The sequence below is a fragment of the Janibacter sp. DB-40 genome (genome assembly GCF_029510815.1).
Classification (GTDB): Bacteria; Actinomycetota; Actinomycetes; order Actinomycetales; family Dermatophilaceae; genus Janibacter.
This window is the reverse complement of the sequence record NZ_CP120360.1, coordinates 1,189,199-1,246,485: the sequence shown is the minus strand read 5'-3', so window position 1 is coordinate 1,246,485 and position 57,287 is coordinate 1,189,199. Positions and strand designations below refer to the sequence as shown.

At 71.2% G+C, this 57,287-nt stretch carries 49 protein-coding genes and 2 riboswitches (2 of these 51 running past the window's edge); of the genes, 11 read left to right on the top strand and 38 right to left on the bottom strand.

What is annotated here, in order from left to right; all coding sequences use genetic code 11:
* From PVE36_RS05910 to mraZ, 18 genes are all read right to left on the bottom strand, one after another.
* Positions 1-666 carry the 5' portion of a DivIVA domain-containing protein gene (locus PVE36_RS05910; protein WP_277455197.1) on the bottom strand. The gene continues 414 nt to the left of window position 1, outside the view, so only the first 666 of its 1,080 coding nucleotides appear in the window; the start codon lies at positions 664-666; its stop codon lies off the left edge, out of view.
* Positions 667-739: 73 nt separating this feature from the next.
* A complete protein-coding gene (locus PVE36_RS05905; protein WP_277455195.1) occupies positions 740-1,015 on the bottom strand; it encodes a YggT family protein in 276 nt (91 codons plus the stop codon).
* A 43-nt stretch (positions 1,016-1,058) separates the two neighbouring features.
* Entirely contained in the window at positions 1,059-1,532 is a 474-nt protein-coding gene (gene sepF, locus PVE36_RS05900; RefSeq protein ID WP_277455194.1) for a cell division protein SepF, read from the bottom strand.
* Positions 1,533-1,579: 47 nt separating this feature from the next.
* Complete coding sequence (locus PVE36_RS05895; RefSeq protein ID WP_277455193.1) at positions 1,580-2,284, bottom strand: YggS family pyridoxal phosphate-dependent enzyme; 705 nt, start codon at positions 2,282-2,284, stop codon at positions 1,580-1,582.
* Positions 2,281-3,012 (bottom strand): peptidoglycan editing factor PgeF, encoded by a 732-nt coding sequence (pgeF, locus tag PVE36_RS05890; RefSeq protein ID WP_277455192.1) that lies wholly within the window; start codon positions 3,010-3,012, stop codon positions 2,281-2,283. The genes PVE36_RS05895 and pgeF overlap by 4 nt, the downstream gene beginning before the upstream one ends.
* A gap of 33 nt (positions 3,013-3,045) precedes the next feature.
* Positions 3,046-4,434, bottom strand: a complete 1,389-nt coding sequence (gene ftsZ / locus PVE36_RS05885) for a cell division protein FtsZ (RefSeq protein ID WP_277455191.1) — start codon at positions 4,432-4,434, stop codon at positions 3,046-3,048.
* Between the two features lie 149 nt (positions 4,435-4,583).
* Positions 4,584-5,348, bottom strand: a complete 765-nt coding sequence (locus tag PVE36_RS05880; protein WP_277455190.1) for an FtsQ-type POTRA domain-containing protein — start codon at positions 5,346-5,348, stop codon at positions 4,584-4,586.
* 10 nt (positions 5,349-5,358) lie between these two features.
* The gene (gene murC / locus PVE36_RS05875; RefSeq protein WP_277455189.1) at positions 5,359-6,777 is read right to left on the bottom strand and encodes a UDP-N-acetylmuramate--L-alanine ligase; all 1,419 of its coding nucleotides are present in this window, start codon (positions 6,775-6,777) and stop codon (positions 5,359-5,361) included.
* 13 nt (positions 6,778-6,790) lie between these two features.
* Positions 6,791-7,903 carry an undecaprenyldiphospho-muramoylpentapeptide beta-N-acetylglucosaminyltransferase gene (gene murG, locus PVE36_RS05870; protein WP_277455188.1) on the bottom strand — a complete coding sequence of 371 codons (1,113 nt, stop codon included), beginning with the start codon at positions 7,901-7,903 and terminating at the stop codon, positions 6,791-6,793.
* Positions 7,900-9,084 (bottom strand): putative lipid II flippase FtsW, encoded by a 1,185-nt coding sequence (gene ftsW / locus PVE36_RS05865; protein ID WP_277455187.1) that lies wholly within the window; start codon positions 9,082-9,084, stop codon positions 7,900-7,902. Before ftsW ends, murG begins: the two co-directional genes overlap by 4 nt.
* 104 nt (positions 9,085-9,188) lie before the next feature.
* Entirely contained in the window at positions 9,189-10,703 is a 1,515-nt protein-coding gene (gene murD / locus PVE36_RS05860) for a UDP-N-acetylmuramoyl-L-alanine--D-glutamate ligase (protein ID WP_277455186.1), read from the bottom strand.
* Positions 10,700-11,785, bottom strand: a complete 1,086-nt coding sequence (gene mraY / locus PVE36_RS05855; protein ID WP_277455185.1) for a phospho-N-acetylmuramoyl-pentapeptide-transferase — start codon at positions 11,783-11,785, stop codon at positions 10,700-10,702. The genes murD and mraY overlap by 4 nt, the downstream gene beginning before the upstream one ends.
* A complete protein-coding gene (murF, locus tag PVE36_RS05850) occupies positions 11,782-13,128 on the bottom strand; it encodes a UDP-N-acetylmuramoyl-tripeptide--D-alanyl-D-alanine ligase (protein ID WP_346780623.1) in 1,347 nt (448 codons plus the stop codon). Before murF ends, mraY begins: the two co-directional genes overlap by 4 nt.
* A 52-nt stretch (positions 13,129-13,180) precedes the next feature.
* Entirely contained in the window at positions 13,181-14,737 is a 1,557-nt protein-coding gene (locus tag PVE36_RS05845) for a UDP-N-acetylmuramoyl-L-alanyl-D-glutamate--2,6-diaminopimelate ligase (protein ID WP_277455184.1), read from the bottom strand.
* An 11-nt stretch (positions 14,738-14,748) separates the two neighbouring features.
* Positions 14,749-16,824 carry a penicillin-binding protein 2 gene (locus PVE36_RS05840; protein WP_277455183.1) on the bottom strand — a complete coding sequence of 692 codons (2,076 nt, stop codon included), beginning with the start codon at positions 16,822-16,824 and terminating at the stop codon, positions 14,749-14,751.
* A 37-nt stretch (positions 16,825-16,861) separates the two neighbouring features.
* The gene (locus PVE36_RS05835; protein ID WP_277455182.1) at positions 16,862-17,401 is read right to left on the bottom strand and encodes a hypothetical protein; all 540 of its coding nucleotides are present in this window, start codon (positions 17,399-17,401) and stop codon (positions 16,862-16,864) included.
* A complete protein-coding gene (gene rsmH, locus PVE36_RS05830) occupies positions 17,398-18,423 on the bottom strand; it encodes a 16S rRNA (cytosine(1402)-N(4))-methyltransferase RsmH (RefSeq protein WP_277455181.1) in 1,026 nt (341 codons plus the stop codon). Before rsmH ends, PVE36_RS05835 begins: the two co-directional genes overlap by 4 nt.
* A 172-nt stretch (positions 18,424-18,595) precedes the next feature.
* Positions 18,596-19,027, bottom strand: coding sequence for a division/cell wall cluster transcriptional repressor MraZ (gene mraZ, locus PVE36_RS05825; RefSeq protein ID WP_277455180.1), 432 nt, complete (start codon positions 19,025-19,027; stop codon positions 18,596-18,598).
* A gap of 363 nt (positions 19,028-19,390) precedes the next feature.
* On the opposite strand from mraZ, the gene PVE36_RS05820 reads away from it, so the two are divergent.
* From PVE36_RS05820 to PVE36_RS05805, 4 genes are all read left to right on the top strand, one after another.
* Positions 19,391-20,359: an AAA family ATPase gene (locus tag PVE36_RS05820; RefSeq protein WP_277455179.1), complete on the top strand. Its 969-nt coding sequence runs from the start codon at positions 19,391-19,393 to the stop codon at positions 20,357-20,359.
* Positions 20,360-20,362: 3 nt separating this feature from the next.
* Positions 20,363-21,571: a DUF58 domain-containing protein gene (locus tag PVE36_RS05815; RefSeq protein ID WP_277455178.1), complete on the top strand. Its 1,209-nt coding sequence runs from the start codon at positions 20,363-20,365 to the stop codon at positions 21,569-21,571.
* Positions 21,568-23,859, top strand: coding sequence for a DUF3488 and transglutaminase-like domain-containing protein (locus tag PVE36_RS05810; protein WP_277455177.1), 2,292 nt, complete (start codon positions 21,568-21,570; stop codon positions 23,857-23,859). The genes PVE36_RS05815 and PVE36_RS05810 overlap by 4 nt, the downstream gene beginning before the upstream one ends.
* Before the next feature lie 183 nt (positions 23,860-24,042).
* Positions 24,043-24,906: a sulfite exporter TauE/SafE family protein gene (locus tag PVE36_RS05805; protein WP_277455176.1), complete on the top strand. Its 864-nt coding sequence runs from the start codon at positions 24,043-24,045 to the stop codon at positions 24,904-24,906.
* Positions 24,907-24,991: 85 nt separating this feature from the next.
* Here PVE36_RS05805 and PVE36_RS05800 read toward each other — a convergent pair whose 3' ends face one another.
* From PVE36_RS05800 to PVE36_RS05775, 6 genes are all read right to left on the bottom strand, one after another.
* Complete coding sequence (locus PVE36_RS05800) at positions 24,992-26,668, bottom strand: RNA polymerase sigma factor (RefSeq protein ID WP_277455772.1); 1,677 nt, start codon at positions 26,666-26,668, stop codon at positions 24,992-24,994.
* 218 nt (positions 26,669-26,886) lie between these two features.
* The gene (locus tag PVE36_RS05795) at positions 26,887-27,285 is read right to left on the bottom strand and encodes a universal stress protein (RefSeq protein WP_277455175.1); all 399 of its coding nucleotides are present in this window, start codon (positions 27,283-27,285) and stop codon (positions 26,887-26,889) included.
* A gap of 112 nt (positions 27,286-27,397) precedes the next feature.
* Positions 27,398-28,537 carry a homoserine O-acetyltransferase gene (locus PVE36_RS05790; RefSeq protein WP_277455174.1) on the bottom strand — a complete coding sequence of 380 codons (1,140 nt, stop codon included), beginning with the start codon at positions 28,535-28,537 and terminating at the stop codon, positions 27,398-27,400.
* A 16-nt stretch (positions 28,538-28,553) separates the two neighbouring features.
* Positions 28,554-28,663: riboswitch (SAM riboswitch) on the bottom strand.
* Between the two features lie 72 nt (positions 28,664-28,735).
* On the bottom strand, positions 28,736-29,926 hold the full coding sequence (locus PVE36_RS05785) for a DUF4192 domain-containing protein (protein ID WP_277455173.1): 1,191 nt from the start codon (positions 29,924-29,926) through the stop codon (positions 28,736-28,738).
* Positions 29,927-30,018: 92 nt separating this feature from the next.
* On the bottom strand, positions 30,019-30,423 hold the full coding sequence (locus tag PVE36_RS05780; RefSeq protein ID WP_277455172.1) for a DUF1232 domain-containing protein: 405 nt from the start codon (positions 30,421-30,423) through the stop codon (positions 30,019-30,021).
* A gap of 39 nt (positions 30,424-30,462) precedes the next feature.
* Positions 30,463-31,206, bottom strand: a complete 744-nt coding sequence (locus tag PVE36_RS05775; RefSeq protein ID WP_277455171.1) for an EcsC family protein — start codon at positions 31,204-31,206, stop codon at positions 30,463-30,465.
* A 115-nt stretch (positions 31,207-31,321) separates the two neighbouring features.
* Here PVE36_RS05775 and PVE36_RS05770 point away from each other — a divergent pair, with 115 nt between their 5' ends.
* Complete coding sequence (locus tag PVE36_RS05770; RefSeq protein ID WP_277455169.1) at positions 31,322-32,980, top strand: DNA polymerase; 1,659 nt, start codon at positions 31,322-31,324, stop codon at positions 32,978-32,980.
* On the opposite strand, the gene PVE36_RS05765 is transcribed toward PVE36_RS05770, so the two are convergent.
* The 8 genes from PVE36_RS05765 to PVE36_RS05730 all read right to left on the bottom strand — a co-directional run bounded on the left by PVE36_RS05765 (position 32,981) and on the right by PVE36_RS05730 (position 43,119).
* Positions 32,981-33,895: a PAC2 family protein gene (locus tag PVE36_RS05765; RefSeq protein ID WP_277455168.1), complete on the bottom strand. Its 915-nt coding sequence runs from the start codon at positions 33,893-33,895 to the stop codon at positions 32,981-32,983. It abuts the gene before it with no gap.
* A 103-nt stretch (positions 33,896-33,998) separates the two neighbouring features.
* On the bottom strand, positions 33,999-37,853 hold the full coding sequence (gene hrpA, locus PVE36_RS05760; RefSeq protein WP_277455167.1) for an ATP-dependent RNA helicase HrpA: 3,855 nt from the start codon (positions 37,851-37,853) through the stop codon (positions 33,999-34,001).
* 31 nt (positions 37,854-37,884) lie between these two features.
* Positions 37,885-39,150, bottom strand: coding sequence for a GNAT family N-acetyltransferase (locus tag PVE36_RS05755; RefSeq protein WP_277455166.1), 1,266 nt, complete (start codon positions 39,148-39,150; stop codon positions 37,885-37,887).
* 43 nt (positions 39,151-39,193) lie between these two features.
* Complete coding sequence (locus PVE36_RS05750) at positions 39,194-40,369, bottom strand: hypothetical protein (RefSeq protein WP_277455165.1); 1,176 nt, start codon at positions 40,367-40,369, stop codon at positions 39,194-39,196.
* The gene (locus tag PVE36_RS05745; protein ID WP_277455164.1) at positions 40,369-40,665 is read right to left on the bottom strand and encodes a hypothetical protein; all 297 of its coding nucleotides are present in this window, start codon (positions 40,663-40,665) and stop codon (positions 40,369-40,371) included. Before PVE36_RS05745 ends, PVE36_RS05750 begins: the two co-directional genes overlap by 1 nt.
* A 154-nt stretch (positions 40,666-40,819) precedes the next feature.
* On the bottom strand, positions 40,820-42,139 hold the full coding sequence (locus tag PVE36_RS05740; RefSeq protein ID WP_277455162.1) for a bifunctional o-acetylhomoserine/o-acetylserine sulfhydrylase: 1,320 nt from the start codon (positions 42,137-42,139) through the stop codon (positions 40,820-40,822).
* A 17-nt stretch (positions 42,140-42,156) separates the two neighbouring features.
* Positions 42,157-42,270, bottom strand: a riboswitch (SAM riboswitch).
* 74 nt (positions 42,271-42,344) lie between these two features.
* Positions 42,345-42,764 carry a hypothetical protein gene (locus PVE36_RS05735; protein ID WP_277455160.1) on the bottom strand — a complete coding sequence of 140 codons (420 nt, stop codon included), beginning with the start codon at positions 42,762-42,764 and terminating at the stop codon, positions 42,345-42,347.
* A complete protein-coding gene (locus PVE36_RS05730; RefSeq protein ID WP_277455158.1) occupies positions 42,751-43,119 on the bottom strand; it encodes a hypothetical protein in 369 nt (122 codons plus the stop codon). Before PVE36_RS05730 ends, PVE36_RS05735 begins: the two co-directional genes overlap by 14 nt.
* 41 nt (positions 43,120-43,160) lie before the next feature.
* Between PVE36_RS05730 and PVE36_RS05725 the strand changes: the two genes are divergently transcribed.
* Positions 43,161-44,666: a carboxyl transferase domain-containing protein gene (locus PVE36_RS05725; RefSeq protein ID WP_277455157.1), complete on the top strand. Its 1,506-nt coding sequence runs from the start codon at positions 43,161-43,163 to the stop codon at positions 44,664-44,666.
* On the opposite strand, the gene PVE36_RS05720 is transcribed toward PVE36_RS05725, so the two are convergent.
* Positions 44,663-45,094: a hypothetical protein gene (locus PVE36_RS05720; RefSeq protein ID WP_277455155.1), complete on the bottom strand. Its 432-nt coding sequence runs from the start codon at positions 45,092-45,094 to the stop codon at positions 44,663-44,665. The genes PVE36_RS05725 and PVE36_RS05720 overlap by 4 nt on opposite strands.
* Positions 45,095-45,280: 186 nt before the next feature.
* Between PVE36_RS05720 and PVE36_RS05715 the strand changes: the two genes are divergently transcribed.
* Entirely contained in the window at positions 45,281-46,657 is a 1,377-nt protein-coding gene (locus PVE36_RS05715) for an L-serine ammonia-lyase (protein WP_277455153.1), read from the top strand.
* A 27-nt stretch (positions 46,658-46,684) separates the two neighbouring features.
* Here the strand turns inward: PVE36_RS05715 and PVE36_RS05710 are convergent, their stop codons facing one another.
* Entirely contained in the window at positions 46,685-47,143 is a 459-nt protein-coding gene (locus PVE36_RS05710; protein ID WP_277455151.1) for a hypothetical protein, read from the bottom strand.
* Positions 47,144-47,161: 18 nt separating this feature from the next.
* Entirely contained in the window at positions 47,162-48,856 is a 1,695-nt protein-coding gene (locus tag PVE36_RS05705) for an NERD domain-containing protein (protein WP_277455149.1), read from the bottom strand.
* Between the two features lie 184 nt (positions 48,857-49,040).
* Between PVE36_RS05705 and PVE36_RS05700 the strand changes: the two genes are divergently transcribed.
* Complete coding sequence (locus PVE36_RS05700; protein WP_277455148.1) at positions 49,041-49,817, top strand: hypothetical protein; 777 nt, start codon at positions 49,041-49,043, stop codon at positions 49,815-49,817.
* Between the two features lie 60 nt (positions 49,818-49,877).
* Here PVE36_RS05700 and PVE36_RS05695 read toward each other — a convergent pair whose 3' ends face one another.
* Positions 49,878-51,524: an HNH endonuclease signature motif containing protein gene (locus tag PVE36_RS05695; protein ID WP_277455147.1), complete on the bottom strand. Its 1,647-nt coding sequence runs from the start codon at positions 51,522-51,524 to the stop codon at positions 49,878-49,880.
* An 83-nt stretch (positions 51,525-51,607) separates the two neighbouring features.
* Between PVE36_RS05695 and PVE36_RS05690 the strand changes: the two genes are divergently transcribed.
* Positions 51,608-51,847, top strand: coding sequence for a hypothetical protein (locus tag PVE36_RS05690; protein ID WP_277455145.1), 240 nt, complete (start codon positions 51,608-51,610; stop codon positions 51,845-51,847).
* A gap of 46 nt (positions 51,848-51,893) precedes the next feature.
* Here PVE36_RS05690 and PVE36_RS05685 read toward each other — a convergent pair whose 3' ends face one another.
* Positions 51,894-52,778: a nuclease-related domain-containing protein gene (locus PVE36_RS05685; RefSeq protein ID WP_277455144.1), complete on the bottom strand. Its 885-nt coding sequence runs from the start codon at positions 52,776-52,778 to the stop codon at positions 51,894-51,896.
* Positions 52,779-52,956: 178 nt separating this feature from the next.
* Here PVE36_RS05685 and PVE36_RS05680 point away from each other — a divergent pair, with 178 nt between their 5' ends.
* Complete coding sequence (locus tag PVE36_RS05680) at positions 52,957-53,349, top strand: (deoxy)nucleoside triphosphate pyrophosphohydrolase (RefSeq protein WP_277455142.1); 393 nt, start codon at positions 52,957-52,959, stop codon at positions 53,347-53,349.
* Between the two features lie 82 nt (positions 53,350-53,431).
* On the top strand, positions 53,432-56,515 hold the full coding sequence (locus PVE36_RS05675; protein ID WP_277455770.1) for a DEAD/DEAH box helicase: 3,084 nt from the start codon (positions 53,432-53,434) through the stop codon (positions 56,513-56,515).
* Between the two features lie 343 nt (positions 56,516-56,858).
* Here the strand turns inward: PVE36_RS05675 and PVE36_RS05670 are convergent, their stop codons facing one another.
* Positions 56,859-57,287, bottom strand: the end of a protein-coding gene (locus PVE36_RS05670; protein ID WP_277455139.1) for a vitamin B12-dependent ribonucleotide reductase. Its footprint extends 2,460 nt past the window's final position; only the last 429 of its 2,889 coding nucleotides appear in the window; the start codon falls outside the window, past its right edge — the gene reads right to left on this strand; its stop codon occupies positions 56,859-56,861.

Sequence of the window (57,287 nt, the reverse complement as noted above, 5' to 3'; positions counted from 1 at the left end):
CTGGCCCTCGGCGACGTGCTCGTCGTGCAGGCGCTGGGCCAGGGCGATGAGGCCGGAGGCCCCGGCGCCGCCACCGGCGGCCGCAGCCATCTCGCCGGCGCTGCCGTCGTCGGCGGAGCCGGCGGGCTGGGCGGCGGCCTTGTCCGCACGGCTCTTGGCCTCGGCCTCGGCGCGCTCGGCCGCGGCGTTGGCGGCCGCGATGCGCTCCTGGGCCTTCTTCTCGGCCTCGTCGGCACGGGCGTTGACGATGGTGACGCGCTCGTCGGCGTCGGCCTCGGCGGAGGTGACCTTCGCGGAGTCGCCACGCCGCTTCTCGGCGCGGGCCGAGCCGCTCGACTCGAGCTCGGCCACCTTGCGCTCCAGCTCGCTCGTGCGCTTCTCGGCCTCGGTGCGGGCGGCCGTCTCCTTCTCGAGGCGGCTACGCAGGTCGCGGTTCTCCCGGGTCAGGGCCTCGTCGGGCTTGCCCGACCCGGCGGTCGCGGTCGCGGCGGGCGCGGAGCCACCGTCACCGGCACGCGAGCGCAGGTCCTCCGAGTCCTTGACCATGCGACGCATCTCGGCGACGACCTCGTCCAGGAAGTCGTCGACCTCGCGCTCGTCGTACCCACGACGGAACTGGGTCTGGGTGAAGGTCTTGTTGAGGACGTCCTCGGGCGTGAGCGCCATACTTCCTCCGTATGCGATCGGGCAGTTGCGGGGCTCGTACGGCGCGGGGCACGCACGGGCATCACCGCTCAGCCTAGACGATCGCGCGCAGGATCGAGACCAGGATGATGAGGATGAGGAAGGCCAGGTCGATCGCCACACCTCCGAGCCGCAGCGGCGGGACCACCCTGCGGATCGCCTTCAGCGGCGGGTCGGTGACCGTGTAGATCGCCTCGGCGACGACGAGGATGACGCCGGTGGGCCGCCACTGGCGGGCGAAGACCTGGATCCACTCGAAGATCAGCCGTCCGATGAGGATGTACAGGTAGATGCCGAGCAGGAGGTCGAGCACTTCTCGGACGATCAGCATGGGCGCAAGCCTATGTGCCGCACCGACGGCGCGGACGGGCAGGTCAGGACTGGTTGAACAGACCCCGCGCCTGCGGTGTCTCGCCGCCCTCGGCGTCGACCTCGATGTGCTCCGGGGAGAGCAGGAAGACCTTGTTGGTCACGCGCTCGATCGAGCCGTGCAGACCGAAGACGAGTCCGGCGGCGAAGTCCACGAGGCGCTTGGCGTCGGAGTCGTCCATGTCCGAGAGGTTCATGATCACCGGGGTGTTGCTGCGGAAGCTCTCCCCGATGGCCCGCGCGTCGTTGTACGTGCTCGGGTGGATCGTGGTGATGCGGTTCATCTGGGTGACCTCCACCTCGCGGACGGCCGGAGCGGCCTGGACCCGTCGGATCGGGGTGACCTCGGCGGACGGCTCCCCCGCTGCCATGTCGTGAGCGGGCTCGTCGTAGTCCTCGACGTACTCGTCGTACTCCTCGTACCGCTTGTCGTCCTCGGCGAGGCCGAGGTAGACCATCGCATTCCGCAGTGCCGTCATGTCCTCATCCTTAAACCAGCTTCGGGTCCTCGTCGTCGGTACCGAAGTTACCGCTGGGGCGGACGAGTTCCGAGGATTGCCGTTCCGACACGCAGGTGTGTCGCTCCGTGTCGCACTGCCGCCTCGAGGTCCCCGCTCATGCCCGCCGAGATCCAGTCGGCCGACGGGTGGTCCACCCGCAGGCGCTCCGACAGCGCCGCCAGGCGGCCAAACGCCTCGTCCGGGTCCCCGCCGAGCGGCGCCACGGCCATGAGTCCACCGAGGCGAAGGGAGTCGGTCCCGGCGACCTGGTCGGCCAGGGCGGGCACGTCCGCCGGCTGCGCTCCTCCGCGGTGCTCGGCGGGTTCCGGGTCGAGGTCGACCTGGATGAGCGCGGTCAGCTCGCGGCCGGCCTTGGCGGCCCCCCGGGCGAGGGCGTCGACGATCTTGGGGCGGTCGACGGCCTGGACGACGTCGGCCCAGCGCGTCACGGCGCCTGCCTTCTTCGACTGCAGCTGACCGATGTAGTGGGTGCGCACCCCGGGTGGCGGACCGCCGTCCGCGAGCTTCGCCGCCGCCTCCTGCTCGCGGTTCTCCCCGATGTCGGTGACCCCGAGGGAGGCGAGGAGGTCGAGGTCGCTGCGCGGGAAGAATTTCGTCACCACGACGAGGTGCACGTCCTCGCGCGGACGTCCCGCCTGTGCGCAGGCGCGCGCGATCCGCTCCTCGACGGCCGAGAGGCCCTGCGCCAGCTCGTCCCGGCGCTCGCTCATGCGGGCCTGCCGATGATCCCGGCGAAGCGTCCGGTCGTGCCGTCCCGGCGGTGGGAGTAGAGGGACTCGTCCTCCCGGGCGCAACCGGGCACCCACTCGACGGGGATGCCCATGGCGCCCAGCTGCTCGACGACGCCGGCGGCGACGTCGATCGCCGGGGTGCCCGTCCAGGTGAGCGCGGCGGAGACCGGCGCGACGGCGGCAGCCTCCTCGCGCAGGGCGGCGGGGACCTCGTAGCAGCGTCCGCACACGGAGGGCCCCACGGTCGCCCGCAGGTCGTGGGCCCCGAGGTCGCGCATCGCGGCGACGACGGCGGGGACGACCCCCTTCGTCATGCCCTGGCGTCCGGCGTGCGCGACGCCGACGACGCCGGCCTGCTCGTCGTGGAGCAGCACCGGTGTGCAGTCGGCGACGAGGACACCCAGCGCGATCCCGGGCAGGGCGGTGACGAGGGCGTCGGCGGTGCCGACGGCACCCGTGGCCGTGCGCGGGCCCCGGAGCACCTCGTCGGTGACGTGGATGACGTCGGTGCCGTGCACCTGGTCGGCCCAGACTGTCGGCATCCCGATCTCCGCCTCGAGGCGGCGCCGGTTGCTCGCCACGTGCTCGACCGCGTCACCGACGTGGGCACCGAGGTTGAGCCCGGCGAAGGGGGCGGCGCTCGCCCCGTCGTGCCGGTCGGTGAAGGCCTGCAGCGGCCCCGGGTCGCTCGATCGCCAGAGGAACACCTCAGCCGCGCTCCCCGGCCGCCCGGCGGTGGCTCACTTGAGGAAGTCCGGCACGTCCAGGTCGTCGCCGTCGTCGAAGGTCACCTGGCGCGGCGGCGCGGCCGGGGCGTTCTGCTGCCGGGCCGGGGCCTGCTGCGGCTGCCCCTGCTGACCGCCCTCGGGCTGGCCCTGCTGCGGCTGGCCCTGCGCGGGCGCCTGCTGGACCGGCTGCCCCTGGGCCGGCGCCTGCCGGGCCGGCTGCCCCTGCGCGGGAGCCTGCTGCGGCTGGCCACCCTGCTGCGGGGCCGGCTGGCCCTGCGGCGCGTACTGCGGCTGCCCCTGGGCCGGCGCCTGCTGGGCCGGTGCCTGCTGGGCCGGCTGGCCCTGCGCGGGAGCCTGCTGCGGCTGACCACCCTGCTGCGGCTGCGCCGCCGGCTGGTTGCGGCCACCGGACTGGACCTGCCCCAGGGCCCGGTCGTCCTGGCGCGGCGTCGGGGCGCCACCGTCGAAGCCGGCGGCGATGACGGTCACGCGGACCTCGTCGCCGAGGGCGTCGTCGATGACCGTGCCGAAGATGACATTGGCCTCGGGGTGGGCCGCCTCCTGGACGAGGCGGGCGGCCTCGTTGATCTCGAAGAGGCCGAGGTCGCTGCCACCCTGGATCGACAGGAGCACGCCGTGGGCGCCGTCGATGCTCGCCTCGAGCAGCGGCGAGGAGATCGCCAGCTCCGCGGCCTGCACGGCCCGGTCCTCACCCCGCGCGGAACCGATGCCCATGAGCGCGGACCCGGCGCCCTGCATGACCGACTTGACGTCGGCGAAGTCGAGGTTGATCAGACCGGGTGTGGTGATCAGGTCGGTGATGCCCTGGACACCGGAGAGGAGCACCTGGTCCGCCGAGCGGAACGCGTCGAGCATGCTCACGGCGCGGTCGCTGATCGAGAGCAGCCGGTCGTTGGGGATCACGATGAGCGTGTCGACCTCGTCGCGCAGCGAGCCGATGCCGGTCTCGGCCTGGTTGGCGCGACGACGCCCCTCGAAGGTGAAGGGGCGGGTGACGACACCGACGGTCAGCGCACCGAGGCTCTTGGCGATCTTGGCGACGACGGGGGCACCACCCGTGCCGGTGCCACCTCCCTCACCGGCGGTCACGAAGACCATGTCGGCCCCCTTGATGACCTCCTCGATCTCCTCGGCGTGGTCCTCGGCGGCCTTCTTGCCGACCTCGGGGTCCGCGCCGGCACCGAGTCCGCGCGTCAACTCCCGACCGACGTCGAGCTTGACGTCGGCATCGGACATCAGGAGCGCCTGGGCATCGGTGTTGATCGCGATGAACTCGACGCCCTTGAGCCCGACCTCGATCATCCGGTTGATGGCGTTGACGCCACCGCCGCCGATGCCGACGACCTTGATAACGGCCAGATAGTTCTGGGCTGATGCCACGGGGGACTCCTGTTGCTGCTGCTCGGTGGTGCCGTCACCCGGAAGGCTCAAGGTGAACTTCAGGGTTACAGTTTGATCACGCTCGGTGTGCGGGTGACGTTATGCGGCCCCGGCCCGGGGAGCAAACGCACCGCCCGCGTGTCGCCACCCTATCCCGTCGTCACGGGCGAGCCGGGGGCGGACACATCGATGATCTCCGGCTTCTTCTCCAGCAGGATCGGGATGAGCCTCACCTTGACCTTCGGACTTTCGGCGTCCCCCCAGACGATCGTCGTCCGGCCGAGCCGGAAGCTGACCTGGTCCGCCCCGTCGACGGTCACTCCGCGCACGCGATCACGCATGTCCGCCGGCAGCGCCTTGAGCATGCCCCGGGCCGCCCGCACGCCGTGCCCGGACACCTCGGCGCCGTCATCCGCCCGGACCGTGGGCACACCCTTCGGCGCCGAGGAGGTCGTGCGGATGACCACGCCCTCGATGTCCAGCAGCCGGAAGCCGTCGTCCTCGCGCACCGCCAACGCCGGAACCCTCGAGGTCACGTTGACATTGAGGGTGTGCGGCCAGCCGCGGTCGATGTCGACGGACTTCACCGCGGGGACCTCCTCTGCGATCCGGTCCGCCACCGCGCTGCCGTCCACCCGCGCGAGCGGGGTGCCCTGCTCCCGGGCCGCGACCCGCTCGATCGCCGCCTCGTCGGTCGCCTCCGCGCCGGTGACCTCCACCGTGCGCACGTCCAGCAGCGTGGAGAAGCCCAGCAGCCAGCCCAGCGCGCCGAGGCCTGCGACGACGAGGAGGGCGACCAGCCACCGACGCAGTCGCTGCCCCCGGGCCTGCGCCGCCCGCTCGACGAAGCGACGCTCCGTCGCCTCCCTCGTCCCGCTGCGCGCGGGGCGCCGTTTCACCGACCGCTGTGCCATGGAGCGCTCCTCACCGACCGAGGGCGTCGAGGATGCGTGGACCGAGCGCGGTGACGTCGCCGGCGCCCACCGTGAGCACGAGGTCGCCCCGCGTGGTGGTGGCGACGATGCGCTCCACGGCCTCGTCCTCGGTCACGACCGAGGCCGTCGTCCCGGAAGCCGCCAGCGGGTCGGCGACCAGCCGGGAGGTCACCCCCTCCACGGCCTCCTCACGGGCGCCGTAGATGTCCAGCAGCAGCACCTCGTCGGCCGGGGCGAGCCCCCGGGCGAAGAGCTCGGCGAAGTCGCGGGTGCGCGAGTACAGGTGCGGCTGGAAGACGACGACGAGGCGCCGCTCCCCCGCGATCTCCCGCGCCGTGCTCACGACGGCCTCGACCTTGCCGGGGTTGTGCGCGTAGTCGTCGACGACGGTGACGCCGCGGGCGACCCCCTTCGTCTCGAAGCGTCGTCGGGTGCCCCCGTAGGCGGCGAGGCCGGCGAGCACCGCCTCTGCGTCCACGCCCAGGCCCTCGACGGCGGCGGCGTAGGCGGCCGCGGCGTTGAGCAGGTTGTGCCGACCCGGGACGGCGATGGCCAGCTCCCGACCGGTCCCGCCCGCGGTGAGTGTGGCGCGCGCGTCCGTCCCGTCCAGGACCGGGTCGGACAGTCGCAGGTCGCTGCCCTCGCTGAAGCCGTAGGTGAGGACGCGCCGGCCCGCCCCGGCCGCACGGCCCGCCAACCGCGCCGAGCCCTCGTCGTCGGCGCACGCGACGAGCAGACCGTCCGGCTCGATCGTCCCGGCGAACTCGAGGTAGGCGGCCTCGACCGTGGCGAAGTCGCCGTAGAAGTCGAGGTGGTCCGGCTGGACGTTGGTCACGACGGCCACGTGCGGCTCGTAGGCGATGAAGGAGCCGTCCGACTCGTCGGCCTCGGCGATGAAGGCGGCCCCGTCGCCGAGGGCGGCGTTGACGCCCTGCGTCGACAGCTCGCCACCGAGGGCGAAGGAGGGGTTCTCGCCGGCCTCGAGGAGGGCGACGGTGAGCATCGAGGACGTCGTCGTCTTGCCGTTGGCGCCTGCCACGGCCACTCGCTCCTGCCGGTCCATCGCGGCGGCGAGGGCCTGGCTGCGGTGGATCACGCGCAGGCCGCGTTCCCGTGCCGCGAGGAGCTCGGGGTTGGACTCGCGGATCGCGGAGGAGACGACGACCGTGTCGGCACCCTCGAGGTGGGCCGGGTCGTGGCCCACGTGGATGCGTGCGCCGAGCCGGCGGAGCCGGTCGAGCAGCGGGGAGTCCTGCGCGTCGCTGCCGCGCACCTCCACCCCCGCGTCCAGGAGCAGCCGCACGATCGCCGACATCCCGGCCCCGCCCGCGGCGAGGACGTGCACGACACCGAGGTCGCCCAGTGCCAGTCTGGGGGCGAGGAGGTCGAAGCGCGGGTTCCGCGGCACGGGGGGCAGCGCATCAGCCACGGCTGCCGCCCTCCACCCAGGCCGCCGTGACGATGTCGGCCAGGGTCTCGTCGGCGTGGCGGTGGCCGACGGAGGCGGCGGCCCGCGACATCGCGTCCAGCCGCTGGGCGTCCCGCAGCATCGGGACGATCTCGGCGGCGACCCACCCCGGGTCGACGTCGGCGTCCTCGACGAGCAGTCCCCCGCCGGCCTCCACCGCGCCGGCGGCGTTGAGTCGCTGCTCGCCGTTGCCGATGGGCAGCGGGACGTAGACGGCGGGCAGTCCGACGGCCGTCAGCTCGCAGACGGTGTTGGCGCCGGCCCGGCAGACGACGGCGTCCGCGGCCGCGTAGGCGAGGTCCATCCGCTCGACGTAGGGCAGGACGACGTAGGGCACGCTCTCGTCCCCGCCGACGGCCGCGAAGTCCTTGCCGGCGCCGGTGGCGTGCAGGACCTGCACCCCGGCGTCACGCAGCGTCGCCACGCTCGCCGCGAAGGCGTCGTTGAGCCGCTTCGCCCCGAGCGACCCGCCGGTCACCAGCAGCACGGGCAGGTCCTCGCGCAGACCGAAGTGCGCCCGCGCCCCGGCACGCATCGCGGGTCGGTCGAGCGCGATGATCTCCGGTCGCAGGGGCATGCCGATGACCCGGCCGCCGGGCAGCTTGGTCTCCGGGAAGGTCACCGCGACGTGGTCGGTGAAGCGTGCACCGACCTTGTTGGCGATGCCGGCGCGGGCGTTCTGCTCGTGGATGACGATCGGCACCCCGAGGCGCCGTGCGGCGAGGTAGGCGGGGGTGGAGACGTAGCCACCGAAGCCGACGACGACCTGGGCGTCCATCTCCTGGATCGCGTGCTGCGCGGCGGCGACGGCCCGGCGCAGGTTGACCGGCAGCCGGACGAGGTCGCCCGTGGGCCTGCGCGGCAGCGGAACCTTGGGGACGGTGCGGAACTCGTAGCCGCGCTCGGGCACGAGGCGTGACTCGAGTCCCTCGACGGTGCCCAGGGCGACCACGTCGACGGCCGGGTCACGCCTGCGCAGGCAGTCGGCGAGGGCGAGCAGCGGCGAGACGTGACCCGCGGTGCCACCCCCCGCCAGAAGGACGCGTGTGGGGCGGGAGGCAGTCATCGGGTGGAGGTCCTCCTGATCGGGAGCCGGGCGCGCAGGGCACGCAGCCCGGATGGCTTGGCAGCGATCATCTCAGAGCAGCCCGGCTCGTTGCGCGCGAAGCTGAGCAGCACGCCCACGGCGAGCATCGTGGTCACCAGCGAGGACCCGCCGGAGGAGACGAAGGGCAGCGGGACGCCGATGACGGGGAGCATGCCGATCACGGCACCGATGTTGATCGTGGCCTGGACGAGCACCCAGGTGCAGATGCCTGCGGTGACGATCCGCACGAAGAGGTCGTCGGTGCGCGAGACCAGGCGCATCCCGGTCAGGGCGAAGGCCGCGAAGAGCCCGAGGATGGCCAGGGTGCCGAGCAGCCCCAGCTCCTCGCCGATGATCGCGAAGATGAAGTCGTTGTACGGCTCGGACAGCCAGCCCCACTTCTCGCGGCTGGCGCCGAGCCCGACGCCCAACCAGCCGCCGTCGGCGAGGGCGAAGCGTCCGTGCATCGGCTGGCGGCAGATGTCGTAGTAGAGCTGGCTGCCGGGGGCGCAGGCCTGCGGGTCGAGCCAGATCTGGATGCGCTGCATGCGGCTGTTGCCGAGGCCTGCGGCGACGACGCCCAGGGCGGCGAAGAGCCCGGCGCCGACGACGAACCACCGCAGGTGCACCCCGGCGGCGAAGAGCATGCCGACGACGATCATCGCGATGACCATGGCCGTGCCGAGGTCGTGCCCCAGCATCACGAGCGTGAGCAGCGCGCCCGCGATCGGGACGACGAAGGGGACCAGCGCGTGCTTGATCGAGCCGAGCAGCTCGCGCTTGCGCTCGAGGATCAGCGCACCGGAGAGGACGAGCCCGAGCTTGGCGACCTCGCTCGGCTGGAGGGTCACCGGGCCGACCCCGATCCAGTTGCGATTGCCCTGGAAGCCGAACCCCAGGGGCGAGAAGACGAGCGCCAGGAGCACGAGCGAGACCAGCAGCGCCGGCAGCGCCAACCACTTCCAGAACGCGACGCTGCGCCGGGCGGACCACCACAGCACGAGCGCACCGACGACCGCGAAGACGAACTGCTTGAGGAAGATCGTGAAGGAGGAGTCGCTCTCCTTCAGCGAGACGATCATCGACGCCGAGAGCACCATGACCAGCCCGATGCCCACGAGCAGCCCGACGACGCCGAGCAGGAGGTAGTAGGTCGTCATGGGCGACTCGAACCGGGCCAGCCACTGCTCGAGGGGACTGCTGCCCCGGGGACCGCGGCGCGTCGCAGATCGACCACGTCCGGTCGCTGCGTTGCTGCTCACCGTCACCCCTCCTGCACGTACCGATCCACCGCTGCGGCGAAGGCGTCGCCGCGGGCCCCGTAGTTGTCGAACATGTCCATCGATGCCGCTGCCGGGGCCAGCAGCACCACGTCCCCCGGCCGAGCGAGGTCGGCCGCGTGCCGGACGACGAGATCCATCGCCCCAGTGTCGGTCGTGGCGACGTCGATCACGGGGACGTCGGGCGCGTGTCGGGCGAGCGCCTGCGCGATCTGCGCGCGGTCCCGGCCGATGAGCACCGCCGCCCGCAACCGGGGGGCGGCCGCGGCGACCAGCTCGTCCACGTCGGCGCCCTTGAGCAGCCCTCCGGCGACCCAGACGACGCGCTCGTGCGCGACGAGGCTGGCCCGGGCGGCGTGGGGGTTGGTCGCCTTGGAGTCGTCGACCCACTGCACGTCGCCGAAGGTCGCGACGTGGGCGATCCGGTGCGGCTCGGGCTGCCAGGTGCGCAGGCCCTCGCGCACGGCGATCGGCGGGACCCCGCAGGCGCGGGCCAGCGCGGCGGCCGCCAGGGCGTTGGCGACGAGGTGCGGGGCGAGGGCGGTCGCCTCCCCCTGCACGTCCGCGAGCGTGCCGAGCTCGGCCGCGGACTGCTCCCGGTCCTCGATGAAGGCCCGGTCGGCGAGGACGTCCTCGACCACCCCGAGCATGGACAGCTGCGGCGTGCCGAGGGTGAAGCCGATCGCGCGACAGCCCTCGACGACGTCGGCCTCCTCGACGAGGCGGCGGGTGGCCGGGTCCTCGACGTTGTAGACGCAGGCGACCTCGGCTTGGGTGAAGACCTTGCCCTTGTCCTGCGTGTAGGCCGCCACGGAGCCGTGCCAGTCGATGTGGTCGGGCGCGATGTTCAGGCAGGCCGCGGCCAGGGGGCGAAGGGAGTGGCTCCAGTGCAGCTGGAAGCTCGACAGCTCCACGGCGATGGCGTCGAAGGGCTGCGGGTCCTGCACCAGCTCGATGACGGGCGTCCCGACGTTGCCGCCGCTGGCGGCGCGCAGCCCGGCCGCCCGCAGCATCGCGGTGAGCATCTGCACGGTCGTCGTCTTGCCGTTGGTGCCGGTGACGAGCAACCAGGGCGCCGCGCCCTCGCTCGGCCGCATCCGCCAGGCGAGCTCGACGTCGCCCCAGATGGGGATGCCGGCGTCGGCGGCGGCCGCCAGCAGCGGCTGGTGCGGGGGCCATCCCGGGGAGGTGACGACGAGGTCGATCTCCTCGGCCGGCCCCGGCAGGGCCTCCTCCGCGCCGTCGCCGAGCAACAGCTGCGCCCCGAGGACCTCGAGGATCTGGGCGCGCTGGGCCATCATCGAGTCGGACCCGGGCTCCGGCGCCGCGGCGTCGACGACGCGCACGCGGGCACCGTGCTCGAGCAGCGAGTCGGCAGCGGCGAAGCCGGAGACCCCCAGCCCGGTGACGACGACCCGCAGCCCGGACCAGTCGGCGTCCCGGTGGGTCAGGTCGGCCAGTCGAGCACTGCGGGTCCCGCGGTCGGGTGCCCCGCTCACGACGGTGCTCCCACGACCCACTCCGCGTAGAAGACGCCCAGGCCGACGCCGACGAAGAGCCCGGCGATGATCCAGAAGCGGATGACGATCGTGACCTCCTGCCACCCCAGCAGCTCGAAGTGGTGCTGCAGGGGGGCCATCCGGAAGACCCGTTTGCCGGTGGTCTTGAACGAGGCGACCTGGACGATCACCGACAGGGTGATCGTGACGAAGAGGCCGCCGAGCAGGACGATGAGCAGCTGGGTCTGCGACATGATCGCCAGGCCGGCCAGGGCACCACCGAGGGCGAGCGAGCCGGTGTCCCCCATGAAGATCTTCGCCGGGGAGGCGTTCCACCACAGGAAGCCGAAGCACGCCCCCATGCCTGCGGCGGCGATGACCGCCAGGTCGAGCGGGTCGCGCACGTCGTAGCACTTGGCGCCGGGGTTGATCTGGCAGTTCTGGTTGAACTGCCACGTGGCGATCACGACGTACGCGGCGAAGACCATCACCGAGGCGCCGGTCGCGAGGCCGTCGAGGCCGTCGGTGAGGTTCACGCCGTTGGAGGTGCCGGCGATCATGAGGTTGGCCCAGATGACGAAGAGCACCAGGCCGATGATCGGGCCGGCGAAGTACAGGTCGATCGGCAGGTCACGCACGAAGGAGATGTGCGTGGAGGCGGGTCGGCGCATGGCCTCGTTCGGGAACTGCAGGGCCAGGACCGCGAAGGTCACGCCGACGAGCGCCTGCCCGACGAGCTTCTCCCCCGACTTCAGTCCGAGGCTGCGCTGCTTGCTGATCTTGATGTAGTCGTCGGCGAAGCCGACGGCGCCGAGACCGACCATGAGGAAGAGCACGAGGATGCCGCTCGCCGTCGGCGGCGTCCACAGCACCACGTGGGCGAGGACGTAGGCGGCGACCGTGGACAGGATGATGACCGCACCACCCATGGTCGGGGTGCCGCGCTTGGTGTGGTGGGAGTCGGGGCCGTCGTCGCGGATGAACTGGCCGTACCCCTGCTTGACGAGGTACTTGATGAACATCGGCGTCCCCAGGAGGGCGACGACGAGGGAGATGACAGAAGCGATGAGCACCGCCTTCATGCGCGGGCCTCCTCCTGGCTGATGGTGTCTCCGAGCCACCGTAGCCCGGCGTCACGGCTGGACTTGAGCAGCACGACGTCCCGCGCGTCGAGCTCCTCGCGCAGCAGGCCCTCGGCGCCGTCGGCATCGGGGACGGTCCGCACGCGCAGGCCCTCGACCCCGGCGTCCCGGGCACCGTCGGCCATGGGCAGCGCGTCCTCGCCGACGACGAGCAGCTCGTCGAAGCCCAGCTGCGCGACCTCGGCCCCGACCTGCGCGTGCAGCACCGGCGCGTCGTCACCCAGCTCCAGCATGGCCCCGAGGACGGCCCACCGCCGGCCCTGCGTGGCCATCCCGGCCACCGAGCGCAGGGCGGCGGACATCGAGTCCGGGTTGGCGTTGTAGGCGTCGTTGACGACGGTCACGCCGTCCTCGCGACGGGTGACCTCCATCCGCCAGCGGCTCAGCGGGCGGGCGGCGGCGAGCGCGGTGACGACCCGGTCGAGGTCCAACCCGGCAGCGTCGGCGGCCGCGATGACGGCCAGGGCGTTGCCGACGTGGTGGCGGCCGACGAGGCCCAGGGCCACCTGCGCGGTGCCGAAGGGGGCGGTGACGGTGAAGGAGGCGCGGCCGGCCTCGTCGAGGGTGACGTCCGTGGCGCGGACGGTGGCCTCCTCGGACTCCCCGACGAGGACGACGTGGGCGTGGGTGCGGGCGGCCATGCCGGCGACGACCGGGTCGTCGGCGTTGAGGACGGCGACGCCCTCCGGCGGCAACGCGGCGGGCAGCTCGGACTTCGCCCGGCCGACGGCCTCGAGCGAGCCGAACTCACCGACGTGGGCGTGGCCGACGTTGAGGACGATGCCGATGCGTGGCGGGGCGATGCGGGTGAGGTACTCGATGTGCCCGACGCCACGGGCGCCCATCTCGACGACGAGGTGCCGGGTGGTCGGGGTGATCCGGCAGACGGTCAGCGGCACGCCGACCTCGGAGTTGTAGGAGCCGACCGGGGCGACCGTCTCGCCGTCGGCCCCGAGGACGGCGCCGAGCAGGTCCTTGGTGCTCGTCTTGCCGGAGGAGCCGGTGATCCCGACGACCGTCAGGTCGGGGCGGGAGTCGACGAGGTGGCGCGCGAGGGCGACGAAGGCCGCCTGCTCGTCCTCGACGACGACGGCGGGCAGGCCGTCGACCTCGCGCGTGGTGATCGCGGCGACGGCTCCCCCTTCGCCGCGGCGGGGACGAACTGGTGGCCGTCGGCCGACTCGCCCACGCGGGCGATGTAGAGGCTGCCGGGGGCGGCCTCCCGGGAGTCGGTGACGACGGGGCCGTCGACGGTGATCGCGTCGGCCTCGCTGGTGCTGCATCCGTGGAGGCGCCCGCCGGTGATGTCGGCGACGGCGCCCAGGGTCGTGGGGATCATCCCGAGACGCTCCGGTGGTCGAGGGCGGCCCGCAGGACCACCCGGTCATCGTGGTCGCGGACCTCGCCGCGGACCTCCTGGCCCTGCTCGTGGCCCTTGCCCAGCACGGCGACGGTGGCGCCGGGCCCGGCCTCGCAGGCGATCTCGACGGCCCGCTCGATCGCGGTGGCGCGACCGGGGACGTTCTCCAGCCGGGCGCGCGAGCGTGGCCAGACCCCGTCGGCGACGGCCGCGCGGATGACCTCGGGCTCCTCGTCGCGGGGGTTGTCGTCGGTGACGATGACGACGTCGGCGTGCGCGGCCGCGGCGGCGCCCATGCCCGGACGCTTGCCGGGGTCGCGGCTGCCGCCGGCGCCGAGCACGACGACGAGCAGGCCGTTGGTCTGCAGACGCAGCGCGGACAGCACCGCACCGACGGCGTCGGGGGTGTGCGCGAAGTCGACGAGGGCGGTCGGCAGGTCGTCCACGTCGGGGCGCGCCGTGTCGCTGGGCAGGACCAGCTCCATCCGGCCGGGGACGTCCGGACGGGTGAGGACCGCCTCGGCGACCTCGTCGGGAGCGACCCCCGAGAGCATGAGCGCGACCGCCGCCATGGCGGTGTTGACGCGGTTGAAGTCACCCGGCAGCGCCGAGCGCAGGTGGAGCGTGTCGTCGGCGCTGCTGAGGGTCAGCTCCGGCTCGCGCGGGTCGCCGCGGACCACCCAGTCGGCCTCGACGTCCAGGCGCGAGGTGACGGTCGTGACGGGGATGCCCGCCTGCGCGGCGAGGCGGTACCCCCACTCGTCGTCGATGCACACGACGCCGCGCCGGGAGCGCTGCGGCGTGAAGAGGCCGGCCTTGGCCTGGAAGTAGTCCTCCATCGTCAGGTGGAAGTCGAGGTGGTCCTGACTGAGGTTGGTGAAGAGCGCGACGTCGTAGACGACCTCGTCGACGCGGTGGAGGGTCAGCGCGTGGCTGGAGACCTCCATGACGCAGTCGTCGACGCCCCGCTCCCCCATGACCGACAGCAGCGCGTGCAGGTCCGTCGTCTCCGGGGTGGTGCGCACCGACTTGATCCGCTCCTCGCCCACCCGGGTCTCGATCGTGCCGATGAGTCCGGTGGTGCGACCGAGCGCCTCGAGCGCCGAGACCATGAGGTAGGCGATCGTCGTCTTGCCGTTGGTGCCCGTGACGCCGAACATCGTCGGCATCACCGCGGCGCTGTCGTAGATCGCCGCGGAGACCTCACCCAGGCGCGAGCGCGGGCCGGCCACCTCGATGACGGGCAGGTCGACCCCCTTCGCCGCGACTCGGGAGGCCCCGTCGGCGTCGGTGAGGACGGCGACCGCCCCCGCCCCGGCCGCGGCCGCCACGAAGTCGGCGCCGTGGACCCGGGCGCCCGGCAGCGCGGCCCACAGGTCGCCGGGACGGACGGTGGCGGTGTCGAGGGAGACCCCGGTCACCGCGACCGACCCGGTCGAGGGGTCGACGAGACGGGCGGCGTCGGGTCCGAGGACCTCGACCACCGCAGCCAGGGTCAGCGGCTGCACCCGCTCAGGACGTGGAAATGGCACGGTCGTCGACCTTACCCCCCATCGGGAGCGCCCCGGTCACGCAGGAGATCCGGGTCGTCCGTGTCCGGCTGGCCGGGCGGGACGGTGCGCACCTTCGGGGTGCGCTCGTCCGCGGGCGTCGGGGGGACCTTCTTCTTCTGCAGGGCGTAGGTCATGACGTCCTTGAAGACCGGCGCGGCGACCGTGCCGCCGTAGTAGCCGTTGATCGGGCGCTGCAGGATGACCGAGATCACCAGCTGCGGGTCGTCCGCCGGGGCGTAGCCGATGAAGCTGGCCGTCTTGCCGGAGTACCCGCCGGTGTCCGGGTCGTAGCGATCCGCGGTACCGGTCTTGCCGGCGACGCTGTACCCCTCGATCTGCGCCTCGGGGGCGGTTCCGTCCTCGGAGACGACGCCCTCGAGCATCCGCGAGACCTGGTTGGCCGTCGCCTTCGACACCGCGCGGTTGGTCTTCCCCTCCGGCGCCGGCCGCCAGTTGCCGTCCTCGTCCTCGATCGAGTCGACGAAGGTCGGGCTGATCCGCAGGCCGTCGTTGGCGATCGCCTGGAAGACGTTGGTCACCTGGACCGCCGTCGTCGAGACACCCTGGCCGTAGGTCATCGTGTACCGCTGCGAGCCGCTCCAGTCCTCCGCCGGGGGCAGCAGACCGCCGGACTCGCCGGGGAAGCCGGACCCGCTCGTCGAGCCCAGGCCGAAGCGGCGCAGGTACTCCTCGAGCGTCTTGGGCTCCATCGTCTCGCCGATGAGCATCATGCCGGTGTTGCTCGACTGGGCGAGGGCCCCGGCGACGGTGCGGTACTCGTCCGGGTGGGGGTGGGAGTCCTTGAGCGTGGCGTTGCCGCGGCGCATCGAGTACGGGAGGACCATCGGCGTCTGGGGCGTGATGGTGTCCTCCTCCAGGCCGGCGGCGACCGTCATGATCTTCGCGGTCGACCCGGGCTCGAAGACGTCGCTGAAGGCGAGGTTGGTGTAGACCCCGTCCCCGCTGCCGAGGTCGTTCGGGTCGAAGGTCGGGTACGACGCCAGGGCGACGAGCTCACCGGAGTTGACGTCCTGGACGACGACGGTGCCGGAGAGGGCCTTGGTCTCCTCGACCTTGCTGGCCAGGGCGTTCTGCGCGTACCACTGGATGTCGTTGTCGATCGTCAGGCGGATGTCGCGCCCGGGCTCGGCGGAGTTGATGTCGTCCGAGGCGTTGGGCAGGCGGGAGCCGTCCTGGGAGATCTGGTAGGTCGCCCGGCCCGGCTCGCCGCTGAGGACGTCGTCGAACTGCAGCTCCAGGCCGGCGCCGGCGCTCTGGTCCTGCGGCTGGACGAAGCCCACGAGCGAGGCGACGGTCGTCGACTGCGGGTAGGTGCGCTGCGACGTGCGCTCGGAGTAGATGCCGGGGATGCCCAGATCGCTGATCCTGCGCCAGGTCAGCGGGGAGACGTTCTTCGCCAGGACGACGTAGCGCTCCTCGCCCGTCATGGCCTCCGCGAGGTCCCCCTCGGACTCGTCGAGCAGCGTCGCCAGGTCCTCGGCGGCGCCCTGCACGCCGACCTCGGTCAGCTCGCCGCCGACGGTCTTCTCGTACTCGGGCACGGCCGTCTGGTCGACGGTGACGATGCGTCGCTCCTGGCTCTGGGCCAGGACCGTGCCGTTGACGCCGTAGATCGTGCCCCGCTGGGCCGGGATGGTCTCGGTGTGGGTGCGCTGGGCCAGGGCGTTGGCCGCGACGGCCTCGGAGTCGAAGCCCTGGATGCGCAGCAGCTGGGCCGCGAAGAGGCTGAGCACGATCAGCGAGGTGACCATCAGGGCGCGCATGCGCGCCCGGGAGTTGCCCGGCGCCGCCGTCCCGGCCGCGGCGGGCCGGCGCACCGGGGACGGACGCCGCGTCGCGGGCCGCGTGGGTGCCGTCCTCCTCGGCGGCGCCTTCGTCGCGCTCGGCCGCGCGGTGGTCCTCGTGGACGAGGCCTTCTTCGGCGTCGCCTTCTTCGGCGCGGCCTTCTTGGCGGTCGGCGCGGTGCGTGGCCGGGGGGTGCCCCCCTTCGCTCCGGACGTGCGGCGGGGCGAGGGCCCGCTGCCGCCGGATCGACGCTCGGTCACAGGCGCTGCCTCTCTGCGTCGCGGGTGGGGATGTCGGTCAGTCGCCGGGGGTCTCGGAGGTGTCGTCGGACTCGGTGCCGCCCGGCTCGTCGTCCGCCGCCGTGTCGTGCGACGACGCCTTCTCGTCGGAGGACTTCTGCTCCTCGACCGTGGCCGTGGATGCTGCGTCCACGGTAAATCCCTTCCGCTTGTCGGCGACCGTCGCCACGCCGAGGATGCGCCCCTTCTCGATGTCGATGAAGGCGGCGGTGTCGCTGGGCACCATGCCCATCGCGCGGGCCTCGGTGGCGAGGTTCTGCGGGGCCGAGTGGTCGTTGATCGACTGCTCGAGGGCCGCGTGCGTGTCGGAGAGCTCGGCGGTCCTCGCCTCGAGCGCCGTGACCTCGAAGGAGTCCTGCGCCATCGCGGTGTTCAGCCCCAGGACGGCGGCCAGACCGGCGAGCAGCAGCGCGACGCACAGGACGGGGAACCACGCGGAGCCGGTCCGCTCCTCCGGGGTGACCACGCGCAGCGAGGTCCGCTGCGTGCCGGTCGTGGAGCGCTTGGCGACAGTGGTTGCCACAGACATCTGGCTCATCTCGCGGTGCCTTTCATCGGCCGGGGGGCTCTGGTGCGCTCGGCGGCGCGCAGGCGCACCGAGGCGGATCGGGGGTTGGTGTCGAGCTCGGCCTGCGTGGGCACGAGCGCACCGCGGGTGAGCAGGCGCAGCTCGGCCTCGTGCTCGGGCAGCTCGACGGGTAGGTCGTGGGGTGCGGTGGAGGTGGCGCCGGCGGCCAGGGCCCGCTTGGTGATGCGGTCCTCGAGGGAGTGGAAGGACAGCACGGCAATCCGGCCGCCGATCGCGATGCGCCGCAGGGCCAGCGGCAGCGCCCGGCTCCAGCCGGCCAGCTCCTCGTTGACCTCGATCCGCAGCGCCTGGAAGGTGCGCTTGGCCGGGTGGCCGCCACCGCGCTGGGTGGCCATCGGGATGGTCCTGCGCAGCAGCTCCACGAGGCGCCCCGAGGTGACGAAGGGGGCGACCTCCCGCTCCCGGACGATCGCCGCGGCGATCTTGCGGGCGAAGCGCTCCTCGCCGTACTGCGAGAGGACGCGCGCGAGGTCGCGGGCCTCGTAGGTGTTGAGCACGTCCGCGGCGGTCATGCCGACGGTGGGGTCCATCCGCATGTCCAGCGGGGCGTCGTGCGCGTAGGCGAAACCGCGCTCGGTCTCGTCCAGCTGCAGGGAGGAGACACCGAGGTCGAAGAAGGCGGAGGTGACGGTGTCGATGCCCAGCTCGTCGAGGACGTCGCCGATCTCGTCGTTGGTCGCGTGCACGAGGGTGACGCGCTCACCGAAGCGGGCCAGCCGCTCCCCCGCGAGCTCCAGCGCCTGGGGGTCACGGTCGATGCCGACGAGGTGCACGTCGGCACCGGCCTCGAGGACCGCCTCGGCGTGACCGCCCATGCCCAGCGTGCCGTCGACGTGGATGAGACGGTCGGCGCCCGGAGGAGGCGTCGAGAGGACGGGCGCCAGCAGCGTCAGGACCTCCTCGAGCATGACGGGGACGTGCCGCGAGGCGGCGTCCCGGCCCGGCTCGGGGCCGGTGTGCGCATCGTCCACGGTCACTCCCTTCGTCGTCTCGGTCTGGTGCGGTGGTGGTGCGGGGTGGGGGGTGATCTCCGGTACTGGTTCGTGTCCTGCAGCTGCCACCTGGTCCCCATCCGGGACGCGTCCGGCGCGGGGGAAGTCGCGTCGGCGTACGTCACGGCTGGAGGCCGGACGGCAGCTGCCGTCACATGAGTCCGGGGATCACCTCCTCGGACTGGTCGGCGAAGGCCTGCTCGGTGCTGGCTAGGTACTCGTTCCACGCGGCGGTGTCCCAGACCTCGACGCGCGAGCCGGCTCCGATGACGGTGCAGTCGCGGTCGAGGCCGGCGTAGTCGCGCAGCGCGGCGGGGACGGTGACACGCCCCTGCTTGTCGGGGATCTCGTCGCTGGCACCGGAGAGGAAGACGCGCATGTAGTCACGGGCGGCCTTGCTGGAGGTGGGGGCCTCCTGGAACTTCTGCGTGACCTTGACGAACTCCTCCATCGGGAAGACGTAGAGGCAGCGCTCCTGACCTCGGGTCATCACGAGGCCACCGGCGAGCTTGTCCCGGAACTTGGCGGGGAGGAACAGGCGCCCCTTGTCGTCCAGACGGGGGGTGTGGGTCCCGAGGAACATCGGCGGTCACCTCCCCTACGAATCGACCCGAATGCCACCACGCGCTTCCTTGATCCCCCACTTTACTCCACCTGGGCCCGAAACACACCTCCCGCGCCCACAAAAGCGGACTGAATACCCTGTGTTTCCCCTGATAAATGGAGGGTGGTGCAAAGTGGGGGGAAATCGCGGCGTCTGCTGCCCCCTTCGCCCTCCTGCGGCCGAATCGGCGACGAGGGAGCCCTCTGCGCAGGTCAGCGACCACGTGGGGGCGGGCCCGCGGCCCCACGGCACGTAGGCTCAGGGGTGAGTTGGAGCGAAGTGGGGGAACGTCCGGGAACCCCACGGATCGGAGTCGTGGTGACGCTGAGCAAGGAAGATACGGTGCCCGCCCACGCCCCGAGTGAGGACCTCGAGCACGTCGTGGCCGTGGGTGCGCGACTCGCCGAGGCGATGAACGGCGTCATGGAGGGCAAGCCGGACGTCGTCCGCACGGCGATCACCGTGCTCCTCGCGGGTGGCCACCTGCTCATCGAGGACGTCCCGGGCGTCGGCAAGACGATGCTGGCCAAGACCCTCGCCCGCAGCATCGACGCCTCGGTGCGGCGCGTGCAGTTCACCCCCGACCTGCTCCCGAGCGACATCACCGGCGTGAGCATCTACAACCAGGAGACCCACCACTTCGAGTTCCGCCCCGGCGCCGTCTTCGCCCACGTCGTCGTCGGTGACGAGATCAACCGGGCCTCCCCCAAGGCACAGTCAGCGCTGCTGGAGTGCATGGAGGAGGCGCAGGTGACCGTCGACGGGCACACCTACGAGCTCCCGCACCCCTTCATCATCATGGCCACGCAGAACCCCGTGGAGATGGAGGGCACCTACCCCCTCCCCGAGGCCCAGCGCGACCGCTTCATGGCACGGCTGTCGGTGGGCTACCCGACGGCCGCCGCCGAGGTCGACCTGCTCGAGCACCACGGCTCCCGCTCCCCGCTGGAGGGCCTGGAGCCGGTGACCGACGCCGAGGGCATCGTCCGGCTCGTGGAGGCCGTGCGCACCGTGCACGCCTCCCCCGCCGTCCGGCAGTACGTCGTCGACCTGGCCACCGCCACCCGCCACAGCTCGCACATCCGCCTCGGCGCCTCACCGCGCGCGACCCTGCACCTGCTGCGCGCCGCGCGCGCCCACGCCGCTCTCGCCGGACGTGACCACGTGCTGCCCGACGACATCCAGGCGCTGGCCACGGTCGTGCTCGAGCACCGGCTGCTGCTGAGCAGCGAGGCCCAGCTCGCCCGGCACTCCGCCGCCGACGTCGTCGCCGAGATCGTGCAGCGCACGCGAGTGCCCGGCCCCCGCTGACCGATGACCCTGCGAGGACGCGTCTTCGTCGGCGCCGGGGTGGGCATCGCCGTGGCCGGCATGGTCCTCGGGCTGCACGACCTGACGCGGGTCGGCGCGCTGCTCGTCGTCCTGCCCCTGCTGGCCTCCCTGCTGTCGCGGCGCCCCGTCTCACTGGAGGTCGAGCGCTCCCTCTCCCCTGCCCGCATCCCGATCGACGGGCACGCCGACGTCACGCTCACCGTCCGCAACACCGGTCGGACCACCTCCCCGCTCCTGCGCGGCGAGGAGGGACTGGCCTACGCGCTCGGCGACCGCCCGCACCTGCTCATCCCCCGGCTGCGTCGGGACGAGGAGCGCGCCCTGGGCTACCGGGTGCGCTCCCACGTCCGCGGCCACCACACGATCGGCCCGCTGTCGGTCCGGGTGAACGACCCCTTCGGCCTGACCACCCGCCTGGTCGCCGTGCCCGGCGAGAGCGCCCTGGTCGTCCTGCCGCGCACCGTCCCCCTGCTCCCCGTGCGCGGCGTCACCGCCGGCAGCGGTGGCGAGTCCGCCTCCTCGCCGCGCATGGCCCTCCACGGCGAGGACGACATCGGCGTGCGTGAGTACCGCATCGGCGACGACCTGCGGCGCATCCACTGGCGCTCCACCGCCCGCACCGGCGAGACGATGGTCCGCCAGGACGAGGAACCCACGCGTCGTCGCGCCCTCGTCGTCCTCGACGACCGGGCCTCGGTCCACGCCGGGACGGGCAACGGCGGCTCCTTCGAGTGGGCGGTCACGGCTGCGGCGTCCGTCACGGCGCTGCTGCTCGCTGAGCGCTTCGAGGTCCACCTCTCGCTCGCCTCCACCGGGGTCGGCCGGGTCCTCGTGCTGGACAACGTCGACCACGCACTCGACCGGCTCGCCGCCGTCCAGCCCTCCGATCAGGCCTCCGCGCACCACATGGTCGAGGCGCTCGACGAGTTCGCCCGGCACGGAGGCGGTCTCGTGGTCGCGGTCATCGGTGCGCTCGGCGCGCAGGACGCCGAGCCGGTCGCCGCCCGCGCCGCCCACGGGATGGCCCTGGTCATCGACCGGGACGGGTTCGGCGCGGACGCAGGTGACTCCGCCGAGCTGACCGCGCAGCGGCTCGCCCTCGGTGGGTGGCGCAGCCTCGTCGTCCGCCCCGGTGACCAGCTCCCCCGGCTGTGGGAGCAGCTCACGGTCGCACGGGCGGTCCGCGGATGAACCCCGGCACGCAGGCCCTGGCGGCGACGCTCGCGGCCGTGGCGACCATCGTGGTCGCGATGCCGCTGACGACGCTCTTCGAGGAGTCCGCGTGGCTGCCGGCCGCCGTGCTCGGCGTCGCGGTCGTCGCCGTCACCGGCATCGTCCTGCGAGCCCTCGTCCGGCGGGCGAGCGTGACGATCCTCGGGCAGCTCCTCACGGGGACCGCGTACGTCCTGGTCACCCAGCTGGGCGGGACGACCGCCTACGGGGTCGTGCCGACGGCCCGGACGGGGCCGCGGCTCCTCGACTACGTGCGCGACGCCCAGGAGACGATCACCACCTACGCCGCGCCCGCGCCGGAGTCCCCCGGCGTCACGGTCGTGCTCGTCATCATCGTCGTCGTGGTCGGGCTCGCGGTCGACATGTCCGCGGCGACGGCGGCGGCCCCGACGATCGCGGGGCTGCCGCTGCTGTCGCTCTTCCTCGTCCCGGCGGCCAACTCCGGTGGGGCGCTCCCGTGGGGGTGGTTCGCCGTCGGTGCCGTGCTGTGGATGGCGCTGGTCGCCAACCAGTCCGACCGCGAGATGCGGGAGTGGACGACGGCCGTCCCCCTCATGGCCGACGCCGACGGGGAGGCCGTCGCCGCCCGCTCGCTGCGGTGGCAGGCCGCACGGATCGCCGCGATCTGTCTCGCCGGCGCCCTGCTCATCCCGGCAGCGCTGCCCCACCTGCCCACCCGCTACGTCCTCGACGGGCTCGGCGCGGGAGGTGCCGGGTCGGCGCGCTCCACCGACGGCATCCGCCTGTCGACCGAGCTCGACCTCAAGCGCAGCCTCCAGTCACCGAGTGAGGAGCCGGTGCTGCGCTACACGACCACCGACCCGACGCCCGAGCCGCTGCGGGTCGCCGTGGTCACCGACTTCGAGGACGGCTTCGGGCGGATGGGCTCGGGTGACGTGCAACCCCGGGAGGACTTCGAGCTGCCCCGGCCGGCGTCCGCCGCGGCCGAGTCCATCGACCGCGAGGAGCGCAGCGTCGCCATCGACGCCAACGGCGTGGCCGCCCCGCAGATCGCCCTGCCTCGCCACCCCACCGAGGTCGACCTCGGCGGCATCCCCTGGGCCCTCGGCGCCGACGGGACGGCCCGGGTGCAGCGCACCCCGAGCAGCTACTCGAGCAGCTACCTCGAGCTGGACCCGCAGGAGGAGGACTTCGGCACGGGCGAGTCGAGGTCCTCGGTCGACGTCCCCGCGTACACCGACGAGTACCTCGCCCTCGACCCCGCGTCGGCCGAGGCGATCCAGGAGCTGGCCCTCTCCCTGGCGCCCGGGGGCGCCGACGACCTGACGGCGGCCCAGGCGTTCCAGGAGTACCTGCGCGGGCCGGACTTCGACTACGACCTCGAGGTCCCCGACCCGCCGGGGTCCCCGGACGACCCGGTCCTGTCCTTCCTCGAGACCAAGGTCGGCTACTGCCAGCAGTTCGCCTCGACGATGACCCTCCTCGCGCGCGCCCACGGCATCCCCGCCCGGGTGGTCGTCGGTTTCCTCCCCGGTGAGGCCGTCGACGCCGAGGAGCGCGTCATCCGGGCCAGCGACGCCCACGCCTGGCCGGAGCTGTACTTCGCGGGTGTGGGGTGGACCCGCTTCGAGCCGACCCCCGGCGCCCGCGCGGCGAGCGTGCCGTCCTACTCGATCTCCATCGAGCGCGACGGGGCCGCGACCACGGACGAGACGACCACCACGAGCGAGACCACGACGACCACGAGCACGCAGGCGTCCCCGGACGCACAGGACCCGACCGCGGTCGACCCGGCCGGCGAGGAGGAGGGCCGTTCGTGGCGCACGTGGCTGCTGGGCCTGCTGCTCGCCGTGGCCGCCCTGGCGATCATGCCGGTCACCGCGTGGCTGGCTCGTCGGCGCGAGCGGGCCACGGCCCCCGACGCCCCGGCCCGGATCGAGGCGGAGTGGCAGGACCTCATCGGCCAGCTCGACGACCTGGGCCTGCGACCGCCCGTGGGGGCCACCCCGCGCCGCGTCGGCGAGTGGGTCGGCCGCCACGGCTACCTCGACGAGCCGACGCGGGAGCAGCTCGACCACGTCGTGCTGACGGTGGAGCGCGCCCGCTACGGGCGGCCGGACCAGGACCTGCCCGACGTGTCCGCCGAGGTCACCTCGATCGTCGGGGAGGTCCGTCAGCAGCGGATGACCAGCTCACGGCTGAAGGCGATCCTGTGGCCGCGGGCCGGCGTCGACGCCTGGCTCTCCCTGCCGCAACGCCTGGCCGACCTCGTCCGCCGGCGATAGGCAGGAGCCGACACGGTCAGTTGGATACTCCGGGGGGTATCTGCAATACTCGGCTCAAGAACGTGGTGGGGTCGGACCCTCCGTTGGGGTCCTGGAGTCTTTCGGGCCCGTGCCAGTGCAGCAGTTTTGCCACCCGACCGTGATCCCGGCCGGAGTCGGCTGGGAGGACAAGGACATGGATTCATGACCGCCACTCTTGTATTGACTTTGTTGTTCTCCGTGCTCATCGGGCTCTCGCTCGGTCTGCTCGGTGGCGGCGGGTCCATCCTGACCGTGCCGATCCTGACCTATGTGGCAGGGCTCCCGCCCAAGGAGGCGATCGCGGCCTCCCTGTTCGTGGTCGGAGTCACCTCGGCCGTCAGTGCCGTCAATCACGCCCGCAACCAGCGAGTGAAGTGGCGCACCGGGCTGGTCTTCGGCGCCGCCGGTATGGCCGGGGCCTTCGGTGGCGGCCTGCTTGGTGGCCACGTTTCCGGCACGCTGCTGATGATCGCCTTCGCGCTGATGATGCTCGCCACCTCCGTGGCGATGATCCGCGGCCGCAAGAACCAGGCTGTCCAGCCCCACGATCGGGAGCTGCCGGTGATGAAGGTGATTCTCGAGGGCCTCGTCGTGGGCCTCGTGACCGGTCTGGTCGGGGCCGGTGGTGGCTTCCTGGTCGTCCCGGCCCTGGCCCTGATGGGCGGGCTGGCCATGCCCGTGGCCGTGGGTACCTCCTTGGTGGTCATCGCCATGAAGTCGTTCGCGGGCCTGGCCGGCTACCTCACCACGGTCACCCTGGAGTGGGGGCTGATCGGCGCGGTGACGACCGCGGCCGTCGTCGGGTCGTTCCTCGGGGCGCGGTTGGCCGGGCGGATCCCGGAGGCGGCGTTGCGCAAGGGCTTCGGGATCTTCGTGATGGTGATGGGCGTGTTCGTCCTCGTCCAGGAGCTGCCCGCCACGGCCGGACTTGTCGTCGGGATCGGTGCCGGCGTCCTTGCTGCTGGTTCCGCGGTCTGCTGGTTCACCGTGCCGCGGTGCCCGCTGCGGGCGGCGTCCACCGCCTGATCCCGGCCACTGTTCTCCATCCCGACCCATGACGAAGGGGGCGGAGCAGCCGTCGCTGCTCCGCCCCCTTCGTCGTGGGTGATGCTCAGTCCAGGTAGTCGCGCAGGACCTGGGAGCGGCTGGGGTGCCGCAGCTTGCTCATCGTCTTCGACTCGATCTGGCGGATGCGCTCGCGGGTGACCCCGTAGACCTTGCCGATCTCGTCGAGGGTCTTCGGCTGGCCGTCGGTCAGGCCGAAGCGCATCGAGACCACGCCGGCCTCCCGCTCGCTGAGGGTGTCCAGGACGCTGTGCAGCTGCTCCTGCAGGAGGGTGAAGCTGACCGCGTCGGCCGGCACGACCGCCTCGGAGTCCTCGATGAGGTCACCGAACTCGGAGTCGCCGTCCTCACCGAGCGGCGTGTGCAGCGAGATCGGCTCGCGGCCGTACTTCTGGACCTCGACGACCTTCTCCGGGGTCATGTCCAGCTCCTTGGCCAGCTCCTCCGGGGTGGGCTCGCGGCCCAGGTCCTGCAGCATCTGGCGCTGCACGCGGGCGAGCTTGTTGATGACCTCGACCATGTGCACCGGAATGCGGATGGTGCGGGCCTGGTCGGCCATCGCGCGCGTGATGGCCTGGCGGATCCACCACGTCGCGTACGTGGAGAACTTGTAGCCCTTCGTGTAGTCGAACTTCTCGACCGCACGGATCAGCCCGAGGTTGCCCTCCTGGATGAGGTCGAGGAAGAGCATGCCGCGGCCGGTGTAGCGCTTGGCGAGCGAGACGACGAGACGCAGGTTGGCCTCGAGGAGGTGGTTCTTCGCGTTCTTGCCGTCCTGGGCGATCCACCACAGCTCGCGCTTGAACTTCATGTCGATCTTCTCGGCGGTGGCCAGCTTCTCCTCCGCGAAGAGACCGGCCTCGATCCGCTTGGCGAGCTCGACCTCCTGCTCGGCGTTGAGGAGGGCGACCTTGCCGATCTGCTTCAGGTAGTCCTTGACCGGGTCGGCGGTGGCCCCGGCGGTGACGACCTGCTGTGCAGGGGCATCGCCTTCGTCATCGTTGCTGATGACGAAGCCGCCCTTCTCGTCGGCCTCCTGGTCCCTCTTGGACTTGTCCTTGGGGTCCTCACCCAGGACCTCGTCCTCGCCCTCCTCGGGCTCCTCGGCCGTGGTCGTCGTCGGGTTGGCGGCGGCGCTCTTGGCCGCGGCCTTCTTCGCGGCGGCCTGCTTGGCGGGTGCGACCTTCTTCGCCGGCGCGGCAGCGGCGGCCGCGCTCGTCTTGGTGGCGGCCGTCTTCTTCGCCGTCGTCTTCTTCGCCGTCGTCTTCTTCGCGGCGGTCTTCTTCGTCGCAGTCTTCTTCGGCGCCGTCTTCTTCTCCGGAGCCTCCGGAGCCTCCGGCGCCTCGGTGACCTCCGCCGTCGCAGCGGTGGACTTCGCGGCGGACTTCTTGGCCGTGGACTTCGTGGTCTTCTTCGCCGGAGTGGTCTTCTTCTCCGACGTCTCCGACGTCTTGGCAGCCGCGGCCTTCTTCGCGGGGGCCTTCTTGGCCGTCTTCTTCGCGGCTATGGACTTTGGCACCTGAACCTCAATTCCCTGGTCGTCGAGCGCACGCAAGACGGCCTTTCCCCGGCTGGGGCTGATCTTGGCTTCGCTGAATGCAACCTGCAGCTGGTCTGGCGTGACCAGTCCTGCCGTACGTCCTTGGCGCACCAGCTCCTGGAGCGCTGAGTGCGAGAACTCCTTGGGGAGGGAGCCCTGCGCCCCGTCGGACCGTGGGGACACAGCAGTCACCAACAACCTTTCGTCACGGTGGATTCCGCCGGGGCACTGTGGAGGTGGCGTGTCCCCGGTGTCCCGACTCGCCCGCACGCTGCGCGATGGGCTGTGTCCCCATTATAAATCCTTGCCGCCCGGCGCGGCACCCGAGGGGTGGTCCGAGGTGCACGAAACCGGGGCGCGTCCTCTGCAGGAGGCGCCCCGGTCCCGGTGGTGTGCGGTCCTCAGCCGGTCGCCTTGACCGCGAGCACGTCGCAGGGCGCGTCGAGCAGGACCCGCTGCGCATTGGACCCGAGGATCAGCTTGCCGACCGGGGTGCGGCGACGCAGCCCGATGACGATCAGCGAGGCATCGGTCTCCTCCGCGACGGCGATGAGGTCCTCGGCCGGCTCCTTGCCACGCACGAGCCCACGGACATCACCCTTGACGCCGGCGTCCTCGAGACGGGACGCCACCCGGCGCAGGTCGCTGTCGTTCTTGCGGGCGGCGTCACCGCTGAGGCCGGCACCGCCACGGTCGGAGTGGATGACGGTCAGCTGCTCGTCGCGCAGCTTGCACTCCTCGAAGGCCCGCTCCAGCGCGGCCTCGCCTTCCTTGGTCGACACGTACCCCACGACGATCATCTGTGCTCCTCAAGACGACTTGCTGATGGAAGACCTAGGTCGAACGCTACACCGCCACTGCGTGACATGTCTCACGAGTGCGTTGGCGTGGCGACGAATTCGGTGGCCTCCCTCACCGGGGTCGCGGGACCACGACCGAGCGCAGCACGTCGGCGACCTGGTCGCCCTCCGTGAGGAATCCGTCGTGGCCGACGAGGGAGCTGATCGTCACCAGCTCGGCACCCGGCTTGGCCTCGACGAGCTCCTCGGACAACCGCGGCGGGTAGAGCCGGTCGGAGTCGACCGGGACCACGACGAGACGACCGGCGAAGGGGGCGAGGGCCTCGCGCAGGCCACCTCGCCCACGAGCGATGTCGTGGGAGTTCATCGCCTCCGACAGCACCGCGTAGGAGTTGGCGTCGAAGCGGCCGGCGAGCTTGCCGCCGTGGTGGTCGAGGTAGCTCTCGATGGTGTACCGCGGTCGACCGTTGGGCCCGACCGGCTCGTCCTGGACCTCGCGGTCGAAGCGCAGGTGCAGCTCGGGCTCGCTGCGGTAGGTGATGTGCGCGATGCGCCGGGCGATCCCCAGACCCGCCTCGGGACCCTCGGGGTTGCCGTAGTAGTCGCCGCCGGCGAACCACGGGTCGTTGCGGATGGCGAGGATCTGTGCCTGGCTCCACCCGATCTGCTCGGCGGTGGCGTAGCCGCTCGTCGCGAGCGCCACTGCGGTGGCGACACGGTCGGGGAAGCTCGCGACCCACTCGAGGGTGCGCATGCCGCCCATGGACCCACCGATGACGGACTGCCACGTGCTGATGCCCAGCTCGTCGGCCAGGCGCGCCTCCGCGGCCACCTGGTCCCGGATCGTCACCCGGGGGAACCGGCTCCCCCACGGACGTCCGTCGGCGCACCTGGCGCCGGGGCCCGTGCTGCCCTGGCACCCGCCGAGGACGTTGATGGCGACGACGAAGTACTCGTCGCTGTCCAGCGGTGCGCCGGAACCGATGAGGTCGGGCCACCAGCCCGCGGTCGGGTGGCCGGGACCGGCCGGGCCGACGACGTGGCTGTCCCCGGTGAGCGCGTGCTCGACGAGGATCGCGTTGTCACGGTTGGCGTTGAGCTCACCCCACGTCTCGTAGGCGAGGACCACGTCGGGCAGCCGGTCGCCGGACTCGAGATCGAGGTCACCGATGGTGACGAACTTCCGGCGGCCGGGGTGGTCTCCGTCGCGCCAGGAACCCGCAGTCGTGGGGGGCCTGGTGGTCACGCTCATGATGAGGTCTCCCGGGGGCTCGCCTTGCCACACCCCTACGGTGCAGCCAGGTCATCACCCGGGGCACCCCGTCGCGAAGAGGGTTGCCGGCCAGCAAGCCGGGGCTTGACGCTGGCGCTCATGACCTGCCGACAACCATAGCCATTGACGCGACACGGATCGAGCGGGGTCCGCACACCGGACCCTCCGGCTGACCTGTCAGGCAGCCGCCCCCGAGGCCCCGTCCGGCGAGGCGCTTGCCCAGGGCCGGACCCCCGCGGAGAGCAATCGCAGCATCAGCTCGGCCAGGCGGTGGTCGGGATCGATCTCCAGGGCCCGCTCCAGGCAGATGCCGGCGACCGTGCCGTCCCCGACCCACCAGGCGAGGTGGGCGACGAGGGTGAGGACCGGCGGCGTCGCCTCGGGCGGCAGCAGCCGGGTCAGCTCGACCAGGCGTGAGCGCACGAGCAGCACCTCCTCGTGCCACCGCTCGGGAGAGACGTCGCCCGACGCACGCGCGCGCCCCTCGTCGAGCCCTGCCGCGACGTCGTCGACGACGTCGGCGTCGGGCACCCACGGGCACCACTGGGCCGCGAGCGCCGCCGCGGCGGCCGGGGTGCCGCAGCTCTCGGCCATCGGCATGGCCCCCGGGCAGAGGACGCCCATGAGGGCGTCGCGCCAGACGACGTCCCGGAGCGAGGTCGCCACCCAGGCGAGCGCCTCGTCGCTGAGGAGCGTGACGGCCATGGCCTGCGGGCGCGGGTCGAGGAGCAGTGTCCACCACGCGAGGACGTCCTCCCCACGGTCCAGCCAGGAGGCAGGCGGGACGGTGGGGCCACCACCGAAGGTGCGCGTGCTGCTCCCCGACCCGAGGGATGCCAGGTGCAGGCCCACGGAGCGCGCGCGCTCCTCGTCCCGCCCCGGAAGCACTCCCTCGACGATGGCCGCACGGCTCGGCAGGGGCGCGACGCCGGCCTGCACGAAGGCCGCGACGGCGGGCACGTCCTCCGGCCGGGGCAGGGGCTGTCCCTCCTCGGGGCAGCATCCCTGGACGCAGTCGGGTGCGAACCACCGCCCGTCGCGCACCACGACTCGCTCGTGGACGCTGATCCCCTCGGCCGTCGCGGCCTCGATCATCGCCTCGGACAGGGGTGCGGAGTCACCTGCGAGGTCCTCGTGCGCGATGACCATCACCGCCGTCGCCGTCTCACGGGCCGCGATCGCCATCGCCTGCCCGGCGGCAGCGCGGCAGTCCCCGGGATCGGTGAGCAGGTCGTGGCGCTGGACGAGCCCGAGGCGCTTGCCGTGCAGGACGGTCACGACGACGGAGGGGCCGGGGTGGTAGCCGAGCTGGTACGGGAGCACCACGGCGAGCTCGGCGGGATTGCGGGGGCGGACTGTCGTTGTCATGCCCCGAATCTGCCGAGGATCGTCGGTGCGGGGGTCGCCCCCTTCGCCGCCTGTGGGTAGCGCGTCGGACGGAGGAGAGCTTGTGGGTGGCCTCAGTCCGGCACGACGTGGGAGGGCACCGTCCGCCCCTCGGGGCCGTCCTGACCAGGCGCCCACGGCGCGGCCGCGCCGCGCTCCCACGCGATGAAGTCCCCCGTCTCGCGCATGAGCGCGGTGGCGACCCACCCGATGACGAGGAGGTCGTCCACGAGCCCGAGCGCGAGGAGGAGTCCCTCGGGGACGAAGTCGACCGGGGAGACGACATACCCGACCCCGGCGAGCAGCATCAGCAGCCGCGTCGACGTCAGGCCCGTGTACTGCCCGGAGCGCACGGCCCGGACCATGCGCGGGACGGCGCGCACCCGGGCCCACAGGCCCGGCGCGCCGGGGGCCGTCGATGCCTCGCGCATCGCGTGGGCGAGGCGGGCGGCTCGGTACGTGCTGGGGCCGACGGGCATCGGTCACCTCCGGGTGGTGGACACCACGCAGGCTACTCCTCAGGTGGTGGGACCCTCGACGCCCGGAGCGGTCCCGGCGGCGAACTCCTCACGCACGTGGTCGGCCAGCTCGTTGAGCAGCCACACGTCCAGGCCCGCGCCGACGGCGCCCCCGACGACCGGGACCGCCCTGCCGAATCGGGCGAAGACCCCCTTCCCCGCCTGGCTGAGGATGCGGAAGCCGACGGCCTTGTTGACCACCATCAGGGCCGGTCCGGACAGTCGCTGCGTCGCGAAGGTCGCAAGGCGACCGCCCGGGGCGACCATCCCGGCCTTGGCCAGCAGGTCCTGGGCGTCGGCGCCGACGAGGCTGAGCAGCACGGCGGAGCGCACCTCCGGCCGCTGCAGGTCGTGGCCGCGCACGTGGGCGACCGCGGCGGCCATGCGCGTGGCGAGGACGTAGAAGCCGAGGACATTGGCGGGGAGCGCGACGAGCATCGTCGTGAAGCCGCCGAGGTTGGTCACGAAGCCGTGGGCGCCGGCGAGCTTGACGTGCCTGCCGACGATGTCGTCGATGGCCCTCTCGGCATTGCCGCCGGCCCGGAGGAGCGCGGTCTCCGCCGCCGAGACGGCGGAGTCGAAGGGACCGCGACCGTCGATGCCGACGTCGAGCAGGTTCTGCACGAGCGTGACGACCGTCCCCGACGAGGCCTGCGGGTCCTGGGCCTGCTCGAGGGCGGATCGCGTGTCCCTGGACGCGTGCTTGCCCCGGCCGCGGCCGAACGTGTCCGTGATGAAGCCCATGTGACGCCCTTCGTGTGTGGTGCGGCCGGTGGTCCGGTCCCGATCCTGCCACGCTGCCGGCGCCGGGGACGTGCGTGGGCAGGGGTGTCGGGCCGCGCCGGTAGCCTCGCTGCCCGTGGAGGATCTCGGGGCGGTCGTGGTCGGCGTGGACGGTGTCGGTGCCGTGCTCCCACCGCACTCCCCTGCCGTGCCCACCACGGATCTCGAGGCACTCATCGCCGCGCTCGACCCGACCGTCCGCTGGGTCACCTGGTCGGCCGACGCCGTCGCCGCGGCCGTCCGCGCCGGCGCCCGCCTCGACCGCACGTGGGACGTCGCCGAGGTCCACCGGCTGATGCACGGCGGCTGGGCGGCCGGACCCGAGCTCGCCTGGGCGGCGGTCCACGGCCTCGACCCGCACGAGGTCCCCAGTGCGCCCACCGGGGACCTGTTCGACCTGCTCTCCGAGGAGCTGCCCACGGAGGAGCTCGTCCGTCCGGACGGCCACCTGCGCGCGGACGCCGTCTCCGGTGGGTGGTTGACGACGCCGGAGCGCTGCGCGGCCTTCGCGGACGCGGCCCGGCAGGTCGCCCACCGCCAGCGCGAAGGGAGGTCGGCCGCCGGTCCCCGGGCGCTCGCCACGGCGCACGCCGAGTCGGCGGCCGCGGTCCTGTGCGTCGAGCTCGAGACCGACGGCCTGCCCATCGACCGCGCGGCCGCGAGCCACCTGGTCACCGAGGCGGCCGGCCCGGAGCCGCACGACGTGGCCGAGGAGCTCGAGTCGCGGCGGGTGCGTGACGCGCCGGTCCTCGCGGCGCTGCCCGGCACGGGTCACGTCGACCTGCGCAACCCGGCCCAGGTGAAGTCGATGCTCGCCCGCGCCGGTGTCGACGTGCCCTCGACGCGCAAGTGGGTCCTCGAGGCGCAGGTCCATGCCCATCCCCTCGTCCCGGCGCTGCTCGAGTGGCGCCGGAAGGAGCGGATCGCCACGACGTACGGCTGGCGGTGGTTGCGCGAGCACGTCGGCGCCGACGACCGGCTGCGCGGCGCCTGGGAGGCCTGCGACGGCGCGGCCGGCCGGATGACCGCGCAGGCCGGGCTGCACAACCTGCCGGCCGAGCTGCGTCCGGCGGTGGCCGCCGACGAGGGCTGGGTCTTCGTCCGCGCCGACCTCGGGCAGGTCGAGCCGCGGGTGCTCGCCGCCGTCTCGGGCGACCGGGCCTTCGCGGCCGCGACCCGCGCGGACGACCTCTACGCCCCGGTGGCGGCGCGGCTCGGGGTGGAGCGCTCGGTGGCGAAGATCGCGGTCCTCGCGGCGATGTACGGCCAGCGCTCCGGCCCGGCGGCCGAGGCGCTGCGCGGGCTGGAGCGGGAGTACCCCGTGGCGATGGCGCACCTGCAGCGCGCCCAGGACGCGGGTCGGCGCGGGGAGCCGGTGGTGACCTTCGGCGGCCGGCTCGTGCGCACAGACGTCCCCGGCGGCGGCGAGGACCAGGATGCCGTGACCTCTGCACGCGGCCGCTTCGCGCGCAACGCCGTGATCCAGGGGTCGGCGGCCGAGCTGTTCAAGGCCTGGGCCGCGACCGTGCGGGTGGCGGTGCGCCCCCTTCGCTCCCGGATCGTGCTGTGCCTGCACGACGAGCTGCTCGTCCACGTGCCCCAGGAGCACGCCGAGGAGGCCGCCGCAGCGGTCGACCGGGCGCTCACGGATGCGGCCCGGCGCTGGCTCGGGGGCGAGCAGGTGCGCTTCGTCGCCGACACCTCGATCGTGCGTCGGTGGTCCGAGGCGACGTAGCTACTGGGAGTCGGAGGAGTCGTCCCGGGTGCGCAGGAAGTCCTCGAACTCCGCGCCGAGCTGGTCCGCCGACGGCAGGTCCTGCCCCTCGCCGGCGAGCAGGCTGGGCCGCTCGAGGCCGCGCAGGTGCACGTCGTACTGACGCTCGAGCGCCTGGACGGCCTCGCGGACCTCGTCGTTCTCCTCGACCTCGCGCTCGATCTGCAGCCGGCCCTCGCGGGCGGCCTCGGCGAGCGCGTCGTTGGCGAGGTTGAGGCCGGTGACGTCGACGACGGCGTTGAGCGCGGTCAACGCCGCGTCGTGGAAGGTCGACTGCGCCAGGTAGTGCGGGACGTGCAGGCTGAAGCCGACGGCGTCGCGGTCGGCCTCCCCCAGCCGCATCTCGAGGAGCGCGGCGAGGCTCGCGGGCACCTGGACGGTGCCGAAGACGGGCTTGTGCTCACCGATGAGCCGCTCGTTGCTGCCGTGGACGGTCATGCCGACGGGGCGGGAGTGCGGCACGGCCATCGGGATGCCGTGGGCGTGCACCGCGAGGGAGATGCCGACCTCGTCCATGAGCGTGGTGATGGCGGAGATCATCGCCTCCCACCGGTAGTCCGGCTCCGGCCCGGCGAGGATGTAGTAGCTCTGGCCGTCACGGTCGGTCAGGTGGTAGAGCACCAGCGCCGGGTCGTTGTAGTCGGTGTACCGGTTGGCGTCGAAAGTGATGACCGGCCGTCGTGAGCGGTAGTCCACGAGGGAGTCGACGTCGAAGGACGCGACGACGGTCGGCTCACTGACCTCGAGCAGGTGGTCGACGAGGAGGCGCTGGGCCATCCCTGCGTCGAAGAAGCCGTCGAAGGCGACGATCATCGGCCCCGGCTCCAGGGCCGTGGGGTCGGTGTCGACCTCGTAACGGTAGAGGCGCTCGGCCACGTCAGGTCCTCCTTGTCGGTTCAGCACTCATTGTGTCAACGACCCGGGTGGTCGGCCCATTCCCCCGGCTCCCGGTACGAACTACTGCCTGCAGTCGTTCGTATCAGTCCCTCGGCACCGCGGCGATGGCGGCGCGCACGCGCTTGGCGGAGACGGAGTAGGCCGTCCCCAGGGACTGGGCGAACAGGGAGACGCGCAGCTCCTCGATCATCCAGCCGATGTCGACGACGTCCTGGGCCCGGCGGCGAAGGGGGGACAGCGCATCGAGCAGGTCGGCGTAAGCGGACTCCACGGAGTCGATCGCCTCCTGGTGGCCGGCGTCGCGGCGCGGGTTCTCCGCGGCGCGCTCCAGGCGCACGAGGATCCCGCGCAGGTAGCGGCGCAGGTCGGGCAGCTTCGCCACACCGGTGTCGGCGATGAAACCCGGCCGCACGAGCCCGTCGAGCTGGGCGCGGGCGTCGGCGACCGTCACCGACAGCGCGGGTGCCGTCATCCGCTGCAGCAGGCGCAGCACCTCGCTGCGCTGGGCGAGCACCGGCTCGACCTCGGCGACGATCGACAGCACGCGTTGGGCGACGTGCGTGCGGGTGGCCTTCAGGGCCTCCTCGAAGGCCGCGGCGGTGCGCACCGGCCCGTCGACGTGCTGGCTGACGATGTCGTCGACGGCGGCGGCGAGGGCGTCCTCGAGGAGCTTCGGGACGGAGCCGTGGGGGTTGTCCGCGAGGGCGAGCTTCTGCTCGTTCGTCAGCCGGGCAAGCACGCGCTTCCACGGCGGGCTCGTGTTCAGCAGGAGGAGGCGGCGCACGCCGTCGCGGTGGGCGGCGCGGGCCTGCTGCTCGTCCGGCAGGACGCGCAGGGCGACGGACCCCCCTTCGTCCACGAGGGCCGGGTGGCCGACCACGGTGTGCTTGCCCGCCTTCGTGGTGAAGGTCTCCGGCAGGTCCTCGACGTCCCACCCGGTCAGGCCGGTGCGCTCGATGGAGGCGCCGGCGCGCGACATGCGCTGCTGCAGGTGGCCGGCCATCTGCTCGGCGAGCTCGGTGAGGTCCTTGCCGCGGCCGAGGCGCCGGCGGCGCTGGTCCTCGACGGCGAAGGTCACCCGCAGGTGGTCGGGGACCTTCGACCAGTCCCACTCCCCCTCGTCGATGCGCAGCCCGGCACGACGGCCGAGGACGCTGGACAGCTGGCTGGTGATCGACGTGCCGGCGTCCGGGTCGAGCTCGGCCAGGGCGGCGCGGGCGTGATCCGGGGCGGGCACGAGGTGGCGCCGGGTGGCCTTGGGCAGGGACTTGATCAGGGCGGCGACGAGCTCGGCGCGCAACCCGGGCACCTGCCAGTCGAAGCCGGTCGGGGTCAGCTGGTTGAGCACGTCGACGGGTACGTGGACGGTCACCCCGTCGTCCTCCTGCCCGGGCTCGAACTGGTAGGTGACGGCGAGCTCGATGCCGTCGCTGCGCCAGCGCTTCGGGTAGTCGCTCGTGCTCACCGCCTCGGCGCCGGTGCGAGTGAGGCGCTCCTCGGTGAGGGTGAGCAGCTCGGGCTGCTCGTGCCGGGCCTTCTTCCACCACGAGTCGAAGTGCGCCCCGGAGACGACCTGCGCCGGCACCCGCTCGTCGTAGAACTCGACGATGTCCTCCTCGTCGACGAGGAGGTCACGCCGGCGGGCCCGCTCCTCGAGCTGCTCGAGGCGCCGCACGAGCCGGCGGTTGGCGGTGAGGAAGTCGTGCCGGCCGTCCCAGTCCCCCTCGACGAGCGCGTGCCGGATGAACAGCTCACGGCTGACGACCGGGTCGATCTTCCCGTAGGAGACGGGCCGGCCGACGACGAGCGGGACGCCGAAGAGGGTCACCCGCTCGGTCGCGAGGACCGAGGCGGCCTTCTTGCTCCAGCGCGGCTCGGAGTAGGTCCGCTTGACCAGGTGGGCACCGGCTCGCTCGGCCCAGACCGGGTCGATGCGGGCGGTCGAGCGGGCCCACAGCCGCGAGGTCTCCACGAGCTCCCCCGCCATGACGAAGGGGGGTTGCCGCCGGAAGTTGGTCGTGCCCGGCTGGATGGAGAAGCGGGCGCCGCGGGCGCCGAGGTAGTCGCGCTTGTCCTCGTCCCGCAGACCGATGTGGCTGAGCAGGCCGGTCAGCAGCGCCTGGTGGATCGTGTCCCAGTCCGGGTCGGCGTCGCGGGCGGCGGTGCGCTGGCGGGTGTCGAGCTTCTGCTGCTTGGCGGCCCGCTTGAGCTGGGCGTGCAGGTCCTGCCACTCGCGGATGCGCAGGTAGTGCAGGTACTCGCGCTTGCACATCCGACGGAAGGCGCTGCCGGACAACGCCTTCTGCTGGTCCTTGAGGTAGGTCCACAGGTGCCACCAGCCGGCGAAGTCCGAGCCCTCCTGGCGGAAGCGCGCGTGCTGCTGGTCGGCCTGCGAGCGCTTGTCGACCGGCCGCTCGCGCGGGTCCTGGATCGACATCGCGGCGACGATGACGAGCACCTCGGTGGTGCAGCCGAGGCGGTCGGCCTCGATGAGCATCCGGCCCAGGCGCGGGTCGACGGGCAGGCGGGCCAGCGTCTTCCCCGTCGGCGTGAGGCGCCGGCCACCGCCGCGACGCCCGCGGCGGTCCCCCTTCGCGCTCTTGGCTGCCGCGGTCACCGTGCCCTCGGTGTCGAAGGCCTGCAGCTCCTGCAGCAGGCGCACACCGTCGGTGATCTGGCGGGCGTCCGGGGGCTCGACGAAGGGGAAGCGCGCGACGTCCCCGAGGCCGAGGGAGGTCATCTGCAGGATGACGCTGGCGAGGTTGGTGCGCAGGATCTCCGGGTCGGTGAACTCCGGGCGCGACTCGAAGTCCTCCTGCGAGTACAGCCGGATGCAGATGCCCTCGGCGATGCGCCCGCAGCGGCCGGCCCGCTGGTTCGCCGAGGCCTGGGAGACGCGCTCGATCGGCAGGCGCTGGACCTTGGTGCGCTGGGAGTAGCGCGAGATGCGGGCGGTGCCCACGTCGATGACGTAGCGGATGCCGGGGACGGTCAGCGAGGTCTCGGCGACGTTGGTGGCCAGCACGATCCGGCGCCCGGTGTGCGAGGAGAAGACGCGGTGCTGCTCGGCGGCGGACAGGCGTGCGTAGAGCGGGACGATCTCGGTGTCGGGCAGCTGCATCGACGTCAGGGCCTCCTGCGCGTCGCGGATCTCCCGCTCCCCCGACAGGAAGACGAGCACGTCGCGCGGACCACCCGGGTCGGGCTCCGTCCACAGCTCCTCGACCGCGCGGCAGATGCCGGTGACCTGGTCGGAGTCCCCGCCGCTCTTCTCGCCGTCGTCACCGTCCTTCTCGGGGTCCTCGAGGGGGCGGTAGCGGACCTCGACCGGGTAGGTGCGGCCGGAGACCTCGATGATCGGGGCGGGGTCGCCGCTCGCGTCCGCGAAGTGGGCGGCGAAGCGCTCCGGGTCGATCGTCGCCGAGGTGATGATGACCTTCAGGTCGGGTCGGCGCGGGAGGAGCTGCTTGAGGTAGCCGAGGATGAAGTCGATGTTCAGGGACCGCTCGTGGGCCTCGTCGATGATGATCGTGTCGTAGCGGCGCAGGTCCCGGTCGCGCTGCATCTCGTTGAGCAGGATGCCGTCGGTCATGACCTTCACCGCGGTGGCGTCGCTGCTGTGGTCGGCGAAGCGCACCTGGTAGCCGATCAGCTCCCCGAGCTGGACCTGCATCTCGTGAGCTATCCGCTCGGCGACCGAGCGCGCGGCGATGCGGCGGGGCTGGGTGTGCCCGATCTGGCCGCTCGTGCCGCGCCCGACCTCGAGGGCGATCTTGGGCAGCTGGGTGGTCTTGCCGGAGCCGGTCTCCCCCGCGACGATGACGACCTGGTGCTCCTGCAGCGCCTGCGCGATGTCGTCCTTGCGGGCGACGACCGGCAGCTCCTCGGCGTAGTGCAGGTCCGCCGCCGCGACGGGTTCACGGACAGGGGCGGTCATGCGGGTCACGATACGTGCGCCCTTGTCGTCGTCAGAAGTCGATCGTCCCGACCGGGCCGACCGCGGTGCGCAGGGCGGCGTCGAGCTCGGCCACGGCGCCGGGGCGGTGCTCGGCGACGAAGCCGGCCGCGGTCCGTGCCGCGAGGGTCTGCCCGCCGAGCCAGACCGCGCCGAGGTCGCCGATGTCGAGGGTGACGTCCGGCGTGGCGTCGGTGCGGCTCACGGCGCCGGTGCCGCCGGTGGCGGTCCAGCGCCAGCTGCGGGCGTTGTCCGGGAGGATCTCGTCACGCACCCCGACGACCAGGTCCACGTCCGCGGCGTGCCCGCGCTCGGCGACGGCGGCCGGCAGGTCGACCAGGCGCAGCCAGAGGTTGTCGGTCATGCCGCTGCCACCGACGGACCGCGGCGACGGCAGCCACAGGGCGAGGACGTCGTCGGGGGCGACCCAGTACTCGGTGGTGGCCATGAGGTCGATGTCGACGAGACGCTCGGCGAGCGCCAGCCGGGCACCCGCGTCCGCGGAGAGGAGGAAGAAGACGCCGACCCGCCCCTCGGCTCGGCCCTCGCTCCACTTCGGCGAGCGGTGGAAGTGGGCGACGCCGACGTCCCGCCCCTCCCGGGTGGCCCACACCAGGCGTGCGGGCTCGCGGCTCCCCCGGCTCTCGGGGTGATCGAGGAGGAGCCGCTCGCTGTCCTGCGCGCTGCGCACGACGTGACCGGCGCCGGTGCGGGCGCACTCCCTGGCCAGCTCGTGCCAGCGCCTGCCCTGCTCGGGGCTCGCGGTCCTCGTGCGCAGGGTCGTCGCGTCCGCGAGCTCCCGGACGGCCGGTGGGGCCGCGAAGGTCGTCCCCCGGGCGAAGGAGGACATCATCGTCGAGCTGGCGACGCCGTAGCCGAAGCGACCGTAGATCCCCGGCTCGGAGGCCTTGAGGACGCTGATCGGTCGGCCCTGCTCGTGGCGCGTCCACCGCAGGTGCTCACGGATGAGCGCGGTGAGCACGCCCCGGCGTCGGTGGTCGGGGTGCACCCCGACCCAGGTCAGACCCTCGACCGGGCGAAGGGAGGCGCCGTCACCAGCCGCGGGGACCGACAGCTCGATGTCCCACGACGCGGCGATGCCGGCGTCCTCGCCGTCGACCCGGGCGATCCACGCCGCCCTGGTCGGGGTGTCGGCGAGCGCGACCTCGCGCGGGGTGCGCAGGTCGTCGGCCCAGACGAGCTGGTCGAGGTCCAGGACCGCCTCGGCCCCGGCCGGGTCCTGCGGGTCGATCCGGTGGACGGTCACGCGCGAGGTCATGCACTCGATCCTCCACCGGTCGCGCGCGGGGGCGCAACGGAATTCAGCGCGACGCCCTCTCCGGGGCCTCTCGCCGATCCCTGCGCGTGTCCGTCCCGGCGAGGGGCTTGAGCACGCCGGCCGTCGTGCGCGCAGATCGGACGGTGCCGTCGACCGTGTCCGCGGCGGCGACCGAGTACTTCAGGACGTGCGCCCCCTTCGTCACGTGGCCCGCCCCCGCGATGGCCGCCCAGTCGGAGGTCATGTTGTTGATCAGGCGCGTGCCGGTGGCGTGCTCGAAGCCATCCTGCACGGCGTGCTTGGCGCGGACCCTCGCCCCTGACGTCGTCTGCCGGACCTTGGTCCCGGCCTTGTGCCGCAGACGCTTCGACCCGCTCCCGGATGCCCCGACGGGATCGCCGTGGCGTGACTTCGCCGCGGCGGTCTCGCTCGCGCGGCTCGTCCGCCGTGCGGCGTCGTCGGCCTTGGCGCCGGCACCCAGGGGGGCCTTCACCACGTTGAAGAGCGTCTGTCGTGCGGCCCTCCCCGCGCCCGAGTAGCTGCCCTGGCCGTAGAAGGCACGCAGACCGAGCTTGCCGATCGCGTCGCCGAACTGCAGCAGTGCCACCAGGCGCAGATGCGGCACGAAGTCCGTCAGGACGTTGTCGACGGCCCGGCTCCGACCGAGGTCGCTCAACCCCTCGAAGAGGTCGTAACCCCACGGGTCGCTCGCGTCGGCCCCGATGTCCGCCAGGCGTCTGGCGACGGCCTCCTCGTCGAGCGTCGCCTGCTCGCCCTCGCGCTCGTAGCGCCGCTTGGCGAACTCCCGCTCGTCTGCCGCATCGCGCCACTGCCGGTCCACCGACACGTACCGCGGGTCCTCGGGAGACAGCTGGGCCAGCTGCGCCTCGAGTGCGTCCGAGGTCGCCACGTGCTCCTCGTAGGCCGCACGCTCGATCCGCATGACGCGCTGGGACTCGGCGAGCAGGTCCGCGTAGGGCTCGATCACCTGCGCCGCGTCGGACAGCGTGCTGGCGAGGCGGTGCAGCATCTGCGGGCACTCGTCCACCCGCGAGGCGAAGGTGACGCCCGACGGCGAGTCCCACACCCCCTTCGTCGAGACCTCGTGCAGCCGCGCCGCCGCCTCCCACATCGCATCGGCTCGGGCACGCATGGCCCACGCCCGGGTCCGCAGGAGGTCCGGCTCCCCCAGCTCGGTGTGGAACATCCGCAGGGCCATCAGGAGCCGCCCCGGAAGCGCAGGTCGACCTGCTGCTCGGTGCTGATGAAGCACCCACCGGCGTGCCGGGCCAGATCCCTCAGCGCGCGCAGCGTGCGGCACGCCTCGACCCGGAGGAGCTCCTGGTCGCCGAGGACGCCGTCGAGGGCCCGCTCGCCCGTGCCGGAGGGGAACCCGTGGACGGCCACGTCGGAGGTCCTCGCCGCGGCATCCTCGAGTCCGTCCGCGATGTCCCCGAGCCGATCCCCGAGGCGGGCGATGCCCTCGCCGTCGATCGAGATCCCGTCGTCACCCATGCGGACACCGTAGGAAAGAACGCCGCGGGGCCCGTGGAGTTGTCCACAGGCCCCGCGGGTTTCGAGGCTCGCCCGCTGCGCGGCCTCACACCTCAACCAACGCGGTTTCGAGGCTCGTCGCTAGCGCTCCTCACACCTCAACCACCGAGGTGGGTCAGGCGTTGGCGGCGGCGAAGCCCTGCTCGAGGTCGGCGATGATGTCGTCGACGTTCTCCAGCCCGACGGACAGACGCACCAGGCCGGGGGTGACGCCGGCGGCGAGGCGGTCCTCCTCCGGGCCCTGCGAGTGGGTCGTCGACGCGGGGTGGATCACGAGCGAGCGCACGTCACCGATGTTGGCAAGGTGGCTGTGCAGCTCCAGGCCCTCGACGAACTTCCGGCCCGCATCGTGGCCGCCGGCGATCTCGAAGGAGATGACCGCACCGGCGCCCTTGGGCGTGTACTTCTGCGCGTTCTCGAAGCTGGCACTGGTCGGCAGCGAGGCCCAGATGACCTGCTCCACCTGCGCGTGGCCACCGAGGTACTCGGCGACCTTGCGGGTGTTGTCCAGGTGCTTGTCCATGCGCAGACTGAGCGTCTCGATGCCCTGCCCGATGAGGAAGGCGTTGAAGGGCGAGATCGCCGGGCCGAGGTCGCGCAGCAGCTGCACGCGGGCCTTGAGGATGAAGGACAGGTTGGCCCCCATGGCGCCGTTGACGCCGAGGTCCGGTCCGAAGCGCAGGCCGTGGTAGCTCGGGTCGGGCTCGTTGTAGTTGGGGAACTTCTCCGGGTCGGCGGCGTAGTCGAACTTCCCGGCGTCGACGATGACACCGGCGATCGAGGTGCCGTGGCCACCGAGGAACTTCGTCGCGGCGTGCACGACGACATCGGCGCCGTGCTCGATCGGACGCAGGACGTAGGGGGTGGCGATGGTGTTGTCGACGATCAGCGGCACGCCGGCACCGTGGGCGATGTCGGCGATGCCCTGAATGTCGAGGACGACGTCCTTGGGGTTGCCGATGGTCTCGCCGAAGAGGGCCTTCGTGTTCGGCTTGACCGCGTCCTTCCACTCCTGCAGGTCGCTCGGGTCCTCGACGAGCGTGACCTCGATGCCGTACTTCGGCAGCGTGTACTGGAAGAGGTTGACCGTGCCGCCGTAGAGCGCGGCGCTGGCGACGATGTGGTCACCGGCCTCGGCGACGTTCATCAGCGCGAGGGTCGTCGCGGACATGCCGGAGGCGGTCATCAGGGCGGCGACGCCACCCTCGAGCGCGGCGATCTTGTTCTCGACCGCGTCCTGGGTCGGGTTCATGATCCGCGTGTAGATGTTGCCGAGCTCCTTGAGCCCGAAGAGGTTCGCGGCGTGCTCGGTGTCCTTGAAGACGTAGGACGTCGTCTGGTGGATCGGCAGCGCCCGCGAACCGGTCGTCGGGTCGGGTGCCTGGCCGGCGTGGATCTGCTTGGTCTCGAAGTTCCACGTGGTCGGGTCGGACATGTCTGTGCTCCTGGTGTGGTGCGCGCTTGACCGTGACGGATTGCCACGGACCTGGTCGTCTCCCGGGGCACCCCACCGCGGAGGAGGGTTGCCGGCCAGCTAGCCGGGGCTGTCCGCTGGCGCTCAAGACCTGCCCAGAGCATATGAGACGGCCGGTGGTCCGGCGGAGGGTGTCTCACCTCCCGGGCGAAGGGGGCGTCCCCCGTCAGTCCCCCGCGCTGCGGCGGGCCCGTCGCACCCTTCGGATCCACCACAGCCCGACGAAGGGGAGGACGAGCGGCGCGTAGGCATAGCCCGCTCCGTAGTGGGACCAGACGGTCTTGTCCGGGAAGAGCTCGGGCACGAGGTAGGACAGGGTGCCCACGGTGAGCACCCCGACGGCCTCGACGAGGATCGCCCCGGTGGCGACCCGGGCGCCGGTGCGTCCCCCCTTCGCCAGGGCAACGGTCGCGACGATGTAGATCACCGCCGCGAGCGCGGAGAGCAGGTACGCCAGCGGCGCCCGGTCGAGGTACTGGGTCAGCTGCAGGACCGAGCGGCCGGTCGCGGCGAGCGCGAGCACGGCGTAGACGGCGACGACGACCCGCCCCGGGCCGGTGCCGGTCGGCACGTCAGGCGGGGCCATGGACGTCCCAGATCTGCAGGATGCGGTAGGCCATGACACCGACGGTGAAGGCGCCGGCGATGACCACGCCCATGGCCCAGCGGGTCTTCTCCTTCAGCGCGATGAAGACGACGACCGGTGGGATGATTGGCAGCGTCAGCGCGTACGCGAGCATCGTCGCGCCCTGCCCCGTGCCAGTCACCGCCCCCTGCGCGATCGCGCTGGCGACGACGAGGACGAGCAGGGACAGCTCGACGACGGCGGTCACGAGCAGCATGGCGTCGTCGACGAGGCGGTTGATCAGCATGTAGACGAGGGCCATCACCCCGAGCACGCCGACGGCCACGATCACGACAGTGGTCAAGGGCACAAGCACGGCGCAAGGTTACCGAGCGGCGGGACTGGGACGATCACGGCATGAGTTCGCGTCGCCTGACTGCCCACGAGCTGATCGACACGGTCGTCGACGAGGGCACCTTCGTCTCCTGGGACGAGTCCCTCGATCTCGACGGCCTGGACGAGACGTACCTCGACACGCTCGACCGCGCCGCCGAGCGGGCCGGGACCGACGAGTCGGTGCTCACCGGCTCGGCCCGGATCCACGGCCACGACGCCGCACTGATCGTCGGGGAGTTCCGCTTCCTCGCGGGCTCGATCGGCCGGGCCGCCGCCGGTCGGATCGTCGCCGCGGTCCGTCGGGCCACGACCGAGCGCCTCCCCCTCATCGCGGCGACCGCCAGCGGCGGCACGCGCATGCAGGAGGGCACTCCGGCCTTCGTGACGATGGTCGACATCTCCGCGGCCGTCGTCGCGCACAAGGCGGCGGGCCTGCCCTACCTCGTCTACCTGCGCCACCCCACGACCGGCGGGGTCTTCGCGTCATGGGGGTCCCTGGGGCACATGACGATCGCCGAGCCGGAGGCCCTCATCGGCTTCCTCGGCCCGGTCGTCTACGAGACGGTCAACGGCCAGCCCTTCCCGGAGGGGGTGCAGCTCGCGGAGAACCTCGTCGACAAGGGCATCGTCGACGCCGTCGTGCCCACCGACCAGCTCGCCGGGATCGCCTCGCGCGCGCTGACGCTGCTGTCCGCGACGACCGAGGGGCACACGCACCCGCAGGCGCGCGACGCCTCCCCCGGCTCCCCCGCGGCAGACGGGGAGGACCTGGTCTGGCGGGTCACCCCCTTCGTCTCCCGGCCGGAGCCGACGCAGGAGGAGGTCGACGCGCTCTGGTCGGCGATCACGGTGACCCGGCGGGACGACCGGCCCGGCGTGCGCGAGCTGCTGCGGTACGCCGCCGACGACGTCATCCCGCTCAACGGCACCGGCTACGGGGAGCTGGACAAGGGCGTGATGCTGGCGCTGGCGTCCTTCGGGGGACGCTCGTGCGTGCTCGTCGGGCAGGACCGGCGCTACCAGGTCTCCGAGTCGATGGGCCCGGCCGCGCTGCGCGAGGCCCGGCGCGGGATGCGGATGGCCACCGAGCTCGGGCTGCCGCTCGTCACCGTCATCGACACCCCCGGCGCGGACCTCTCCCCCCACGCGGAGGAGGGCGCGCTGGCCGGCGAGATCGCCCGCTCCATCGCGGACATGACCGCGCTGACCGTGCCGAGCGTCTCGGTGCTGCTCGGCGAGGGCACGGGCGGTGGCGCCCTGGCGATGCTGCCCGCCCGGCGGGTCATCGCCTCGAGCAATGCCTGGCTGTCGCCGCTGCCGCCGGAGGGTGCGAGCGCGATCCTGTACAAGGACACCGCCCACGCTCCCCTGCTCGCGGCCCGGCAGCGGGTGGGTGCCGCCCAGATGCTGCAGGACGGGCTCGTCGACGTGATCGTGCCGGAGTCACCCGCCGCGCACGAGGACCCGGAGGGCTTCGCCTCGGGCATCGGCACCGCGATCACCGAGCAGATCAACGGGCAGCTCTAACCCGCGGCCCGCAGCTCGTCCCACACCGGCATCTCGACGACGCCGTGCGCGGTGGCGAGGTAGGTGCCCAGGAGCGGCACCCCGTGCTCGCGGCAGGAGGCGATCGCCGCCTCGTGCCAGGCACGCGCCTCGTCGTCGGGCTGGAGTCCACCGGGCCGACCGACGGCGACGACGATCCCGCCGAGCTCGCTGCCCAGGTGGCCGAGGAAGGAGTCGAAGGGTTCGCGGTGACGGACGTGCGGCTCACCGGCGAGGTCGGTGATCGTCACCGGTTGGAGCATGCGGTGGTCATCGCCGCACAGCAGGAGGCTCAGGCACCCGCCCTCGCGGTCGCTCTCGCGCACGACGAGGTCGACGACGTCGGGTGCGACGGTGGTGTCGGTCAGGGGTCGGGTGGGCCAGTCACCGGGCAGGTCTTCGAATGTCATGCCCTTCATCATGGCCACGTCGGGCGGACGCGCCGCGAGCTTTTCCACAGAGCCCGTCGCGGCTCCTCCCTCGCGCTTCGGGGCACGTTCGCGCTCAGCCGGCGCAGGTAATGTGATGAGCGGCACGTCGTCCACCCATGGCGACGGCCGTCCGTGCCCAACCCGAGCACCCAGGAGTCAACTTCCGTGGCACTCAGTGTCTTCGACCTCTTCTCGATCGGCATCGGCCCGTCGAGCTCGCACACCGTCGGCCCCATGCGGGCGGCGGTGACCTTCGGCGAGACCCTGCGCGACGAGGGCGTCCTCGACCAGGTCCGCCGGGTCAAGGGCGAGCTCTTCGGCTCGCTCGGCGCGACCGGCCACGGCCACGGCTCCAACACGGCCGTTCTTCTCGGTCTCTCCGGCGAGCGCCCTGAGGTGTGTGACCCGCGCTCGGTCACCGGGACGCTGAGCCGGATCCGGGACTCGGGACGACTCCCCCTCCTCGGTGAGCACGAGATCGCCTTCGACGACGCGGAGGACCTCGTGCTGCACCGGCGCAAGACCCTGCCGCTGCACCCCAACGGCATGACCTTCACCGCGTGGGGCGAGGGCGAGGAGCCGATCAGCAGCCACACGTACTACTCCGTCGGCGGCGGCTTCGTCGTCGGCGAGGACGCGTCGGGCTCGACGAAGGTCGTCGCCGACACGACCCCGGTCGCCCACCCCTTCACCACCGGTGACCAGCTGCTCGCGATCTGCGAGGAGACCGGGTTGTCCATCGCCCAGGTGATGCTGGAGAACGAGAAGTCCTGGCGCACCGAGGAGGAGGTGCGTGCCGAGCTGCTGCACATCTGGTCGGTGATGCAGGAGTGCATCGACAACGGCGTGCGCAGCGAGGGCGTGCTGCCCGGTGGCCTCAAGGTCCGCCGACGCGCGCCCGAGCTGTACCGCCGGCTGCGCGCCGAGGGCGCCAACAACGAGGACCCGCTGCGCGGCATGGACTGGCTGACGCTCTACGCCCTCGCGGTCAACGAGGAGAACGCCGCCGGCGGGCGCGTCGTCACCGCCCCGACCAACGGCGCGGCGGGCATCATCCCCGCGGTGCTGCGCTACTACGTCGACTTCGTGCCCGGCGCCGACGACGACGGCATCGTGCGCTTCCTGCTCACCGCGGCCGCGATCGGCGTGGTCTACAAGGAGAACGCCTCGATCTCCGGCGCCGAGGTCGGCTGCCAGGGCGAGGTCGGCTCGGCCTGCTCGATGGCCGCCGGTGCGATGGCCGCGGTCCTCGGCGGCTCGGCCGCCCAGGTGGAGAACGCCGCGGAGATCGGCATGGAGCACAACCTCGGCCTGACCTGTGACCCCGTCGGCGGGCTCGTGCAGATCCCGTGCATCGAGCGCAACGCGGTCGCCTCGGTGAAGGCGATCACGGCGGCGCGCACCGCCCTTCGCGGGGACGGCTCGCACATCGTCTCCCTCGACAAGGTCGTCAAGACCATGCGGGACACGGGTCGGGACATGAAGGTGAAGTACAAGGAGACCGCGCGCGGCGGTCTGGCCGTCAACGTCATCGAGTGCTGACGGCGCCCGACCGGCGCGCCGGTCGGGTCAGCCGGGGTACCCGGCTCGCTGGTTGAACCGCACCGCGCCCTGGTAGGCGTCGATCATCGACCAGATCCACGCGCCGATGGCGACCGGGATGCCGAAGAACCCGATGAGGATCCACCCCAGGCAGATGACCGCGACGAGGCCGCCGAGGTAGGCGCTGAGGAAGGCCAGACCCGGCCCGGTGTCGCCGTTGATCATCTGGCCGACGCCGGGGACGAAGAAGGAGGCCAGCAGCGACAGCGCCGGCTCCTTGCGCGCGATCGGCATGCCAGCGAAGGGGGGCGCCTGGCCGCCGTAGGCACCCGGCTGGCCGTAGGGCGGTGGTGGCGGGACCTGCCCGTGCGGCGGCGTGCCCGGGGCCGGGATCTGCGGCACCGACGTGGAGTGCGTCCACCGCTGGCCGTCCCAGTAGCGGCGCTCCCCCTCGTGGTCGTACCAACCCGGTGCGTGCTCGTTCACGATCCCCTACTCCCCTGTCTACTGGTGCGGTGCTGCGGCGACTGTATCCACCGCATCGAGCAGGGTCGTGGCCACCTGCTCGCCCGCGTGCGTGATGGCCGTCGGGTCGCCCACGACGACGAGTCGGTCGGTGGCCCGGGACAGGCCGACGTAGAGCCGCTCGCGGAACCGCTCCCGCGTACCGTCCTCGTTGATGCACAGCACGACGACGCGGCGCTCCATCCCCTTCGCCCCGAGGACGTGACCGAAGAAGACGTCCTCGTCCTCCCAGAAGGTGCGCCAGTACCCGGCCTGCCCGAGCTCCTCCTGGCGCTCGACCTGCACGGGGTGGCGGTGGCCGGTGGTCAGGAGCGCGATGTGCCCGGGCTCCCACCCCTCGTCGATGAGCAGGTCCACCTGGTCGTCGGCCCGACCGACCGCGTCACCGGGGCTCGCGGGGATGAAGGTGACGTCGGGACCGTCGCCGCCCTCGAGCCGCATCCGCAACGGCGCGAGGGGCTTGAAGACCTCGGCGATCTGCTTGGTGTTGCGCAGGTTGTGGTCGAGCACGAGGGGCACGAGCGGGACAGGGGGCCGGCCGAACCGGTTGAACAGGCGCTGGTTCTCGTCGCTGTAGATGAAGAGGCCGCCCTCGCTCTCGTCGGTCAGCGCGGCAACGATCGGACGCCACCACGACTCGGCGAAGTCCTGCGCCTCGTCGACGACGAAGGAGTCGTAGCGCTCCCCCGGCGGCAGCTGCTCGGCACGCTCGGCCATGAGCAGAGGGAGGGTCTCCTCCCAGTAGTCGGGGTCGTCCCGCGAGCCGGAGGGCAGCCCCCAGAGGTTGGCCAGGTCCTCGAAGGTGCCGACGAAGGAGGGACGCTGGCGGTGCGGCCACGTCGCGACCTCGCGCGCGAAGTGGGTGGCCAGCCCGATCGAGTAGCAGAGCAGTGCGACGCGCTCGGCGGGTCGTCCGTCGCGACCGGCCGCGAGCTGTCGGGCCTGGGTGAGGGCGAGGACCGTCTTGCCGCTGCCGGCGCCGCCGCGGATCTCCACACGGCGCAGCAGTCGGGTGACGCGCAGGATCTGGCTCTGCTCCTCGGTGAGGCGGTCGGCGCGGTGCTGGCGCTCCTCGGCCTCGTCGGTGACGGACGGGACGGCGTCGGTCCCGCGGGCGGTGAGGATGTCGACGATCACCGCGCAGTCGTCCTCCGTCGGGATGCGCATGTGGGTCTCGAAGCCGAGGGGTATGTCCGCCAGTCGCTCGGCGAGACGGGGCAGGTCACCCCGGTCGTGGATCATCCACCGGGGGCAGTCGGGTAGGTCGAAGCCCAGACCGAGGTCGGCGAAGGGGGTGACGACCGCGTGCGCGAACCGCACCGTGCTCCTGGAGGAATGCGCCCAGCGCCGGTCGGAGTCGATGTAGGCGCGGAGGGCGTACTTGGCGTCGCGGGCCTGTGCGACCGGGTCGATCCCCTTCCGCTTGCCGTTGCGCTTGATGCTCCACTTGCCGTCCTCGACGCGTACGCCGGCCCCCTTGACCTCCACGACCACCACGCCGGCATCGGGCATGACGACGACCAGGTCGGCCTCGTGGTCCTTGCGGGTGTCGGTGAACCGCAGGTTGGCGATCAGCGTGTCCTCGGGGCGAAGGGTGTCCCGCAGCCGTTCCCACACCACCCGCTCGGAGTCGGTCGTGAAGCGTGGGTCCTCCGGGATCAGCAGCGGTGCCATGTGCAAGAACGTACCGACGACCCTCTGTTGGCACCCGCGCTGAGACCGTTGTGGATTACAACGAAACCCTTACGGTTCATGGGATTCCATGGGAGGAACCGACTGGGGACGTGCATCTTGGCCGTGGCGGCAGAAGCCGTCTACGCCTCCGCCAATGGCGGCCACTCGGGGGAGTTGGAACCACATGATCGACGTCGTTCGACGGACACGACTGCACGCATACGCCGTAGCCCTGGTCGCCTCAGTGGCGCTCGCAGGTTGCGGCGACTCCCCACCCGAACGGGCAGGGACCGTCGGGGAGTCCTCTGCCGAGACTGGTGAAGGTGCACAGGAGGACAGCTCGGAGACCGAAGAGGTCGAGCTGGACACTGTCGGTCGGGAACTGACGAACGAGGAGGCCAAAGCAGCCCTGCCGCCGGTCTCCGCGCTCCCCACCGGGTGGAGCGTGGATCCCGAAAACACCCTCAATGACGATTCCGAGTCGGACTCGGAATCGGAAGAAACGATCGAACCGGCCAAATGCCAGACGATCATGGATGATCTCTCCGAAGAGCAGGATCAGGACCCGACCGGAGAGGCCTCCCAGACCTACACCGCTGGGATGCTTGGCCCCTTCCTGGGGGTGGAAATCAACTCCTTCTCGGATGACGTTCCCGAGGACAGCTTCACGAAGTTCCTCGATGCCCTCTCCACCTGCTCGAAGTTCACCTCTACCGAGGACGGCACGGCAACGACCTTCAAGGTCTCCAGCCTGTCGTTCCCGAATCTGGGTGAGGAGTCCGCTGCGATCCGGATGTCCGGGGAATCCGAGGGGATGGCCGTCGGTCTCGACATGGTCGCAATCCGTGCTGGGCACAACATCGTGACCTTGTCCCAAGCGAGTGTCGGAGGAGCCACCGGCTCAGGCAAGGCCTTGGAGAAGGTCGCCCGGGCGACTGTCACGAACATGGAGTCCGACTAGTCGCACGGACCTCCGTGTCCATGCCGAAGCCTCCACCTCGGCAGAGCGTCGTCCCGTGACTCAGAAGGGCACCACCTCGGGTAGCGAGGCGAGGACGTCGACCTTGTCCTTCGGCAGCTCGTCAACGGCTGAATCCAGCCAGTCGATGTTCGCCCCCTCCCAAGGGGGCGAAGTGACAGCTGCGGGGTCTCCCCCTTCGTCCTCCGTGTGCACCCACTGGGCGGGGAAGGTCACTGTGGAGACGCCCCCGGGGCTGATCCACTCGGTGGTGCCGTCGGGGTGGAGCACGTGCGCCCAGCGCTCGGAATGCTTGAGCAGGTGGTGGTGACGGCAGAGACCGGAGAGGTTGCTCGGGGAGGACGGACCCTCGGGCCACGGCCGCGCGTGGTCCAGATCGGCCGCGTGCATCAGGGCACCTCGCCACGCCTGCCGGTTGCAGCCCCACATGCGGCACACCTCGTCGCGGGCAGCGACGAACTCACGCATCGAGTCGGTGATGACGTAGCGCGGGTTGGAGGTCTCGACGAGGGTGCCGGTACGTGCGTCGAGGAGCGCTCGGGAGACCTTCGTCTCGAGATTGCTGACGAGGGCGGCCACGGCGTCCGGCGGGATGTAGCCGATGCCGGGGATGTCGCAACCGCTGATCCACGAAGGGGGTCCGTCCGGGCCGAACGTGGTCGGCACCTGGGAGCTCACAGCGTCACCAGCCCACTCCTCCGCGAGCACCTCCACCGCGTCGGCTCCGTCGCCGGTGACGAGCCGGCCCTCGCGAGCAGTGGGGCCGTGCAGGTCCTGGCCCAGGCTGCCACGACCACCACCCCCTTCGCCCCCCTCGTAGGGGGCGAACGCGAGACGCGAGGCAGCGGAGGTGATGACGGGGATACCGACTCTGACGTGGGCGGTGACCTCGACCCCGCGCAGGGCGAGGTCGACCAGGCCCAAAGCGCGGGCTGCCCCGGCGGTGAGGTCGGGGTCGTCACCGAGACGTTGCTTTGCGGCCTCGTCGATGGCGGACTTCAGGGTCAGTGCGAGCTCGCTGGGAAGGGTCGCGTGCAGATCCGTGGTGCCGACAGGGCCGGCGCTGAAGCGGGCCTCCAGCTGCTCGCGGCGGTTGCGCTGGCTCTCGCCACTCAGCAGGTCGGGCTGGACCCGTTGCAGAATGCGACGGCAGGCCTTGCGGATCTCGCGCTCCTCCAGCTCGACGATGCGGATCGAGTCGGGTCGGCCACGCATCGGTGCCATGAGATGGGCGACCACCTCTGCCACGGCGTGGGGCTCGGCAAGGCGGGTCTCCTTGGCGACGACACCCATGGCCCGCTCCCGGAGTCGTCCGTCGGCGATGAGATCGGCGAGCTCGCGCAGGTCGGTGACCGCACGAGCCGCAAGGTCGCATCGTCCTCTGGCTTCATAGGTGCTGGCCCGCAAGGTGACGCCGACGGCCTCGACGGCGAACTCCGCGACCTCACCCTCATCGAGGTGCACGGCGCGATAGATCCCGTCCGGCCCGCGCTCTTCACCCCACCGCACGGCCTGTCCGATCACCGAGAGCTCCAGGGCATCGGCTGCCCGTCTGAGCCGCTCCGTGGTCTCGAGCGCCCGCGTCAGAGTCTGCTCGTCGGCACGCCCGCCGCGTGCGCTCACCCTCTCGCGGGCGTTGCCCAGTCCTCGGAAGGACTCTTCCACCATGGCCATCTCATCCTCGAACATGTGTCCTAGTTTGGCAGCGGCCACCGACATCACCCGGGCGTCGGATCGGCCCCTCGAGCCTCGAGCCCTGGTACACATTGGCCATGGTGCATGTGCGCGATTTTGAAGCCAAGACTTCCGGCGAGGCATCGAGGACCACGACGACGTCCAGTTGCGGATACCGAACTGTGGACATGCCGGATGGGACCCTGGCTGTTCAGCTCGAGACCTACGGTTCAGATGAACGGAAGCTTCTCGGCAAAGCCAGCCAGACGATTGAGCTCGATCGCGATCGAGCTGCAGAACTCATCCACATCCTGCGCGAAGCTACTCCTGGCCCCTAGGGACATCCCCGCGGCGAACTAATGTGCGGAGCCTTGACCCCGTGACTCACGCAGGCAACAAGCTTGACGCGAGAGTTGCCTCGGTCTCTGCAACATCCAAGAGAACTGGCCCCTCCTTGCAGAGCATCTTTGTCAGCAATTTCGGCCAGAGCACATGAACTCCACGCGTGGTGAACGATCCACCGATGAGCGGCCAGTCGGCGCCCACAAAACACAACGCTCCAACAACTGGTGCTTCGCCAGCGATCTCGCGAACGATAGACACCTGCTTCTGAACCCCGTCGACGAGCTTGGTGCAGTTGCGACGACCGACGATGAGCTTGTCGACACGAGGCCGGAGGATGCCCCCTTCGATCTCGATTCGCGGGCGACCCTTGTAGCACTTGGCATCGATGATCCAGATCCCGCCAGGGGTGATGGCGAGGTGGTCGATGTTGGCCCGACTGCCCGGGATGAGACGGTCATGAAGAACCGCAAGTGAGGCAGACACGCAGCCATCAAGCCGGGCGCCGAGTCGCTCTTCGCCAACGGCGCCCGTTGCCCAGGCCTTCGTGCTCTGCCGCTCATCTGAAAGAGCGACGGCGACACCACCCAGCCGACCCCACTTCTGACGCAGTCGCTCCTCGTCCTTGGCCTTGCGCCGCTCATACTCGCGACGAGCGGACGAACCCGCTCCAGTTGGAGGTGCGTCTGCCGGAGTTTGTTTCGGGGCCGTGGCGGGGCCAGGGACAGTGCTGTCAGGCTGGGCGTCCCCACCAACTGTGGGGACAGACGGGCTGCAGTCCACGCAACGAACGGTTCTCGTGGCCTTCTCATAGATCGCGTCCGCACGAGCGGCCAGATCCGTGCCGCAAAGCCGGCACACTCCGGCATAGCGCAAACGCATCCGCTTGTCTGTCGCCTCGCGCGCTCCAGTTGTCTCCATCCGCATGGTCCTCTCCCCGGCACGCAGTTGATACGGCCTTACCTTAGAGGCGATCGGTTCTGCTGTGGGTGGAGTAGTTGCACTGGCCGTTGCCAGGCTCGGAGACCAGCACCGTTGAGGCGGCTACCAAGTAGTGGACGAGGACGCCTTAAGCTCTCCTGCAGCGCATGTCCGGAAGGGATCAATGAAGAAGTCCATCGACGTGGTCGGTGCAGTCATCGTGTCCGATCACCGGATCCTCTGCGCCCAACGAGCAACCGGACCCCTGGCCGGAATGTGGGAGTTTCCTGGCGGGAAGGTCGAGACCGACGAAACGCCAGCCGAGGCACTCGAGCGCGAGATCATGGAGGAGTTGAGGTGTCATATTTCGGTCGGTGACCGACTCACGACGACGCACCATGAGTACGACTTCGCGCTGGTCACCCTCACGACCTTCTACGGCCAACTCCTCACAGGTATGCCTGAGCTCACTGAGCATCTGGAGGTTAGGTGGGTGGCGCCGGTCGAGCTGTCGCAACTCGACTGGGCGCCTGCCGACATTCCCGCGGTCCAGTTGATTCAAGCGACGTACGTATAACGAAACACGGTCTCGACGGCGGGATGTCCCTGCCCCCTGGCAAGCTCCCCCCGTGACCTTCAATGACGCGCTCCCCGAGGGCATGTACGAGTCGCTGCTGACGGCCCGGCTTGAGAAGTTGCTCGATGAGCGCCCCGACGACACTCGCCTGATCTATGACGTCGACAGCGGGGATGAACCGCACGTTCTGGCACGTCATGTGCGCAATGCTGTTGAACGAGCGCTGCGGGATGAGAAGGACCCGGCACACAGACGTGACCTCGTCAATCGGATCCTGACTCAGCTGGGGAATGAGACCGACTTGCTCGGGTCCGGTAGCCGTCAGCTCCATTTCCTTCACCGTCCGGCCGGGCCCGGCGTGGAGTACATCGCACCAGACCGTCCATCCACTCCCCTGTCCGATGCTGCGCTCCTGACGAACTCGATCGGTGAACCAAGTCTGGGCTCAGAGCTGCGGGCCGAGCTGGAGACTGCCGACTCCGTCGACCTGCTCATCGCCTTCGTGAAGTGGTACGGCTTGCGCCTGCTCGAACCGCAGCTGCGCCGACTGCGTGACCGCGGGATCCCCCTGCGCGTCATCACCACCACCTACATGGGAGCAACTGAACGTCAGGCGCTAGACCGTCTTGTGAACGAGTTCGGCGCCCAGGTGAAGATCCAGTACGACTCGCTCCGCACTCGCCTCCACGCGAAGGCATGGCTGTTCAACCGACGCACGGGCTTCAACACGGCCTACGTCGGCTCCTCCAACCTCTCGCGGGCCGCGCTTCTCGATGGTGTCGAGTGGAATGTCCGTCTCTCTGCCATTGCGACCCCTGCACTCATGCACAAGTTCGAGGCAACGTTTGAGACCTATTGGAACGACAGCTCCTTCGAGGATTACGACCCGAACCGCGACCGAGACCGGCTCGATGACGCTCTGCTTCTAGCGTCAGGGGGCGGCACGAAACCGGACCGAGTCACGATCTCGATCTCCGGCCTCGACGTGCAGCCCTTCCCGTACCAGGCCGAGATGCTTGAGTCCCTCGACGTCGAACGCGTCGTTCACGACCGTCATCGCAATCTTGTCGTTGCCGCCACTGGGACGGGAAAAACGGTGTTGGCCGCTTTGGACTATCGACGTCTATACCAGCGCGAGGGGCGCCTGCCACGGCTTCTCTTCGTCGCCCACCGTCAGGAGATCCTGACCCAAAGTCTTCGGACGTACCGCGAGGTGCTGCGCAATCAGGACTTCGGCGAGCTCTACGTCGGCGGGACTCGTCCCGAACGGTGGGAGCACGTCTTCGCGTCGGTGCAATCGCTCAATTCCTACGGCGTAACCAACATCCCGGCCGACCACTTCGAGGTGGTCGTTATCGACGAGTTCCACCACGCGCAGGCTCGGACCTACCGCAACATCCTCAAGCACCTCGAACCGTCCGAGCTGCTGGGATTGACGGCCACACCAGAGCGGGCCGATGGCACCGATGTCGCCCAGACATTCTTCGATGGTCGTATTGCTGCAGAACTGCGTCTGTGGGATGCCCTGGCCTCGGAGCTCCTGTCCCCCTTCCACTACTTCGGCATCTCAGACGGGACCGATCTCAGCGCGCTCACCTGGAAGCGCGGTGCGTACGACACGGACGAGCTGGAGAAGGTCTACACCGGCAACGACGCTCGCGCTGCCCTGATCCTGCAGGCGATCCGCGACAAGATCACGTCTCCCCGCAAGATGAAGGCGCTCGGGTTCTGCGTATCGGTCGCGCACGCGGAATACATGTCAAGAGTGTTCACCGACGCTGGCGTTCCCGCGGTTGCCGTGACGAGTCATCCCGGTAGTGCCGATCGCACCCAGGCTCTATCGGACCTGCGTGCGGGTCGCGTCGCTGTCGTCTTCACGGTTGACATGTTCAACGAAGGGGTCGACCTTCCCTCCGTCGACACCGTCCTCTTCCTCCGGCCGACTGAATCAGCGACCATCTTCCTGCAGCAGCTGGGGCGTGGACTTCGCAGAGCGGACGACAAGGCGGTGCTCACAGCTCTGGACTTCGTAGGCCATCAGAACAAGTCCTTCCGATTCGCCGACCGATTCCGAGCCCTGACTGGTACCACCCGGAAGGCTCTAGCCGACCAGGTCGACAGAGGCTTTCCGTTCTTGCCCTCCGGCTGTCAGATCGTCCTCGACGAGCAGACCCAGGACGTGGTGCTGGAAAACCTGAAGGGCCAACTGACGACTCGGTGGAAGGTCCTCGCGACCGAGCTGCGGAACCACCCCACCGACAGTCTTGCGACCTATCTCGACGAGACCGGCGTCGACCTTGCGGACGTAGTCAGGTCGGATCGGTCGTGGACTCGCCTACGGCGCGATGCCGACCTGCCGACGGCACAGGAGGGACCCCAGGAACAGCTGCTGTTGAAGCGTGTCCGGGCGTTCTCGCACGTGGATGACCCCGAGCGAGCGCAGGCATACCTCACGTGGCTCAATGACGACGCGCCTGCGTACGGCACGGCCAGCCCACGCATGCGGGAGTTCGGCAGAATGCTCTTCTTCTCACTGTGGACAGGCGGTGGAGGCTTCACGACCTATGACGCCGGACTGCGTGCTCTACGGGATGAGCTCAATGTTCGCGACGACCTTCGCCAGGTCATCGAGCTGGGACTGGACCATGCCACTCACGTCACGCGGCCTCTCGTCGGCGACCTCGGCACCCTGCCGCTGCATGTACATGCTCGCTACACGCGTGAGGAAGCCGTCGCCGCCCTTCGGTACGCCTCACTCGGTGGTCGTGCACCGAACAGCTTCCGCGAGGGCGTCCTGTACTCGCCCGAGATCGACTCCGACGCCTTCTTCATCACGCTTAAGAAGTCCGAGGCTGATTACTCGCCTACGACGATGTACCGGGACTACGCGATCAGTCCAGAGCTCTTCCACTGGGAGTCGCAGTCCAGCACCACAGTCCGGTCCGCGACGGGCCAGCGATACATCCATCATGAAGCCAAGGGGACGCACATCTTGCTGTTCGCCCGCGATAGCAAGGTCAACGACTTCGGCGGCGGCGCACCATACGTCTTCCTCGGCCCAGCTTCCTATGTGAGCCACAAGGGAGAACGTCCGATCGCCTTCACCTGGCGACTTCACAACCTTCTCCCCCAAAGCATCTACATCTCCGCGGCCGCTGCTTCGTAGGACTTCATGAGCAAGACCGCCCACCGGCGCCCAAATCAAAGAATCGGCCGGCCTCGATGAATATCCATCGAGACCGGCCGATCAGAAGGCCTACTTGCCCTTCTTCTTCCTGGAGTTGCCGAGCTTGTACGTGGTGTTGGGGCTGGACTTGGCATGCTTCTTCGTGATGAAGCGTCCAGACTTAGCACTCTTGTAGGCCATGGATCCCACCTCCTTCCTCGCTCGTACTTGTGTGACGAGCAGGGATGAGTGATCCTGGCAACCCCCGGAAAGGGACAGGAGCTCATCTCCTGCTGTCGGGCCCCGGCTTGCTAGAGCCGGGGCCCGACGTCTATTCAGCGGATCAGCTGCAACCGCTGGTCGAGCCGCAACCCTCGCAGACGTAGCAGGAGCCGGCGGGGCGCATCTTGGTCCCGCAGGTCATGCACATCGGTGCGTCCGAGGCCTTGCCCTGGAGCTTCTCCATGAGCTCGGCCGAGGAGTGGATCGTGGCGTCGGCCTCGCGTGCGGAAGCACTGCCGGTACCGGAGGTGTCGGTCGACTCCTCCTTGGCGGCCGGCCGGGCCTCCGTGGTGGCCACGGTCTGGCTGTAGGACTCGTCGTCGTAGCTGTCGTCCTCGGAGGACGACGGGGCGTACGACCCGGTCTCCAGCTGGCGCGACCGCTCGTCGGCGGTGTGGATGCCCATGAAGGACCGGGTGTCGAAGTCCAGGTAGTCCAGCGCGAGGCGACGGAAGACGTAGTCCATGATCGACTGCGCCATCCGCACGTC

What these genes read in the sequence shown, in the direction of transcription:
- PVE36_RS05690 (WP_277455145.1), top strand. Translation starts at nt 51,608, where the DNA reads ATGGTGCATGTGCGCGATTTTGAAGCCAAGACTTCCGGCGAGGCATCG.
- PVE36_RS05700 (WP_277455148.1), top strand. Translation starts at nt 49,041, where the DNA reads ATGATCGACGTCGTTCGACGGACACGACTGCACGCATACGCCGTAGCC.
- PVE36_RS05680 (WP_277455142.1), top strand. Translation starts at nt 52,957, where the DNA reads ATGAAGAAGTCCATCGACGTGGTCGGTGCAGTCATCGTGTCCGATCAC.
- PVE36_RS05745 (WP_277455164.1), bottom strand. Translation starts at nt 40,665, where the DNA reads ATGGGTGACGACGGGATCTCGATCGACGGCGAGGGCATCGCCCGCCTC.
- PVE36_RS05795 (WP_277455175.1), bottom strand. Translation starts at nt 27,285, where the DNA reads ATGATCGTCGTGGGGTACGTGTCGACCAAGGAAGGCGAGGCCGCGCTG.
- PVE36_RS05695 (WP_277455147.1), bottom strand. Translation starts at nt 51,524, where the DNA reads ATGTTCGAGGATGAGATGGCCATGGTGGAAGAGTCCTTCCGAGGACTG.
- PVE36_RS05685 (WP_277455144.1), bottom strand. Translation starts at nt 52,778, where the DNA reads ATGCGGATGGAGACAACTGGAGCGCGCGAGGCGACAGACAAGCGGATG.
- PVE36_RS05835 (WP_277455182.1), bottom strand. Translation starts at nt 17,401, where the DNA reads ATGAGCCAGATGTCTGTGGCAACCACTGTCGCCAAGCGCTCCACGACC.
- murG (WP_277455188.1), bottom strand. Translation starts at nt 7,903, where the DNA reads ATGACTGCCTCCCGCCCCACACGCGTCCTTCTGGCGGGGGGTGGCACC.
- PVE36_RS05805 (WP_277455176.1), top strand. Translation starts at nt 24,043, where the DNA reads ATGACCGCCACTCTTGTATTGACTTTGTTGTTCTCCGTGCTCATCGGG.
- PVE36_RS05810 (WP_277455177.1), top strand. Translation starts at nt 21,568, where the DNA reads ATGAACCCCGGCACGCAGGCCCTGGCGGCGACGCTCGCGGCCGTGGCG.
- mraY (WP_277455185.1), bottom strand. Translation starts at nt 11,785, where the DNA reads ATGAAGGCGGTGCTCATCGCTTCTGTCATCTCCCTCGTCGTCGCCCTC.
- PVE36_RS05750 (WP_277455165.1), bottom strand. Translation starts at nt 40,369, where the DNA reads ATGGCCCTGCGGATGTTCCACACCGAGCTGGGGGAGCCGGACCTCCTG.
- PVE36_RS05675 (WP_277455770.1), top strand. Translation starts at nt 53,432, where the DNA reads ATGTACGAGTCGCTGCTGACGGCCCGGCTTGAGAAGTTGCTCGATGAG.
- PVE36_RS05755 (WP_277455166.1), bottom strand. Translation starts at nt 39,150, where the DNA reads ATGACCTCGCGCGTGACCGTCCACCGGATCGACCCGCAGGACCCGGCC.
- PVE36_RS05775 (WP_277455171.1), bottom strand. Translation starts at nt 31,206, where the DNA reads ATGGGCTTCATCACGGACACGTTCGGCCGCGGCCGGGGCAAGCACGCG.
- PVE36_RS05705 (WP_277455149.1), bottom strand. Translation starts at nt 48,856, where the DNA reads ATGGCACCGCTGCTGATCCCGGAGGACCCACGCTTCACGACCGACTCC.
- murF (WP_346780623.1), bottom strand. Translation starts at nt 13,128, where the DNA reads ATGCAGCACCAGCGAGGCCGACGCGATCACCGTCGACGGCCCCGTCGT.
- PVE36_RS05740 (WP_277455162.1), bottom strand. Translation starts at nt 42,139, where the DNA reads ATGTCCGACCCGACCACGTGGAACTTCGAGACCAAGCAGATCCACGCC.
- mraZ (WP_277455180.1), bottom strand. Translation starts at nt 19,027, where the DNA reads ATGTTCCTCGGGACCCACACCCCCCGTCTGGACGACAAGGGGCGCCTG.
- PVE36_RS05880 (WP_277455190.1), bottom strand. Translation starts at nt 5,348, where the DNA reads ATGGCACAGCGGTCGGTGAAACGGCGCCCCGCGCGCAGCGGGACGAGG.
- sepF (WP_277455194.1), bottom strand. Translation starts at nt 1,532, where the DNA reads ATGACGGCACTGCGGAATGCGATGGTCTACCTCGGCCTCGCCGAGGAC.
- PVE36_RS05895 (WP_277455193.1), bottom strand. Translation starts at nt 2,284, where the DNA reads ATGAGCGAGCGCCGGGACGAGCTGGCGCAGGGCCTCTCGGCCGTCGAG.
- PVE36_RS05720 (WP_277455155.1), bottom strand. Translation starts at nt 45,094, where the DNA reads ATGACATTCGAAGACCTGCCCGGTGACTGGCCCACCCGACCCCTGACC.
- PVE36_RS05780 (WP_277455172.1), bottom strand. Translation starts at nt 30,423, where the DNA reads ATGCCCGTCGGCCCCAGCACGTACCGAGCCGCCCGCCTCGCCCACGCG.
- PVE36_RS05790 (WP_277455174.1), bottom strand. Translation starts at nt 28,537, where the DNA reads ATGAGCGTGACCACCAGGCCCCCCACGACTGCGGGTTCCTGGCGCGAC.
- PVE36_RS05735 (WP_277455160.1), bottom strand. Translation starts at nt 42,764, where the DNA reads ATGGCCCCGCCTGACGTGCCGACCGGCACCGGCCCGGGGCGGGTCGTC.
- PVE36_RS05815 (WP_277455178.1), top strand. Translation starts at nt 20,363, where the DNA reads ATGACCCTGCGAGGACGCGTCTTCGTCGGCGCCGGGGTGGGCATCGCC.
- PVE36_RS05725 (WP_277455157.1), top strand. Translation starts at nt 43,161, where the DNA reads ATGAGTTCGCGTCGCCTGACTGCCCACGAGCTGATCGACACGGTCGTC.
- hrpA (WP_277455167.1), bottom strand. Translation starts at nt 37,853, where the DNA reads ATGACCGCCCCTGTCCGTGAACCCGTCGCGGCGGCGGACCTGCACTAC.
- PVE36_RS05905 (WP_277455195.1), bottom strand. Translation starts at nt 1,015, where the DNA reads ATGCTGATCGTCCGAGAAGTGCTCGACCTCCTGCTCGGCATCTACCTG.
- PVE36_RS05785 (WP_277455173.1), bottom strand. Translation starts at nt 29,926, where the DNA reads ATGACAACGACAGTCCGCCCCCGCAATCCCGCCGAGCTCGCCGTGGTG.
- ftsW (WP_277455187.1), bottom strand. Translation starts at nt 9,084, where the DNA reads ATGACGACCTACTACCTCCTGCTCGGCGTCGTCGGGCTGCTCGTGGGC.